This is a genomic window from Breznakibacter xylanolyticus (assembly GCF_003254275.1).
GTDB classification, from domain to species: Bacteria; Bacteroidota; Bacteroidia; order Bacteroidales; family Marinilabiliaceae; genus Breznakibacter; species Breznakibacter xylanolyticus.
In genome coordinates this window covers 1-57671 of sequence record NZ_QKZK01000010.1, presented here as the reverse complement: position 1 = coordinate 57671, position 57671 = coordinate 1, and the positions used below count along the sequence as shown (strand labels likewise).

The window sequence follows — 57671 nt, the reverse complement described above, 5'->3', positions numbered from 1 at the left end:
GTTAAAGGAGTTGGTCCAGTAGTTGGTGGAGAAATCGACCACGCAGTTGTACAATTCCTCGGTAAAACCCTGAAAGTTGGTAAAATCCTTAAAGGCTTCCTTCTCGGAGATGATCGATTCGTCACTTTTCTCGAGATAATCTTCGCAAGCGACCAAACCGACAGCTGCCAGGAGTATCCCGCCCAATAATATGGTTTTAAAATACTTTTTCATGTTCAAACGGATTAGAAAGTAAGATTCACACCCAGGTTAAAACGTTTCACAGTGGGGTAAGCCCCTTGTGACGCCCAACCGGTACCGGCATAATTCGATTCACGGTCATCGGGCATATCGGTGAGCACCCAAATGTTGTTACCATTGAGGAACAAACGCACATTCTGTAATTTGGCACGGCTCACCCAGCCCCAGGTATTGTCGAAAGTATAGGCAATCTCAGCGTTTTTGAGGCGCAAATAAGAACCATCAAACATGTAACGATCGGCACTGCTGTACCCACTGGCAATAGAGAGCCAACGGGGCATGGGCACATCGCCACCGGTGTTTTCTTCGGACCAATAAGAGCCTTCGTCATACACCACGTGATTTTGACCGGACAAGCTATTGAACACCACCTGACGGGTGACATTGTTCACGCCATAGAACTGCACAAAACCACTGAACCCTTTCCATTCAAAGCCTAAAGTGGCATTAAACGTATTTTGGGGTGTAGAAGAATAACCATAAGGAATTTCGTCCTTGGTATCGATCAGACCATCACCATTATAATCGACCAGGTAATAGTTACCGGGCAATTTGGCGTTATCATTGGTACTGTGAATGGCGCTACCATACACTTCATCCCAGTTATTATAATAACCGGCGCTCACGTACGATTTGGTATACCCCACCTGTTTTCCGGTTGCTTTTTGATAAGCGGGCAACAACTCCGCATTATCGGCCTCCAACACATTACTTTTAGCATGGGTATAGTTGATGTTGGCATACAAACGCAAATCGGGGGTCACCTTTTTATTCAAACGCAACTCCAATTCATAACCATTCACTTCAACGCGTCCCAGGTTGGCCATAGGCGCAGTGGCACCAAAATAAGAAGGAATCGAACGGTTAGCACCCGCAATGAGGATATCGGTACGATAATCGTAGAAATAATCGAAACTACCGGCCACTAAACCATCGAGGAAAGCAAAATCGGCACCGACGTTGGTTTTCTGAACTTTTTCCCAATGTACATTGGGGTTACCCAACTTAGACTCTTTGTACCAGGTATAAGGGCTGTTTTCGGGCGTTTCGCCGGTTGTTCCCAAACGCGACTGCGTTCCATAAGCCCACTGGGTCATATAAAGCCAACGGCCGTTTTTCTGCTCATCAATATTATCATCTCCCAGCTCACCATACGAAGCACGAAGTTTTAACATATCGAGGAAAGAGATCGATTTCATGAAGTTTTCTTCCGAAAGCATCCAGCCCAACCCCCCAGATGAGAAGAAGGCAAAACGGTTGTCGGCACTAAACTTCTCAGAACCGTTGTATGCACCGTTGTATTCAATGGTGTATTTACGATTGAGGTTATAAGTGGCACGAAACACCCAATCCTCGCGGAAGTGAGGGATTTCGCTACCGGTGGCATTTTCGTTGCGGCTGAATACCCCCATCAGGTTTACGTCGTGTACATCACCCAAGGGGATGTCGTAGTTCAATTGCATTTGATAAAACATCCGACGAGCCGTTTTCCAGTTATCAACTTCACCGGCACTAATTGCCCAGTTGATCCCTTCCTGGAAATCGAAGCGATTGGTTCCGTCAAAAGAGTTTTTGTAAGTGACTTCACCGGTATCGGGATTAATCCACGAGCTTTGGGTGTCGTTATATAAATCGTTCACCCCACGATTGGTTTCGACAAACGTGTTGTCAAACGAGAAAGTTCCCTTAAAATTCAAGCCTTTGGCCAACATGTCCAAATTCTGATCGAGGGTAAAGTCGGTGGTAATACGGTTGGTGGTGGTATACCCCACCCCGCTGATGGCCAAAATACGCACCGAGTTATATCCTTTTTGCTCGTTTGGCGCATAGTATCCCCAAGTACCATCAGAATACTGAGGTAAGAACATATCGGGAGCCGTAGAGTAAGCAGCCAACCAGTATGAATAATCACTGTCTCTGGCACCCCAAGGCGTCTTTTTCACGCCATGCGAACCTGACAAGTTCACTTTAAAGGTGGTAGAAGGCGTGATTGTAAAGTCGAGGTTGCTTCGAACATTCAAGCGGTTATAACCATAACCGGCATCGTAACCCCGATTATTATCAAATGTTCGGAACAAGTCACCTTCGTTCAAATAATCGGCACTGGCAAAATATTTGACAAATTTAGTACCGCCCGACACGTTGATGTTACCATTATAAGACATGGCATAATTGCGAAACAATTCATCCGCCCAGTCCACATTAGGATAACGCTCAGCTTCAGCCTGATTGGCAGGATTGCGATATTTATCCAGGACATCCTGAGGCAAATAATCGTTCCAGCTATTTGGAGTCAGAGACAATTCATTCTCAATGGCCTCGTTGCGAATGCGCAAAGCCTCATACGAATCGTATTTACCCGGGAGCTTTGAAGGCACTTTCATGGTGGCATTGGCGCCCACACGAATCACGGCTTTGCCTTCCTGACCACGTTTAGTGGTAATAAGGATCACCCCGTTGGCACCCCGCACCCCGTACACGGCAGTGGCCGAGGCATCTTTCAGCACCGAGATTGATTCCACAGAGCTGATGTCCACACTATTCATGGGACGCTCCACACCATCGACCAACACCAGTGGTTCACTGTTGTTCCAGGTACTGGCAGCACGAATCACAATTTTAGGGTCTTCTTCGCCGGGCATCCCGGTACTGGAAGAAGTCACCACCCCCGGCACATTCCCGGTCAAAGCAGCACCCACACTGGATACCCCCCCTGCACGCTCAAGCGTTTCACCGGTGGTTTGCGTGATGGCAGCCACCACACTCTCCTTCTTTTGCTTACCGTAACCCACAACGACCACCTCCTCAAAGAGTTTGGAGTCTTCTTTCAATACCACATTAAGGGTGGTTTTCCCACGAGCATCGATGGTTTGCGTTTCCATCCCCAAGAAGGAGACCACCAATACCGTATTTTTATCATCAATGGTCAATGAGAAATTCCCATTCACATCGGTGACCGTACCAACACCTGAATTGTTTTTTAACACCAGCGTAACACCAAAGAGCGGCTCGCCGTTGGCATCGACAACTTTTCCCTGCACAGTGGTCTGTTTTTGTGCCATGGCACACAGCCCGACGAGCATAAAAACAAAGGAAAACAGAATCTTTGCGATGCCCCATTTCCTCCCGGAAGCCGGAAGCGACAATGGCAAATAATCACTTTTACTTTTCTTCATTTCGTTATTGAATTTGATTTTTGTTTGCGATGGAATCACACCATCCTTCTTTTACCGGAGAATCAACCAGACTAAAGGCACACATCACGAATGCGAATCATCATACACTTATTTTTAAATGGTTTTAACAATTGTTCTCTTTTTCACAATCGTAAAACTAAACAGAGTGCGTCTCATCGACTTTCGATTACAGATTCGGTTTGTTTGATTTCAGACATTTTGCGAATAATTGTAAAAAAAAGGAAAGAGGAAATAAATAACACTAACTATTGATATTCTTCACATTACCGACTTCATCTATATAAACAGCATCATTTATCCACCATTTTCGGCAGATTTTTCCTCATCAAGTGAGAATAACTGTTAATGAAAGAACACAGCAACAAGACACAAAAAAGATGCTTCACCCTGAGCAATCGCGAACGATTAAACCGGATAAAACACCTTAATCAGGATAAAAAACAGAGGCGAATATTGAAGAGTGAACACCGAAAAACGACAGAGCTGAAATACGAAACTTCGACGTCAAGTGCACATCGTCTCAAAACACAACATAATTAACAAGCCATGAATCCGCTATATCAACGAGTCACACACAAACCTTAATTAACAGGCATTTCAGAATTACAAAACTGCACTAACCGAATCACATCCTGTTCTTTAGACAATTTTAGCTTGTGCTGTTTTACAAGCGCATCAACGTTAGGGCACACAGTCCGAAGAGATTCAATCAACTCTTTAGACGAGCGATACACCACCGGAGTCACCCCAGGGAGAGCCAAAAAATAACGATCGTCCTTACGCACAAAACGATCGGGTTGTGCATCCTGAAATCCTTGGGTGGCAGTGGCCGGCAATAATTCCACCGAGAGTTTCTTATACAAACGAATATTCCCTCCACATAATTCCCACAAAAGACCATTCTGCTGAATGCCATTCTCTAATTGAAAGGGTAAATTGACAAAAGCAGCATTTCCCATTTCGAAACGCCAGGAGTGTTGATGAATATCCAATTCCAAAACCTGGGTTTTCTCTTTTAGGAATTCCATTTTATCGGTATAGATATTATACCTCAGGGAGACATTCGAATAGCGCACCGAATCGTTCATCACCACATTTCCTGGAATGAACACCTCATTTAAGAAAGGAGTTCCTTGAATGTGACCATACATATTCAACGCATTCCCTTTGCTTTTTTCAAACGCAAACTGATCGTAAAACCCGGTCAGGTCATTCATGACAGTGGCCTGAGAAAAAGCGACACCCCCCAAACACAAACACAACGCAGAAATCCATAATGTTTTCATAGAAGAAAATGATTTAACGATAAATGAATAAGATTAATAAAGCTACGCACTCCACTTCTGTTCAATTTCTAATATGGGACATTTGATGTTTGATTTCAGACATTCATCGCGGGATCAGACATAAAAAAACCCTCAAGGATTTAAAACCTGAGGGTTTAGTACAATCGCACCACAGTAAGATATTTCTTATAAAGAAGTGCATTGTAATTATCACAATGATAACACAAACACAGCAAACACAATACAACTATGGCATTACACGGGACGCCCCCGAAACCCCATCGACATGAATTGGTGCCTCAACCTTACAATCGAGCGGTTTTTGAGAAGCCAATTGAGCGACCTGCGAAGGCATAAGATTGACCTTGCCGGTCACAAATTCAGGACGATTGAAATTACGCAAACAGGTTTCATAAAACAGAGGATCCTTCTGTGGCAATACAAATGGGGATGATACTACCCCCTCACGAAAATGAGCAAACCAAGGACGGGAAAACATGTTATCACGCCGTTTACTGACAAACATGAGCCATTTTCCATTGGACGACCAAGTGGGATAACTCTCAACAAAAACGGAATTAACGTCTAACCGATGGTAGTCACGCGTACGGAGATTCATCAAATAAATATCAGACTCGGTATTGTACACAGTAAAGTAGCCATAATCGGCCATGCAAAACAACAACCACTGACCATCGGGCGACACATCGGGAAAGGACACACTCTTGCCCATAGCGGCAGCATGTAACAGCGTATCAGGAGCCCCGAAAAGTCCTGTATTTTCATCAAAAGCCACACGCATGAGGTTATATCGATTTTCGCGATAATCAGATTCACAATAAGGATTTCCCAACACATAATACAAAAACTTCCCATCGGGCGACCACGAAGGTAAATTCTCACGGTTGTCGGTTGATAAAACCGGGGACTTCAACATCGATTGTGTATCAATATCCAACAACACGATGTCGGACATCTTATCCTCAACCACCTCATATTTTCGGGTCTGCAGAAAAAAGCGCTGATGGATTTGATTGACCGAAAAAGCAATGAAACGCCCCGATGGATGCCATGCCGGATAGGTTCCGGCAGAGATGGTACTTTGTGTTTGCGTATTAAAAAACGAGAGTTGATCACCTTGTTTGACCATTGTACCACCGGGAGGGGTGCGAAGATGCAACAACATCTGTTCGGGGTTGTTTTGATTGAACGAATGACAATTCATACAGTTTCGACGAGTCAGCTTATTATCGGCAATCACTGTCATTGAGCCATCTTCGAGACTCTGTTGCTCAATACTCATGGCAGACCATAAGATGTTATTGGAGCCAATATTACGGTACACCACATACGGATCGATGCTATCGGACGAGACAAAAAAACGTGCGGTTTGAAACTGTAACCAGCCCCGGCTGTCATCCCTGACGTAAACATTCACAGAGACAGAATCGTCGCGGTTTTTCATCAATAAATTCTTCCACGATTTCAACGGAATACGTATGATCCCATCGGCATCACTCACCACCACCGCATCACCCTGTTTCCCACGGAATGCCACCCGGTAATCAACCCCCTTTTCCTGAATCACAAAATTGAGAGGAGCAATATTCACAGGCAATGCAATGCCATGCAACACAGGCTCCAACAGAGCCATGCGCGTGACTTGCTGTGCCTTGGGCAGCGAAGGGGTGCACCCATACAAGCCCATCCCACCCATAATCATCCCACAAAACAAGCGACACAATATGGCGCCACACCTGACTCTTACAACAAAACGCTGTCCCATCATCTAAATCCTTCTATATGATAATCAATAACCGCCCACAATCACACGCAACTATAAAGACATGAATACCCCAATCACGACCTTCCAACCGATTATTTGGGTTTATAAAAAGTCAAATAAAAGAGATACCCCCCTTTATACCCATTGAAACGCTTCATAGAAGCAACATCCTTTCGAAAGCCACCGGCTGCCAATGCATTGAAAGCCTTAAATCGTTCAACAACCTTTTTTTCAACAACAAACCCACATAAATCGACCGCGCCCCCAGGATTCATTTGGCGATACACCAAAACAGCCTCCTGAACCGCTTCTGGCAAGCGAGAATAACCAACCGCCTTTAAACGCCCCAATTGCTTGACCAGTTCCTCCAAATTTCCGCTCAACAGATGGCAAGCCACAAGATATTCAACCCCCATTCGATGATCCGGCTCAGAATTGACGACATAATAAAGATTCGTAAGCGGATGATTGGTGGCCACAAACTGATTTTCAAATTGATGAAAACGCAAAACCTCATTACGACTCGACAAAACGCTCCTCTCGCCTACTTGTGCTTGTTCATACGTGGGAGAATCATCGAGCAAAGAAAAGGGCGATAACCGCAGGAGCGATTCATACTTCTTGACCAATGCCGGTTCACCCTCGAGCTTATAACATTCAATCAAACGACGCACGATACGCGGTCGCGGGCCATAATCAGTAAAGGCCTCATTGGCCCAATGGCGCGCAGCACTCACAAACGACATGTCAAAATACAAATCACTGGCAGACATCGCAATATCACCTTTTGTTTCATTTTCAAGGAACAGTCCTCCCGCACCATAATATTGAGGATAATAAAACAAACCCTCAAGGAGCAGACCTTTGTGATAAAGGGCACGATTGACCTGAAATTGCACATCACGCGATCGAACATCACCAAATTGATCGACCACTTTCAACAATTCATCCCAACGCTTTTCATAAGCCAACTTATCAATGCGCACTGACAACTTTTGTTTTGGAGAACGGGAAAACCAACCGACCAGTACAAACAACATCACAAAAACCAAAAGCTCTACGATAGGCTTCAGACGTTCTTGTGTGTTAAACCCAAGCAGCACTGCCACCAATACCAACAAAAAAAGAGGATACAGCTTGATACTCCACGGCACATCCACAAATGAATCAATAACACATACCATATAATTCCCCCAATAAGCCTCATAAATTGTTAAATGGGGCAACAAATGAGTAATCATATAGGGAAGTAACAATGGTAACACCATCCAAACCAGTCGTTGGATATGATGAGATGCAACCAACCAAACCGAGAGCAACACAACAAATAGAAACAAACCGGGATGACCTGCGAATGAATAAACCAGTAACGAAAAAACAAGGATGATAAGTCCAAAACAACGGCCATGCCATCGTCGGACAAAAAACAAGCAAAGAGCAGTAAACCATGCAGCAAACAAATATTGGAAAGTTAACTCCGCAGCATAATGATACTTTCCATGGGCGCTGACAATCGGGACAACCGAGACGACGACCAAATATGAAAACCAAGGTTTGACTCTCAACTCACGAAATATGAAAAAAATAGCCCCACCCCAGGCAACCATGAGCAATGACATCAAAACCGCTCCATCCCAACACCCCGAAATTCCTTGCATCACCATGGCAGCCAAAGAACGCACTGGGTGTCCCGGGAAGGAAAACAAGTCAACAAAAGAGCGATGATAGTAAACCGGCTGATTGTGATGCACCCACAAACTCACATCAACCCATAAAAACCAAGTGAAAATTGCTCCAATAAAAACAATCCAACCAACCCATTGCGCCCCCAAAGGAATCTTAAATCTCAAACCCATCACGTTTCTTATTTTTTAGATACATCCATTCCCATTACTGACACACTACAATAGCGGATCCTGCCATCCATTTTAAAGAATCCACGATGAAAATAAATTCACCAAATTTAACACTTCCGATACACATCGACTTTTAATTATAGACATTCCATTTATAAAATCAGACACAAAAAAGGAGAAGAACTTGCGTCCTTCTCCTTAATATTTCACTGACTCACATTCAATTACTGCACCCGCACTGACACAAACGACGATTCCAGTCCTTCCGCCACAGCCTTCACTGTAAACGCGCCGGAACTTCCGGCTTTAGCCTTCACGATCACCAGTGCCATTCCGTTAAACGTCTTGCGTTCGTGCGAAGGAAAAGCCGTCATATCGGTGGCATCACCATTGTCGGTGGCCACAATTTCGCCGGCTCCATCCACGCTAAAAGTGATATTGTGATTGGCACGAGGCACCATGCGCCCTTGCGCATCAACTACCTGAATGGTGATGAACGACAAATCCTTGCCATCGGCAGCAATGACCTCCCGGTCGGCATCAGCCTTTAAAGTAACAGCCTCACCGGCAGTCTCAACAATATCTTCGGCCCAAGGCTGTCCTTTTTTGTAGGCAACCACCTTAAGTTCACCCGGAGCATACACCACCTCATCCCAGCGCAAACGATACTCGTAGGGGTGTTTCATTTTACGCCCCAGCGATTGCCCGTTGAGGAACAACTCCGCCTCGTCGCCCGAGGTGAAGACATGCACAGGCGTGACCTGCCCTACGCGCTCGGGCCATGTCCAGTGAGGGAGAATGTGCGCCATGGGCAATTCGGGACGCCAGTGCGATTGATAGAGATAAAACCGATCCTTTTTAAAGCCGGCCAAATCGATGATGCCCGTGTAGGAACTGCGTGCTTCGTAATAAGGCGTTGGCTCACCCAGATAATCCCAGCCGGTCCACACAAATTCACCGGCCACAAAGGGATGCCGCTCGATGGAGCCAAACACCTTGTCGGCACTCGATCCGAAATCGACCGCATACAACTCATAAGCGCTCACCTGACAGGTTTTGGAGTCACCACCACGACCATCGCGCGTGGGAGAACTGATGGCCGGGGTCACCGGAAAAAGATACACGCCGCGACTACTAAAGGCCGAAGCCGTTTCGCTGCTATATATCATCTTATTGGGGTTACGAGCATGAAAAGCATCGTATTGCGGCGCCGTGCGAATGCGGTCGGTTCCCTCAAACTCGGGCTCCCAACGAATACCTTCGCCCTGATAATTCAGCCCAATGACATCGGGCACTGCAGGAAGCGGCATGTGCGGCTTGGCAAAGTTCATGGCCAAAGTGGTGGGGCGCGTAGGATCTTCTTCCTTCACAAAGTCATAAAGACGCTGTGCCACAGCAGCACCGGCTTCATCGGTGTATTGCTCGCCCACCTCGTTGCCAAAGCTCCACATGATAACGGAAGGGCAGTTGCGATCGCGGCGAATAAACGCACGGGTATCCGCCTCTGACCAATCGGCAAAAATGAGATGAAAATCGTGAGCCGTCTTTTTGCGCTCCCACGAATCGAAAATTTCATTCACCACCAAAAAACCCATGCGATCGGTCAATTCCAACAACTCGGGCGCAGGCGGGTTGTGCGACATGCGAATGGCATTACAGCCCATCTCGCGCAGGATCTCAAGTTGGCGTTGTGCTGCCCGCACATTGAATGCAGCACCCAAAGCACCCAAATCGTGATGCTGGTTCACCCCCTTAATTGCAATGCGTTCCCCATTAACAAGCAAACCATTCTGCGGGTCACACACCACATCCCGAATCCCAAAGCGGGTTTCGTAAGCATCGAGCAATCGGCCTTTGTTCATCACCGAGGTCACAGCCAGATAGAGATGAGGCTTTTGCGAAGGCAAAGGTCCCCACAATCGAGGCTTAGAAAGCACCACCACCCCATTAACCAACGCTTGCTTACCAGAGGCGACTGAAGCCTTTTGAACAGGCAACGATGCCACGGGCTTAGCAGCACGATGCCCGGCTTCGTCAACCTCGTATATGTCGGTCACCACTTGCACCACGGCATTTGAACGAGAATCGTTGTCGATAGTCACCGCCACATTGACAGAAGCCGAGGCCGCCGACACCTGCGCGGTGGTCACACAAGTGCCCCACTGTGCCACGTGCACCGGCTGCGTCTTCACCAACCACACGTTACGATAGATGCCTCCACCAGGATACCATCGTGCCGAATGGTTGGGATTATCAACCCGAATGGCCAATTGATTAGATGCACCGAGTTTAAGATAAGGCGTCAAATCGAGACGCCACGAGTTATACCCATAAGGCCATCCACCAACCAGCGTACCGTTACACCACACCATGGCATGCGACATGGCACCATCCACATCCAAAAAGATGGATTTACCCTTATCAGAAGCGGGAATGTCAAGATTTCGACGATACCAGGCCACCCCATTACTGGGCAATCGTCCCATGCCACCGCCGACCTCGGAATCCCATCCGGTTTGAAACGGGCCTTCGATGGCCCAATCGTGAGGCAGCGAGACACTGCGCCAGGCAGCATCATCAAACGAGGCCTGCACAAAGGGAAAATCAGCGCCCGGAGTACCTGCCGGTCGCACATGCCGTTTGGCCGGATCATTGATAAAAGCATTGGCCGAAGGTAAAATCCAGGGTTTAAGCACCACCTGCTGCGCCGCAACGGTTACAGCCTCAGTGGGCTTGGCATCGGCCACACGCAACTCATTGTTTTCCTGCAACTCGGGTCGCACATCGTAAATCAACGCATCGGACTGTTGACCGGATGCATATTTAAAGAATTTCCACCCTTCGTTCAATGAGAGGCGTTCGCGAGGGGGCATTTCATCATGGCGCGAAGAGGCTTGCGCCATCAAACCCGGCATCATCAACCATCCCAAGATGCATGCGCTTAAACATTTAAAGAATTGAATAGATTTCATTTTCACACAATTATATAAGACAAATACATCAATCATCACCTTACTAAACACATCTGACAATCAGCAACATCCCACAAACAATTTGTCGAATATAAACAAAAAAGAGATTGAGCAGAAAGATTAGACACACGCTAATCATCAGCTCAATCTCTTTTCTCTTAATAAATAAACTCAGTGTAAGATCCTAAGAGGTTACACTGAGGAAGATGAGGCCACGCTGAGGTGCGCTGAGATTTTCTTCTCACCGCCACTCATCTACCCTCACTGCAACTCAGTGTCAGTTCTTAGGAGGTTACACTGAGGAAGATGAGGAGACGCTGAGAACCACTGAGGTTATTTTCTCACGGTACCTCATCTTACCTCACCGCATCTCAGTGTCAGTTCTTAATTTGTCTCACCACAAAAATACACTTAATTCACCAACACCACCACACCATTGCGAGGGATCACCACTTTAACATCATTGGCTTTGCCCACACGAATCGTTCCTTTTGAACCATTGAGTTTAGCATCATCCACGTATGAAGAAAGCGTAGTCCCGGCTTGCAACATGGGCAATTTAAGGGTCAGCGTCACCGGCTCTTTTTGCGCATTGATGCCGGCCACATACCACTGATTGCCCTTGCGACGTGCCAACACCACATATTTACCGGGATAGCCATCAATGTAACGAACTTCGTCCCATGTCGATGGCACAGACTTCATGAAATCGATGGCCCAGGCAGGCGCATCGGAGAGGTTATTGGGCGCCAAAGCAAAGTGTTGCACCCCGCTCTGAAACAATATGGCGGTGGCCAGGGCATACACATCGGAAGTCATGCGTTTGGTGCCTTTCCCGGGGGTGTTGTGGGCATTGTAAAACTGATTGAGAGCGCTCCCCCCAAAATCCATGCTACCCACCGTGTTGCGAATAAATGGATGAATGGTGCCATTGAAGGCCTCGTGATCGCAGCTACCCTGACCAAAATGGAGGTTTTCGCTGGCCAGCACCGCTTCGCTGGAGGCATAGTTAGGATACATGCGCTCCCATCCGCGCGGTAAAGTGCAACCATGAAAAATCACCATAATGCCATAGTCATTGGCATCGGCCAGGATATCCTCGTAGAGTTTCATGCTCACCTGCTTGTCGCCTCCAAAGAAATCGACCTTGATGCCCTTTACGCCAATGCGTTTCATCCAGGCCATCTCTTTTCGGCGGGCAATGGTGTTGTCCATGATACCGCGAGGACCCTGAGGGGCATCATTCCAGTATCCGTTGGAATTGTACCACAAATAAAGCGACACCCCTTTGCTAGCCCCATATTTGGCCAGTTCCTCAATTTTGTCATAGCCAATTTGGGTATCCCAAAGGGCATCCACCAACACCGTTTGATAGCCCATGGCAGCACTAAAGTCGATGTATTCCTTTTGCACATTGTACACGGTAGCGCCATCCATTTTCATGATCCAGCTCCATGAACCTTTGGTGTATTCGTATTTTTGCGAGGCCTCGTAAAGCGGCTTCACCACATCAAAAGCCACAGTAGACTCAACAATTGGAGCCAAATTGGTTCCCAAGGTGATGGTGCGCCAGGGGGTGTAACCAGGCAACGCCAGGCCGGGAGCTGCGGTACCATTACCATTGTTCTCGCCACCCATCGGGTAACCGATGGTGTATAGGCCATTGGCGTGCCCCATCAAACGACTGCCACAGTAATGACTGTCGACACCGGTTTCGGAGATCAGCACCCACCCGTCATTGTTCACTTTAAAAAGACATGGAAAGGTGAATCCATTGTTATCGCGCCCGTTGGTTCCCATGGGAGCATCCACCTCGTACGAGGTTTCGTAACTCGGCATGGTGCGCGCAAACCCAACCATGGGCTTGCTCTGCGGACACAGAAATGTGGTGGTTCCCTGAGGCAACACAAACCCGGTTGACTCAGAATTGACCATGCAACTGAGGCGTTCACCCCGGGGATACACTTTGTAGCGAAAGGCCACATCGTGATTGCTCACGCGAAAGATGACATCGAAGGCGGGTTTTTCATCTTTTAAAAAAGTCCAAACACATTCATTGGCAATGTAATTGACACTACTCTTTTTGATATTTGGCAACTGATAAGACTCCTCTATCTTACGTAAAACATTATCTTGAGACAGCGTTAATGACTGTGTCAAATCGTCTACATTTGTTACTAACCCAAGCGGAGATTCTTTTAAAAAGACACAATCACTATAACTGACACTATAATTGGGAATTCCACCATTAATAGAAACATTAACGACTAATTTCCCATCAGGACTAAAAACATGATTGAGTTGTGCGACCGTATAATTTAAATTAACACAAAAGACAAACAAAATCAAAAGCACAGATCTAACCATAACAACAATTAATATTTAGACAATGAATTATTGATTCGAAAATAATCGAAATCGGCATAACCACCCACCGCTTTAGTGGCATAATTAAACAATCCAAAACGATATCCCATAAAATGAGGCAAAGTGTAAACCATCTTCAAAGGTTCACCAATGGTTTGCCAGTTATTGCCATCTAAACTATAAAAGAAGCGAGCCACATCGGCACGATCGCGAAAATCGCATTCGGCCTTGAAGAAAACACGTTTTTGATTCAGGGCAACCCGAGCCACCTCACGCACCTCGCCGGATTGCGAAGAGACCATCACCACGTAACGCTTGCCGTTTTCGACTTTCACCCCCACCTGACCATATTTTTGTTGCAAGAGCGCCAATCCGGCAAAATCGCCCTCTTTCATTTTTGCCACTTCCAAAGCGATTTCACCGGCACAAACAGGCCCCATAGTACGTTGAGTAAGGGTGTTGCGAGCTGTGAGAAAATCGTTATCGAGACGACCGGTGGTCAATCGCAAATAGCCTTTGCGACGGGTCACCGACCACAGGGCATTGTCGGGATTGTGGTTCCACTGCCACACCAGCGGCAGGGCAGCTTCGTCCTTGGCACGATTAAATTCATCGGAATGAACCAACCCAGGCATCAACCCCGTGGAGACGGGTAAATCGAGTTCATCGGGCACTTTCCCGTCAACACCCAACACAGGCCAACCATTGTCCCAAGTCATGGGCACGAGGTAGGGAATACGCCCCACGGCGCCAAAATCGCGAAACAAATAAGCAAACCAACGGCCATCGGGCATGTCGATGATGCTGCCTTGCGCCACCCCTTTATCCTGAAGCAACAATTTACCCTCATAAGGTCCGCCAATCTGATCGGCACGATGCACCACAACGGTTCTCATGCTATTGTGAGGCCAGGTGATGTTGAAAATGTAATACTTCCCCTGATGCTTGAATAGCTGAGTCCCCTCGGCTTTCAACATGATGTTGCTACCGGCAGGAGCACTGGCATTCTCAATGATGACGCGTTCGGTGCCCTCTTTCAGGCCTGAAAAATCGTCTTTGAGCTCAGCCATGGATAATGTACCGCCACCCCAAATGATGTAAATTTTCCCATCTTCGTCGAAAAAAAACGAGTGGTCGTGCAACGCCGGCGAGAAGGAGACTTCTTTCCAGGGTTCGTTTTCCGGATCACGGGTGGTAAAAAAATGGGTTTTACCCGAAGTGGCCGAAAACGTTGACACATAAAACACTCCGTTATGATAACGCAAACAAGGTGCCCACGAGCCACTGCCATAAGCATTTTTCCCGTCATTGAGGTTCATGGGGTCGTTATCCACCAATGTGTTGTAAGCATAACTCACGAGTTTCCAGTTGACCAAATCGGTCGATTTCATGATGGGCACACCGGGCGCCATGTGCATGGTGGTACTGGCCATGTAGAAGGTATCGCCCACGCGAACCATTGACATATCGGGCACATCGGCCCAGATCATTGGATTTTGGGCTTTGCTCTGCGCTTGCACCTGGAGGTTAACCGCCAGGCAAAGCATCAGAATTAAAATTGAAGTTATTCGGTTCATAGTGATGATTTATTAAAATTCGATGAATGAGTTTTTATCAAAAATAACGGCTCTATTCTGATTTGCGTGGTAATCATAAGTATACATTCAGACAACCCAACATTTCGTTCCCTCTAGCCGGGCGGGCTCTTACTTTTTATTCGGAAAGGTTTTGTTTTCATTTGCCCTCATGATTAAGCGTCGCTGTGCTCCGCTGAATTGGCTACAGCCCCAAAAAGTAAGCAATTTTTGCATCAAGTGAGAGCAGTGTGCAAACTGGTTTGCCAATGCCGAACGTTACAAAAATCAGCTTTGCTAAAAAAGGCCGCCGCTGACGTAAAATGGCTAAAATTCATAGGCCCTCGCTAAAATCTGCGAACTCGCAAGCTCAAACAGCGCATCTTTTTTAACGCTCAGGCCTATGATTTTTTTAACGCCATTTTCATCTGTATATAATTTGTTTTCAATTGGTCAGATGGAACTCGCCAATAATCAACTCCTGTGTATCGAAGTGTTAGACAGGGCTCGTTTCCGAAGGCGGCTTAGTTACCTTGTTTGATTTCGTGTTTTCATATTTCGTTTACCCACAGAATTCGACATAGAGCCAAAAAAACTCTGTAAATCTCCGGAGCATCGGTGTGTTCCTCTAAATAATTATTACACAGAGGAACACAGAGCGGGCACCGAGTTTCAGTCATTACTCAGCAGCAAACACCACGTTGTAGGTTTTCACCACACCGTTGAAGTCGCATTTTACCTGAGCGGTTCCGGTGGTCGATTCGGCCTGGGTGATGACCATCTTCACGGCTTTGTTGCTGGCCGAAGCTCTCACAACCGGTTTTTTAGAGGTTCCGGCAGGAAGCTTTACGGTGGTTTCATACAAATTGTAGCCTGTAATGCCATTTTCGTTCGTTGAACGTACAGGGGTAGCAGGCAACTCAATGGCTTTGCCGTTGACAGAAATGCTTACCACAGGAACAACCGGACGCTGAATGGGTTTCGTGGCAGAACTGAAACCCAGCCCCATGAAATCGCAAAGTGCATCCTGCTCGGCACCTTCGGCAACCAGATAAATGGCGTGTTTTCGATCCAATCCTTCCACATATTTGGCCACATCGATGGTGAATTTCGTAACCTCTTGTTTTGAATTGGCCGACACCACAATTTCGCCAATTTTCGTTCCATTCCAAACGGCATTATCCCAAGGCCCATCGAGCCAAACATTCACTTTAAAGCTCTTGGTTGTTTTGGGTGCAATAAACAGGTTGAAAGCTGTTTCATTCCCTTTTTGGGCACCCTCAAACGCTTTCAGACCTTTGGTGTCGTTGTCAAGTCCGGCAAAGCCAAAGTGCTTAAATCCAACGATGTGTCCATTCTTCATATTGGTGATGGGCATGTGGTTATCCCAAACATCCCATGAATCCTGTTGAATGCTCACATCCGAAAGATAACAGGCATATCCGGCCGAATAATACTGATAGGGATCAAGACCATACAGATGGAAACCTTCGGAAGTCACTTGGGCACCTTTGTATTCCACTCCCTGACTGTCCTTCAACTGCCAAACCTGATCGTTTGCATAAGGATCGAAACCACGGATAACAGCTGTCCCGCCTTGGGCAACGGGTTTTTCATCCCACTGAATCGTGATGGGTTCCACCACCGCCTGACGGGCATACCCGAAGTTGCGTGGCGGACGGTGATAGAACACATACCATTGATCATTTATTTGCTCAATGCTACCGTGAGTATTGTGACCACCATTGGCCGTCACAATTTTGGAACCGTCCTGATTCAACACCGGACCACGCGAATCGACCAATACGCCGCCACTTTTCCAGGGGCCCAAAGGCGAGTCAGCAACGGCATACCGCAAAGTCGAGTTGGAACTCCCCACCCCATATTCGGGACCGGAATAGCCACTAAAAACCGTGATGTACTTATTACCCACCTTGCGAATAGACGAAGCTTCAAAGAAGTTGAACGTGCCCAAATCCTGATCGGGATACACATTGGGATATACCGTTCCCTGAGGGTCTTTGATAACCCCGTATCGAGCGCTGGCAGGAAGCAAGTAGTTCACCACTTCGGTGCCGGGGCGCAGGGAATACATGGTATTCTGATCCAACTGCGCAGCCATGGAACGCTGAAATCCCCAAAAGCCATAAGCCCGGAAACCGATTTCAAAATCAGGATCACTGGGATCGGTCACGTATTCAACATATACGGCCGGGTCGAAACCCAAAATACTCCCGGGAACGGTGCGGGTTCCATCCTCATTGAGGTTGATGGGCGTGAATGGACCATCGGGACGAGATCCTTTGCACACCATGGCTTCGCGATGACGACCACGACTGTGAGGGAACAGGTAATAATCTTTGGTTCCGTCTTTACGTTTCACTTCCACCAAATCGGGTGCATACATCACATCCCACTGACCCTCGATGTTGTAAGTAAAGATGGGGCCTTCGTCGCGCCACTCACTCAAATTCTCAACCGGCGCCGACCACATCCGGATGTCGGGACCGCAATAACTGGTATAACGCAAGTCGTGCGAACCAATGATGTAAGCACGATATTTCCCCGGATTATCCGGGTCTTCGAACACGCGGGGTTCGCCATCGGGCAAATGCTCCCACAAAGGAAGATAAGGATTTCCGGCTCCCTTAAAAACATATTTTGAAGATGTTTGCACATCCATCTGCTGATTCACTTTGCCTTTTGTTTGCGCAACAATCGGCAACGTTGAAGACAAAGCCACCAACAGCAGCAAGGACTTCTTTTTGAACAACAATTGAATATTTCCCATTACTAAATCATTAAAATGAGGTTTTGTATTGATTTATTAAACTATTATCATCCATCAAATACTTTAGCATTTCGGTACGATCTGATGCACAGGATCAAACATCATTGAATCGAAAAAGAAGCCACCGCCGAAGTCGAATTGTTACCGGCCTTATCGGTGGTGACCACCTTCCAGAAGTAGGTTTTCCCACGGTCAAGAGAATGGGTAACCGCCCCGGAAGAGAGCAACGAACCGACCTGTGTGGAGGCATCAGCTTGATCGAGGTAAAAAAGATACCCGGCCACATCGTTGTCCAAATCGGTTCCCATCCACTGAAACGATACAGACAAGGCGCTTTCACTCCCTGCACTGAGCACGGCATCCATGGTCGGAAAGGTGAGTTCGGCCGGGAAAGGCGCATAATTCGACGCAGGCGTACCAGAAAGGTAAAACCCAAAAGCCTCGCTGGATGATTCACCCCCCCCATTGAGAGCTGTGATTTGCCATGAATAATAGGCATTCACATCCAAAGCGGTACTAAAAGTCACCCCTTTGACCGTTTGACTCACCTTGGCTTGAGTATTCAAATTGGTAACATCAACCCGATAATTCTCAGCTCCCTCAGCAGCTTTCCAGGAAAAGGCCACCATCGAAGTTGTGGTTCCCGAAGTGGTTTTGCCTTTGACACATACTTCACTCCCTGCGGGCGACACCAACACCACCGCCCCGGGAGGCGGAGTGGCATCATCACCGGAACAGCCCGCCATCAACAGCAGGACAGAAAACATGGTATAAATCAAATGTTTGGTTTTCATATATTTATCAAATTAACCCCCACATCCCCCAAAGGGGGACATGAGGATATCTCATTATAATCAATTGAACTTACGACAATACATTATCACTGCTTCACCATTTTAATGGCTGCATTCACGGTTGCCCCAACCACTTTCACGGTGTAGATACCGGCTGGCAATGCTGAGACATCCAGCAACACGTCCCGATGGGAATCAAGATGATAGATGCGCTGATCATGCGTAACACCTCTCAACGAAACGATCTCAACCATCACACGCTCATCATCGCCCGGCACAACGAGAGTCGCTTCGCAGTCCACCGGATTGGGCGACAGACGCAAGGTCTGATCGGCTAACGAAGAAGTCAAAAGCAACGCCCCGTTTTTATCCAAATAAATGGTTTCGTCATATTGCCCCTGGCAAGCCACATCGGTGCGAATGGTCACCCGGTTTTCGCCGGCTTTTAATGCCACATCCACACTGGCCGATTTGGCAATTACCCATTCATCGTTTACCGACACATAATATTGATCTGCACCACTCAATTGATATTGAGCCTTGCCATTTTCCACAGCCACTTTCATCACCGTCAATTCATCGGGTTGCCCCACCACCACGGTGAAAACAACAGGATCGGCAGACGATTCAGACGAAACACTCACTCGATAAGTCCCAGGAGCCAGTGGTGACAGACGATAAGTACCTGTGGCGGTGCCGCTTTTGCTATACCCATCGGCAGTCACGGCAATGGTATAACTCCCGGAACGGGTGAAGGTCAATTCAATGACCCCATCATTGGCACCCCGGCATGAACAATCGACAGCCTGTACCTTAAAGTTGTTATTGCTCATGGTGAAATAGGCCGTCAGATCGCGAGCACCGCTCACCGTAAACGTATAAGCTGCATCCGAGGAGACAATGGTTCCATTTTCCATCCAATAAGCAAACGAATAACCTTCAGCCGGGGTGGCAGTGACTTTACACGAAGCACCAATGGCATAAACACCCCCACCCTTTACGGTTCCGCCTACGACCTGATTGGATACGAGGGTAATCATCGGGTCGGTGGGCAACGGTTTAGAAAAATCATCGTTGTTGGTGACATAAACATCACTGAGCACAATGGGGGTGCCACCCATCGACCAAAAACCGATGATGTAGATGTGTGAAGGGTCAAAGGCGATGGTCGTCTCGTTTTTCACAGAATTGGCCAGATTGATGACCGCCCGGGTACCGGAGCCGAAGTCTGCCAACACCGGCTTGGTCCAATAACTGCTCTCATCATAGGCACGGAACGATGCACCGCCGGATGTGGAGGAAGCCAATTTTGCCACCAGGTATTTGTAATTCGACAAATCGAGGCCTGCACTGTACTGCCAACCAGCAAAACCATATTTCCCGGTTACCACTGTTTTGGTGGCAGCATCAAATGTCCCGGTTTCGTGAATGGAGGGATTGAACAAGCCTGTTGCCAGGGGGAAATAAGAAGCTGCAACGGTCATCACGATGGATTTGGCCTCGCCCATGCCACCCTGATAGGTCACAGTCACCGTGGCATCACCATTGGACTTGGTGATTAATTGTCCGTTTTTGATGGCCACCACCGCAGGATTTGAAATGAGATAGGTCGCTTTGAGCGTAACATCTTCGGTATGACCATCCAAAAACTTGGCCGTCACCTTAAAGCTTTTGGCACTGCCGGTGAGCAGGTTCAGAGTAGTATTGTCTGTTGACAGTTCCGAAAGGGTCAATGTTTCTTCACTGTAACCTTTAAATGAATCATCGTAAAATGCGTTCTCCGAAAAAGCCTTTTCGGTCGAGAACCAATCCACATCCACATACCCACCCAAAGCTGAAGTGGCATAGTTAAAAATGCAGAAACGGTTGCCCACGAATACCGACAGGCTGTATTTCATATCCAAAGTCCCAACCAGGGTGTAAGTGACATCATCGGTGCTGTAATAAAAATCGGCCTTACTGGTGTTGTAATTGGCCACGGCACGGAGGTAAACCACATCATCCGCAATAGCTGCACCGGTTTGTAAGGTATTGGCAGATGAATTGAACCAAACGATGCTCTTTTGGCCATTGTCCATCTTCACACCCACATAAGCGTATGGATCCTGGAACACGGCCAATCCGGTGATGTCGCCATTCACCATGTTATCGAGGTGTAACTTTACTGTCCCGTACGACAGGTATTCATTTTTAGGGAAACCTAAGATGCGTTGGGTAATGGTATTTTTGGCAGTACGCAAATTGTCGGTAACGTTGGCTGTGTATAAGCGCAGAAAACCGGCACGTTTCACCAGTGACCACTTGGCATCGTCGGGATTGTGATTCCACTCCCACTGAGGCGAAAGTTTGTAATGACGGAAATTGTCGTTGGTGGGCAAAGCCGTTGCCGGATACACATTCCCCACGTTAGGCTTGGCATAAGTGGTCACACCCTTTCCGTTCACCCCCACCATGGGCCAGTTATCAACCCAGGTAACAGGCTGCAAGGTTGGCAGACGGCCATACGCCCCTTTGTCGGCAAAGAGAATGGTCCACCACTCGCCCGTTTGGGTTTGAATGAGGGGCCCCTGGTGGATGCGCTCGAAATTAAAGACCTCCTTTTCATCGTAAGTCCCAAAAACCGAAGTCGAACGGAAGGCCACCTGCGTGGCATACTGACCGCCGGTTGTGGCATAGATGTAATAGTAGCCATTGATTTTATACATATGGCACCCCTCAGTTCCGGTATTGACGATGCCGGCTTCCACATTGCCGAGGGACAAAGCCTCGTCCTTCACCACTTTAAAATCAGCATCCAATTGTGCGATGCGCAGGTTGGCGATGCCATAAACGACATACAATTTGTCATCATCATCAAAAAAAAGACCGGCATCATAAAACGACTTCTCCAATTTCCGTTTGGTCCAGGTACCCTCTGGATCGGTGGCAGTAAGCAGGTAACTGCCCTCATCGAGCGTATTGAAATGAAGATAATAAGTGCCTTTATGGTACTTTAAACTACTGGCCCACTGACCATGACTGTAACGATTGCACCCGTCGAGATTGTAACAATCAGACGATTCGATTTTCTCCAACGGATTGCTGCAATATTGCCAGTTGACCAGGTCGTAGGATTTCAAAATGGTAGCACCGGGAAAATGGTGCATGGTGGTGGTGGACATGTAATAGACATCGCCCACCCGAATCACGTCGGGATCTGGAAAATCGCCAAACACAACAGGGTTGGTAAAAGTTCCGTCACCGTTATCACTTGATGAACGGTAGGTAAAATCGGGGCGAGGGTAGTTAATTTTTGAATACTCCTCAAACCAATGATAGCAAGGCCAGGGACAAGCTTCGGGATCGTTGAGAAAGGTATAGGCTTCGCCGGCAGCAGGGGGTTCATTTTTAAATTTGGCCAATAGATGCGCATCGGTGAAGAAGAGCCAGCTCACGTTGCCCGTTTCGTCCATGATTTTCTTAAAGTTGGCACCAAACCCGACACCCCCGGCCACGCCGGTATATCCTTTTCCCCACGACGACTGATACATTTCATCAGCCCAATCCATCTCCGTCACCATGATGGGGGCAATGTCAGATACCGGTTTAATTTCCTCATCCCAAGCTTTTTTAAAGCCATCATAACCATTGATTGTAGAAGTATTCCCGCCATCGGCACTTCCAAACCATCCGGGATAAACGTGAATGGCATAACCAATGTCCTTCCCCTCAATGGGGTTGACGGCAAAGCCCTTGTACTTGGCCTGCCAGCCCAAGCCAGGAATCCAGAGCACATTTTGGGTGCCATTGGCTCGAATTTTATTAACGATGGGCTGCAGATACTCCTTGAGTTTATCAAAATGACCTTGCGAATTGTTGCCATAATCCCCGTTAGGGCCTTTGATGCGAATGGGCTCATTGGCCAATTCGTACATGATGGCAGGGTGGTTCTTTAATTTGGGATGTGATGAAACAATATCCCAAACCAACATCAAATATTGATTATAGCTATCCCCCACCTCAATCTCTTCAGGACTCACGCCCGGAGGTCGCATCACCACATAAAGACCTTTGGAAGCGGCATATTCGGCCATCGGAATAAACACTTGATCGAGATACGTCCGGAATCGGGCTTCACTAAAGCAATTGTGAGCTTCATGGTAATCGAGTTTACATCCGGGCTCGTTACTCCAGTACGGATCCATGTGCAAACGCATGAAATTCATTTTCCATCCGGCGGCCATAATGTCGTCAATCACCTTTTTGTTATAATTCAAACATCCGGCCACATTATAATTGGTCCACTTGGTTCCATTTTCATTAAAATAGGGACTATACGTTTGTGCAAAACCATGCAGGTTCACCACATTGCCATGGGGATCCTTGAGGAAACGCCCCTCCACATGCAAACGGGGCGTCGGGCTCCCAATCCAAGCATACACATCCATGGCGCTGACCGTTAGGAGAGCAACCATCAATAATTTCAACAACTTCCTTTTCATATGTTTATAATTTGTTTTTCAATGGCCATATGGAACTCGCCAATAGTCATCCCCCTGTGTATAAAAAGGCTAACTCATGGCTCGTTTCATATCATTCATGCATAAAATTTCAACTCAACACCCAAGACTCCTATTCATCCACTTTAAAAAACCGAATGCTCAACGGGTAATGCCACAACACCCCATTATTGGCTCTTATGGCAGCCATCACCACAAAAACAATACAGAGTATTGGCAGCACCAACAAGGGAAAGAACCCCGAGAAAAATGCCAATGGTGAAAGCAGGTGCGCGATGGAAAAAAACATCCCAAAAGGAATCAATAACATCACCGCCACAGCCATGTAAATGGCAAAACTGATCATGAAATTAAAAATGACCCTTCCGTGGCGATCCACATTGGGGTTATTATCTTTATTGATCAACCACAACACCAGCGGGGCAATGAGACCCAGCAAAGGATAGATGCACCCCGATAAAAGGGAGAGGTGCATCATCATCAGATAACTATTTTCGGCCATCCCAAACAAGGGAGCTTGCGAGGAAGCAAAACTCCCATTGAGCAGCTTCTCTTTCTCGCGTTCATATTCGGCCTCGGTGATCACACCGCGCTGAAACAAGTCATTCAATTTCTCTAATTCTTCGTATTTATTTTCCATCTGATTAAGGTTTATTATTAATTACGATACTCTTCCAAGCTCATTCTTTCTTTGCTATGCAAAGCGACTTCGTCCATTAGCCACATTATTCTTCCTCTTGAACTTTTGCACTCTTGTACTCTTGCACTTTTGCACTTTCTTCCTCAGACACTTTCCTCACTCAGGCACTTTCCCCCATTACATCACTCGATACACCCCAATAATAACATAGGGATCCTCGCCCGGTTGGAGTACCGGAAATCGGATGGTCCCCATAAAAACAGCATGATTGAGATAGTCATAAGGGCTATCGACAGGTGCTTCCAAATCGAGCACCGACTTGCAGTAAAAGTCATTGCCTTTGGCTCCGGTGTGAATCAATGCCCGGTTGATGACCTGAATCAAATGCCCGTCGTGGGTTTTGAGCAGATAACGGGCATAAAGCTCTGTATCGCCATCGGGGCGCACCAATTGCCAGTCCTCGCCCAGGGGCAACACATCCCCCTTGATTTTGGAGCCTGAGAAAGTGCCGCCGGTGATGGGGATGATGCGCCGTATGCCTCGTTTGCTCTCGCCCACAACAATGGTGTTTCCGATTTTCACGTTGGCTTCCCACATGAGCTCGGTTCTAAAATCCTTAAATAAATCCCCTGTCGTATCAATAGTTGTACTTTGGGCAACAAGGTTCTGGACAGTGCACAGCATCCATCCCAGGATGATTATTTTTAAATATCGTTTCATCACATTCATAAGCTTAACCATCCTCCAAGGAGGTTTTATTGATTTACAACATTATACACATCTGCAATCACCGGACTGCCACAAACGAAAGGGTTTGCCCCGGTCGGGTTTCAATATCAAATTCGAACGATGGATTTCGCGCCATCTCATTCAACGTGGCTTTTTCGGAAACCAAAGGGCGCCTGATGTCAGGAATTTCAAAAAAAGGATTTGGGTTCACGCCCGAGGCAGCGATCAGGACTTTGCCATTGGCCAACTTCAGATGATTGGGTAAACGCAGGCGCAGGTTTCCACCCAGTGACGATTTCACCACCAGCGATTGCACTTCACCAGCTTTCCACGAAAAGCTCACTTCAAAGCCGCCAACGGTTCTCAACCCGGAGATTTCTCCATCTTGCCATTCATCGGGCAAAGCCGGCAACAGATGCACGGCGCCATCGTGGCATTGCATCAACATCTCGGCAATGCCGGCCGCGCAACCAAAGTTGCCATCAATTTGAAAGGGCGGGTGAGCATCAAAAAAATTGGGATAAGTCCCGCCATTGGCACCACCATTAACAGGATCAACCAGGGTTAATTGATCCTTAATCAATTTCATGGCATGATTGCCATCGAGCAGACGCGCCCAAAAGTTCACCTTCCACCCCATGGACCAGCCGGTTGACACGTCGCCCCGATGCATCAAAGTAGTACGAGCCGCATCAAAAAGTTCGGGACTGGTAGACGGAGAAATCTGATTACTGGGAAAAAGGCCGTACAAATGCGACACATGTCGATGTTTGTCGTTGGGATTGTCCAAATCTTCCATCCATTCCTGCAACTGGCCATATTGACCAATTTGCATGGGAGGCAAACGATCGCGCATGGCCTTTAGCTCAGCAATATAATCCGCATCACGATTCAATAAAGTGGCGGCTTTGATGGTTTTTGTAAAAAGGTCAAACACAATCTGGTTGTCCATGGTGGCTCCGGCACATACAGAAGGGCGTCCGGCCGGATTGTTCTCGGGCGATACCGAAGGAGTCACCACCAACCACTTGTGAATGGGCTCCTCAACCAAAACACATTTGAAGAAATCGCTGGCTGATTTCATCACAGGATAAACGGCTTCGAGGTACGTTAAATCGCCGCTATAAAGGTATTTGTCCCACAAATGTTGTGTTAACCATGCGCCACCAGTGGGCCACATGCCCCAATAAGCACCGTCGACCAAACCGGTAATACGCCAGATATCGGTATTGTGATGCGCCACCCACCCCTGGCAGCCATACATATCACGCGCGGTTTGCCGGCCGGCTTGCGACAACTCCTTCACCATCTGAATCAACGGCTCGTGCATCTCGGAAAGGTTGCACTTTTCGGCCGGCCAATAGTTCATTTCGGTGTTGATGTTGATGGTGTACTTGCTATCCCAGGCCGGATCGGTGCTTCCATTCCAGATGCCTTGCAGGTTGGCCGGTTGGCCACCGGGTTGAGAACTCGAAATGAGCAAATAACGTCCAAACTGGTAATACATCGACACCAACTCGGGATCATGGGTTTGCGCAAAGTTTTTGATGCGAACATCGGTGGGCAAAGACGCCGCTGCCGAGGTGCCCAAATCGAATGCAGACCGTTTAAAGTACTTTTGATAAGCCGCTTGATGATTGGACAATAACTTTGGGTACGGCTTTTTTCCGCAAGCATCCAAATAAGCTTTGCATTTGGCATCCTCATCGGCGGTCAACGTCAGGTAATCGACAAAATTGGTGGCAATGGAAACCATAATAACCACCTCATTGGCATTCTTAACGCTAATTTGATGGCCTTCCATCGTGGAGGTACCCCCCTGAGGTATGACTTTGGCACGAGCATTGAATTTCACCTGACCGGCTACACCTTCGTGCGTTCCCGAAAGACCTGTCATTTCGAGAATATTGCCGGCCAATGCAGCAGATGTTTTTTGCAAGGGGCCACTTAATCCGGCAGTAAATGTGAGCATCCCGGGTTTATCGGCCGACAACTTAACCACAATCACCTGATCGGGCTGTGATGCGAACACTTCACGCTTGTAAGTCACATCGTTGACACGATAAGTGGTGGTAAAAACAGCCCTCTCGAGATCCAATTCACGGTAATAATCGGTATATCCCTCATGCCCGTTAAAAGCGAGGTTTAAATCACCAATCACCTGATATTTTGAGCCATGAAGCTGGGTCATCATATTTTGATTAATCAGCTTTTCGGCTTCAAAATGTTTTCCGTCAAATATCAACTGCCGCACCAGGGGCAATACCTTCAGGGCGTTGGGATTATCGTTGCGCAAAGGCCCACCCGACCAAAAAGTAGCTTCGTTGAGCTGAATTTTTTCAGTGGCTGGATTCCCAAAAACCATGGCACCCAATCGGCCATTACCAACGGGTAATGCCTCGTTCCACACGGTGGCAGGCTTATCGTACCACATTTTCAGTTTTCCGCCTTTTTGGCCGTGCAAAGCCACCACCCCCAGAAAGACCAACAGAGCCACATTCAGAAATCTCATAAACATACATTTAACGACCAATGGTCGATTGATACACACATCTAAAAAACTATTGAATAGCAGGTTCAAGCAACTGCGCCTCTAAAATTCGTTTCAAGGATTCATTCTGGCGAGCCTCGGAAAACTTGGGATTCACCACTTCGCCATTTTTATTCACCAACACATAATGCGGAATACCGGAAATATTGAATTTTGACGATAAATAATTCCATTCGTCGGGATTCACGCGATAATGCTGTCCCTTGATATCGGGAATCATCAGGTTCCAGGTATCAAGCGGGGAGCTATCGTTGGTGATGTACACGAACTCGACGTCTTTACCGGCCAACTCCTCTTTCACGCTCTTCATCTCTTCGATGCTGCTCCGACAGGGGCCGCACCAAGTAGCCCAAAAATCGACCACCACCACTTTTCCCTTATAGTTGGCCATCATGGCATCGAAAATCTTATCACTTTCGGTCTTAGGAGTTTCGTTAATCTTGTAGCCGGTTTTATGCTTGTTGGCTTCGATGCGGGCAGCAATTTCCTGCTGCATTTCATCACTACTCTTCAACAAGTACTGAGCAATAAAAGGAACCGAAAAGGCGGTATCAATGGCTTGTCGTTCTTCATCATTAAAAGGTCGTTGAGCGCTTTGAATGACTGAAAAGAAGCTATGCGATTTCATGAAATCCGTTGCCAATCCGTTATCCAAACCGAAGAATTTCTTCAAGTTTTGATCGACGATAATTTGATACCCTTTGATACTGATGAAGTTCAACAAATCGATGTGATCACCCACCACCGCAGGAAGACCTGCTGCTTGTTTCTTCCTTTCGTCATCATAACTTTTGCAATCAATCATCCCGTCCCAAAAGGCCAAATCAGCTTCGGTCAAGGTCACACCCCTGTTTTGCAACGAATCCTTGAAAGCCACCCATCGAAAATTCACAGCAGGACGAACATGATCGTGATACTGCAAACGGTTGATTAGAAAAAAATAATCATTAGCCACGAGTAATGACATGGGGTCATTCAATTCGTCGGCAGTCATGAAATCAAAAAATGCAGGAGCAACTTGTTCAATCTCCAATGGAATACTTTGACGCGGATTCGATATTTGATTCTTTTTCCGATAAGCCTGTTCCTTATTCATTTTGTAAGATAGAATATTGGTAAAGGCATTGAAGCGAATCGACATCTCCTTAACTTGATAAGTCTTTGAACTTACCGCATGGTTCGATGCAAATTGTTTCAATGCATCTTGCTCGCGTTTCATCACATCCAGGCAATAAGCTTTGTAATCGGCAGCGGACATGTCCAGCACTTTGCTCATCATATCGTTGAAATCGAAATACCGAAGGGTATCCATAGCGAGCAGCTCATTGTTTAAACGACCCGATTCGCCCATGTATAGCGACAAGCGACGACGAGTCCTATATTGCTCATAGCTTTGAAAGGGGGTGTTGTACTCGGCCAAGTCCATGCGATGAAACAATGTCTTGCCGGGTTCCAAATAAACGACTTCACGTTGATTGCTCCCAAATTCAAACATCATCTGTGTGGGATTCAGCAATGCCAGCCGACAACTGAAGCTGCCATCGGGAGCAATTTCTATTAACTGCTTTTTGTGCTGACCGGTGATCACATCCATATATTGCACCATCGCAGTTTTTCTAATTTTGGGATGATAGCCCACAATGAAACCGGAATAGGAGGCAGTATCGGGGGTAAATCCCTTGATGTCAAACTTATCGTCACTCTCCAATTCAGCCCCGACTTTACGGGTTTGAATGCGGCTGTACATCTGCATTTGTTTGGGAGAGGTGCCAATCAAGACGTTCTCTTTTTTAAAATTCAAATACAAATGAGCCGTTTCGTTGCCATTGCTCAGCTGCATCTGGTAGCCTTTGCCCATGGGGGTCACTGATTGGGGTTTCCAAACCCGATCGCGCCAAATGACCTGATTGTCGTAAAAAGTAAATGTCCATTGATTGCTGCCATCGGTAGTCAGCCAATCGCCATGCAAAGCAACCGGGATGGTGGGGACATAAGGCTTGCCACTGATGTCGAGGTCATAAATCTTCCACGACTCTTCCATAAAATCAATCTTTTCGATATTTTTATCAAGAGCAGGGAAATAGAGGGTGTATTGATTCAAGCCACTTTCAGGCGTCCAGTGTTGTTCGTTCATTTTGATGCCTTCGGCACGAACCACAAACAATTTATCGCCACCATTGCTATTTCGGATATAGGTTGCGGCAGATGACACCGAAATCCACCATTTGGGGAAATACCTCACTTCAAAATCGACTTTGGTGATGGTATCGTGCAATTCAATGCGGGTGATCTTCACATAATCGGCCGTGGTGGCGGCAAAACGTGGGTTTTCAATCACTTTTTGTGCCCACATGGTGGTGGACACGATGAGCGCAAGACTCAGGAATGCAAATGTTTTCGTCATAGAATAAGGATTTAAATTATTTAAAATTTAACCAATCGACTTCAATCCATTGGTCATGTGTGGTTTTCACAAACAGATTGTGAACCCCCGATTTAAGATTCGTTAAATTGGCCTCAACCAAAGTCCAATCGCTACCGGAAGGCACCTTTACTTCACCCAAAAGCGGGCCATCGATGCTATTGAGCCTGATTTGCAAAGTTCCCCCCTTGGGCGCGAAAGCCTTCAACTGAATGGTTTTGAATTGGCTGGTTCCAAAATCAACCGCATTGTATTGTATCCAATCCGAAGCGTGGTGAAAAACAGTTTTCCAACCCTTGAACACATTGAGCGAATCGACAAACTCAATTTTCGCACTGCTTCCGCCGATGGCGCTGTAGCGATCGATCTCAATGGTGGCATTGGCCGGGGTGATGCCCACACCCCGACGCGACGGGAGAACCTTCCGAATGGTTCCATCGGCATTGAAAAAGAGGCTGTCAATACAGATGGAGCGGTTCTTGTCGAAATTGGGTGAATATTCGTTTTGATGATAAAACAGATACCACTGATGGTTGTAGTGCACAATGGATTGATGGTTAGTCCAGCAATTGAGGGGCGATTCGTCCATGATGACGCCTGTCATTTCGAAGGGGCCCATGGGATGTTTGCCGATGGCGTACTCCAATCGCTCAATGTTGTTTTCGACATGCGGGAAAGTGAGGTAATAAAGTCCGTTTCGCTCAAACACGAAGGGTCCTTCCTTTAAGCCCTTATCGGGCAAGTTGGCGATGATCAATGGCTCCGAATCGAGCTCCAACATATTGTCTTTCAGCTTGGCCACATAAATGTTTTGCATCGACCAGTACAAATAAGCCTGTCCATCTTTGTCAATGAACACATTGGGATCGATGCCCCTCACGTTTTGAATGGGTTCGGACTGAGGAACAAAAGGCCCTTCGGGATGATCGGCAATGGCCACGCCGATGGAAAATCCTTTTCGACCGGTGGCATCCACCACGCGATTGTTGGCAGGGAAATAGAAGTAATATTTGCCGTTGCGTTCCACACAGTCGGGTGCCCACATGCTATACGAGGTCGAATCGCCCCATAGGACATCATTTTGGCTGACAATCACGCCATGGTCGATCCATTGCGTGAGGTTATCGGATGAAAAAACATGGTAATCTTCCATGCAAAACCACCCCGGACGTCCCTTGCCTTCCTCAGCCAAAATATCGTGTGAAGGATAAACATACATCCTGCCATTGAAAACCCGTGCCGTAGGGTCAGCCGTGAACTGATCGCGGATGATTGGGTTTTGGCTCAGGAGTGCAATGGTGCACCCCCAAGCCATTAACCATAGGCCAAATTTATTTATTCCCATTTTTATTAGGTATCAATATCATTGATTCACCACACGTTTATTGGGCGATTCATCCATAAACAAGTACGACTTTTTGAACCCGCCAAAATCGACCACAATTTTCTCGAACACCACACCCGGATCCAAGGGGGAGAGCGTCAACACCTGCATGCCATCGGCCGAAGCGGGGACATCCAACTGCACCGTTTTTTCAATGACGCGGCGTGCCACGGTAGGATAGAAAATGGAGTAGATGTTTTCAGGCTTCTCGTTCAGGTTGTTGTTGAAGTTGACCACCTGAGCTGAACCACCATCAAAGCCAACAGAATAACGATGGCCATCGAGATTTTTAAATGCCAGGGTCGATTTCACCACCACATGCACCTTCACCTGGCGAACATCGGCGGGCAATTGCATTTTATAGGAGATGGAGGCGCCATCAACGGGCTGCGAGTAAGGCATCACGGCCACCCCGCTCAGCGTGCGTCCCAAATAGGGAATCACAGTCCACTGCGCCTTGGCTGCATCTTTTTTGGAGAAATAATGCTCTGCTTCCATAGATACATAACCATTGGCGGGAGTAAACACATAGTTTCCAACGGCCGATTCTGGATTCTCCATTCGGTAGATTTGCGGAAGCTGATTGGCAGGGAAGTTATCGTTCCACGAAGTGTAGCCAATTTTTTTCTGAATCATCATGTTTTTCCACTTGCCGCCCGACATCACATTGTTGTAATCGTACTCCAACTCGGCGTCACGTCTAAAAGTACGCTCCACATTGTCGGCCCACAGGTTGGCTTGGGGGTTTTTCTCGGCAAACAGCTTGTGGTTCATGGCCTGTGAGTAATACATCTCGTAAAGATTGGCCATTGCCTGCACGGGAAACAGAATTAACTGCTTGTAAGCATCGCGACACTCGGGTTTTAACGACAGGTATTGACGCAACGCTTCTGCTTCAAGCTTGAGGTATTCGTCCGACACCATTTTCCACTCGCCGGTTTCGAGGTTGTAAGTGTCTTTATCAAGCATTTCGGCGGTAACACGACCATTGTACTTGCTGTAAAGGTTGAGGATTCGCATGGCCTCATCGGCCTGGTCGTCACCAAACTGTTGTGCGCAAAATTTTCGGGGATGATCCAGCAGATTGTTAACGGTGTAGCGCTTGGGCTCCCATGCCATGTCCATGAACAAGGTGATGGGGTATTCCATGGGTTTGATGTCGCCCACATTGAGCACCCAAAGTTTGTCAACGCCATAATCGTAGGTGAGTTGCAACTGTTCCCACATGTGCTGAATGGGGGTTACGTTGAGCCACTTGGTGTTGCGGGGCGCACCCACATAATCGACATGGTAGTACATACCCCACCCGCCCGGATGTTGGCGTTCTTTTTCGTTGGGCAAGCGGCGCACGTTGCCCCAGTTGTCGTCGCAAAGCAACATGATCACATCATCGGGCACACGCATGCCGGCATCGTAATAATCGAGCACTTCTTTGTACAACGCCCAAATTTGAGTGGTTTTGTTGGCCGGCTTCTTGGTAACGTCGGCAATGATTTGGCGCTGGTTTTTCACCACACGTTCGAGCAGCTGCACATCGGTTTCGTCGGACATGGCCTCATCGCCATCACCGCGCATGCCAATGGTGACAATATCTTCGGTGCTTTTCATACGCTCAATGCCATCCCTGAAAAACTGATCGATGACTTTTTGATTGGTGGCATAGTTCCATGCGCCGTGTTCCTTACGCTTACGCGTCCACTCCTGATGGTTGCGCGCCATTGGCTCGTGGTGAGAAGTGCCAATGATCACACCCATCTCGTCGGCCACTTTACCGTTCATGGCATCATCGGCATAAAAGGACCAATTCCACATGGCCGGCCACAAATAGTTACCTCTTAAACGCAAGATGAGTTCAAACACACGTGAATAAAAACGGTGGTCGCCATAATCGGTGCCGTAAGTATGTTTGACCCAACCGGTGAGACAAGGCGCCTCGTCGTTGATAAAGATGCCCCGATATTTCACTGCCGGTTCGCCTTTAGTGTAGATGCCCGGCATCACAAAAACATTTTCCTTTTTGGCTACCGGCACGTCAGCCCACCAGTACCAGGGTGAAACGCCCATCTGTTCCGACAGGTCGTAAATGCCATAGATGGTGCCCCGCTTGCCGCTACCGGCAATCACCAGGGCACTCTCAACACCCGGCATGGGATTGGCAATGGTTGTGATGATGAACTTTTCCCATTTGCCTTTTAAGGCCTTGGCATCAATCAACTTTTTGGCCACCAAACCGTCAATCAACGGGCTTTTGCCGATGGTTCCGGCGATAATGACCTGTTTGGCGCCGGGAGCTTTATTTTGAAACACAGCAGGTTTCAACCCTGTAACCTTGAAGATGTCCTCCTGAAGATCATTCACAGCGCGAATGACGCCCGGGAAATCGACAGAACTGAGCAACAAAGGTGTTGCCTCGTTTCCTTGTTTGATAGCAAAATAGCCGTTGGCTTGATGCTCCGACACGTACTTCACCTCTTTCATCGGCTGAGCAAACATGGCCGCAAAGCAGAATAATGCCAAAACAGAAGTCATTAATTTTCTCATATATCAAACTTTAAAGTATATTCCAGTAATCCCTTCTTCACAATGCAAACCAGTCACCTCACAAGCGACATCTTCCTATCGATTTCATGAACATCACATCGACCGCAAATTGTGAACATGCACATTCTGAAAAAAAAATTAAATGCTTGTTAAAATTACACAGAAGCAACAAAGCCGACTTCCAAAATCAGACATTTAATTTCTAAAATCAGACACATCGAACAACACCAACCACATGAAAAAGTGAGCATTAATAAATAGACGAAAAGAATCATCGCATCCGACGCGCTTCTGTGACCACAAATTGAAATGGATCACGCTGAGAGGATATGCGTGCACAAAAACGGAGATTGAACCTTCATCAACAATTCTTATCCGGAAACACCATATTCATCAATCAGAGAAACATCTTCGATGGTCACAAAAAAATCCACTAAAACCATACTTTCATGGCTTTAGTGGATCGTTAAAAAAAGGATAAGCAGCAATATGAATTACAAGTCAAATGAATTCACAGAACAGGTGGATGCTATAAACCAAAACCTCCAAACGCAATCACTCCGATACAATTTCGAGCACCGTGACCGACTGAGGCTGCACCGTTACCGACACATTGCTGCCCGTTAAACTTGCGTTAATGGATGTAGGAGCAACATTGTTAGGGTTGTCAAATGTGTTAACAGCATCAATGGCCGAAGCATACAGCGTTTCCCCCTTCACATCCTTGATGGTTTGCTCATCAAACGAGAGATCCAACGAAGCGTTGTTTTTGGGGTCGATATTGGTGATGGCCACGTAAATTTTGCCATCTCTTCCTTTGGCAGCAATGGCATCCACACGCGGCAATTCAATGGTTCCTTCTTTATAAAAGCCTTTATTGAAATTGATTGGCAAACGCGTAGCATCCTGAAAAGGCACGTACATGCGGAAAGTGTGATAAGTGGGTGTGAGCACCATCTTCTCACCTTCGGTCAGAATCATGGCTTGCAACACATTGATCATCTGGGCAATGTTAGCCCCTTTCACCCGCTCGGCATGACGAATAAAGATGTTGAAATTCAAAGCCGCCAACACAGCATCGCGTTGTGAGTTTTGCTGTTGCAGAAAACCGGGATTGGTCCCTTCGGTGGGTGCATACCAGGTGCCCCACTCATCCACCATGATCGACACTTTGTGTTCGGGGTCGAACTTATCCATGATGGCGCGATTGTCGCTGATAAATTTGTCCATTTCCAGAGTTTCCTTAATGACTGCTGCGTATCCCGATTCGTTGAAACCGGTAGCAGGAATCACTGCCGGCCAGCCGCCACGCGTGTACATGTGCAACGAAAGCCCTTGAATATCCCAGGTCCAGGTTTTCTTTGCCCAGGCCTCCATGATGGCTTCGGGATAGCCAAAGCTGTATTCATCAAACGAGTCGGGGCCCACCGCAACAAACTGAGTATTGACGTTGGCATTGTAGTTATTGGTAAAAGTGGCAAACTTTTTAAGCTCGGTGATATATTCCTGCGGGGTAAAAGGACCGCCGCATCCCCACACTTCGTTGCCCACGCCCCAAAAGGCAACATCGTAGGGGTCGGGGTGACCGTTTCGGGCACGCTCGAGAGCCAATGTCGACCCTGAAGCCGTGAGATACTCCAGCCAATCAGCCGATTCCTGCACAGTACCCGATCCCACATTGGCCGAAATAAAGGCTTCGGAACCAATTTGAGAAATGAAATCGAAATATTCATGCGTGCCAAAGGTGTTGGCTTCGGGACTACCGCCCCAGCTGACATTGATGCGACTTTTGCGTTCCTCGGGTGCACCGATGCCATCGCGCCAGTGGTACTGATCGGCAAAACAACCGCCCGGCCAGCGCACGTTGGGCACTTTGATGGCCTTTAAAGCTTTCACCACATCATTACGAATCCCGCGGGTATTGGGGATTTCCGATTCGGGTCCCACCCAAATGCCGCCGTAAATGCCCGTGCCCAAATGTTCGGCAAACTGGCCAAAGATGTGACGGTTGATTTCAGGGCCACTTTGCGTGACGTCGACGGACATTTTTACGACATCCTCATTCTGAGGAGGTTTTGGGGTGCACATGGTCAACATAAATGCCAACACCAAGGCTCCATTGAAAGCAATTCGCTTTTGAATACTCATTCGTTTCTTCATACTATTTCAATTTATACTATTTCAAATCAATCATCAAACGACAAATCAACAATCAATGTCGTTTAGTTAAGAGAAAAAGATGTCAGACGAAGAGACAGATGATGAGATGAAAAAACAGATATTTAGATCCGTGAACTTCGTCTCTTCAGTCTAATCTATCTGTCTTTAGTCTCATCATCTTCTTGTCTCTTTTGTGAATCGCACTAACTTAACGACATTGAATCAACAATCCATATCGTTTCCTTAAGAGAAAAAAGAGTCCTTGCGAAACGTACATCACCGGCCATCAATTCAACAGGTTAGTGATCTGCTTGCGAATTTCACGTAAAACAAAACCTGAGCTTCGCGATCAGGCACTTTTTCAGTTATTGAATTTACACCCTAACAAAAGGCCACGACTTCGTTACTATTAATTCGCATTAATAATAAACTCCACACGTCTATTCTTCTGCCGACCTTCGATGGTCTCATTACTTGCGATTGGATTGTTCTCACCATGTCCTAGAAATGTCATTCTCGAACCATCTATTCCACATTGAAGCATATAAGTCATGACAGATCTTGCTCTTTCTTCTGATAATTTCTGATTGAATTCTTCACTCCCAACATTATCAGTATAACCAAAAACTGCAATTGTCTTATCAATATTCTTGGATAAATAATCGACTAACTTATTAAGCTCAGAATAAGACGACTCCAACAATGAAGCACTATTGGTTTCAAACAGTACATTCCGAAGAACAATCGATTTATTTTCTTCAATTTTCAATTGAACTTCCGTGCATTCATAAAACTTAATACAGTCCAATCCAAAATCATTACCATGTAAATGTGGATTTTGACTAACGATGCGAACGACAGCATTTTCTTCATTTCCAGAGTTCCACAATACTGAAAACTGTTCCCATTTGTGTAATTGATTTGGACAATGAAAAGGCTTGTCTAATAGTTTCCCATTGATAGAAAATTGTAAAACGGCAGGAGGTCCAGTACTGACATTTAAGGTATTGACCCAACAGGAGAAAAAATAGTTGGTATTCTTTTTAACATTGATGAGTTGTTTCCAAACAGTTTTATTTACACCTGCGGCACCATCTACAGCCATAAAGAAGCCATCTCCCTTACCACGGAAATATTCATTTGAAAATATTGCAGCATCCGTAACGATTGAATAATGACCGGCTCCCTCCGATTTATGATATAGATAATCAGATGCAAACGATTTATTTCTTTCTTCAAAATCTCCATTCACAACCAAGTTTTGCTCAGATGTAATTGATCCCGCCGGACATTGAGAATACGAATAACAACTGAACATCATCAATGGAATACACAAGTATTTTTTCATTCTTATTTCAATTTTGCTAATTGCAGAACGATATCTACGAACCATTAAATATTAATCTTGCTTAAAACCGACAATGAATCTGAATCATTATTTTGAAAATTGCCACCAGTCGAAGTCGAACAAATCTTTTTCGCCTTTGAATACGAAATAGACATCGTGTACACCGCTCAGGTTGGAAACGGGTGCCGAAACGGTTTTCCACTTACCCCCTCCGCCTTGTGGATCAACGATGATTGTTGCAACCACGGGATCGTCGATTTTATCGATTCGGATTTCGATTTTACCGCCATAAAGGGGCGAAACCATTGCCTCGACCAATTTGGCGCCCGAAGAGAAATCAACGCTGCGTACGATCAGATAATCGCCATTCTCGATTTTGGTCACATATACGCCGGTTTGACTGTTGCCTGCCGTTTTCACCCCTTCACTCCAGGCAATGGTTTCGGCTTCTACTCGTTTATAAGGATCGAGATTGGCCACACTTTGGGTGATGCCGGTTTTGGTTGGGGTAATCAGGGGGATACTTCCGTCAGCATTATAAGCAAATTGCTCCACGCTTGTTGAACGTTTAAAGCCTTGCCCTTTCGACAATGAATGGTCGTGATAAAAGAAATAGGAATTACCCATAAAATCAATAATGCCGGCATGGTTGGTAAACGCCAAATGATCGGCACGTTTCATGATGTGCCCACGATACGTCCAGGGTCCCATGGGCGATGTTGCGGTGGAATAGGCAATGTATTCGGGAATGCCTTCAGCAGCATACACCATATAAAACAAACCATTGCGCTTATAAAACCAGGGGCCTTCGGTGTAAGTGGTGCCTGGCTTTCCATCGCGACCGGTTTTGGCTCCAAAGGCTTCGGCAGTCATTTCGATGGAGACGATGCCGTTATCGCCAATGCTTTTGTCGTACGACACCATATCCTCATTGAGCTTCACATACCATAAACTGGGGTTTCCCCAATAGAGGTAAGCCTGCCCATCATCGTCGATGGCCACCGTGGGGTCAATATCCTGCCAAAGATGATCACTCTCGATGAGTCGTTTGCCCAGAGGGTCACGAAACGGCCCGGTAGGGGCATCGGCCACCAACACCGAAATGCCTTCACCGTGAATGGGCACATACAAGTAAAACTTGCCATTACGTTCGATACACTGCACAGCCCATGCGCCATTGGTTTTATCGAGCCATTTAAAGTTTTTGAGCGAAGCCACAGCGCCATGGTCAGTCCAGTTCACCATATCTTTCGACGAATAGCAGCGCCAATCGTACATGGTAAAGAAGTTGTTAACCGTAGAGTCTTCGTCGTGCGATGTGTACAGGTACACCGTACCATCATGCACCATGGGCGCCGGGTCGGCCGTGAAATAAGTTTGAACAATGGGGTTTTGTGCCTGAATGGCAAATGTCCCCAACAACAATGTCCCCATCCAGGAGAGTTTCGAAAAGAGGTTCATATATTAATGTTTTTAATATGATTCAGAGAACGAATTGTGATTTTATATAGAAGCAGAGAGATAGATAAACGCTGAGGCGCTAATCGACGCAGTCGCTTGGCTATACCAAGAAAGGCGCTGAGTTTATTTGTAACGACTTGCGTTTAAATAAAAAAACAGATAACCCCAGAGGAGTTAGATAGTTGTAATAAAGTCGCTGAGATGATATCTATTAAGACTTGAGTCGGATAAATTTCGCTTCCCAAATCGGCATAACAAGATCATTCAGAGGAGATAACATCATCAATCAGTTCAGCGATACTTGTTTTGAAAATGAAACCAGACACCAACCATCACTTCCTTTTATCAAGAATTATGCGAGCAGCATTAAACCCGATCGCAATAAAAATCAGGATGATTCCAATTTTCAAATCATCCCAATTATTATTGACAATCATAGAGGCACCGATGTTACCCGCATATTGGGGGCGTTGAGTGAAAAAAAATTGAACAATATTTCCTACCATAAATCCTAATCCGGAGAAAATAAACACCTTATACAAGATCTGCAACAATTCACCGATGTCATTTTTTTGGAACATCGGCTCTTTATTGATGAACTTATCCCTTAAAAAATTAATAACCATCATGACCAGATAGGCGATAATGATCACGAATATCAATTTCATAAACAAAGAGGCAAAGCCATTTGAAAAAATGCCATTCATACTAAACATTTGATTTTGATCCATTATAAAAATTACTAATGTGAACATGATTTAACAAATACAAGAAGGGTTCAGCAACCGACTTGCTTCACACAAAAAAATACATTTCATTATCCGTTGAAACCACCCGAAATAACAGTTAAGCAAACTCAACGTCAAACAAGCACACCTATATCATCAGAACAACACCCAATATTGACATACAAGAAATTTGATAATCCATCATGTGATGCAATACTTAGAAATTGAGAATTGTAATCCGGTTCATGGCTTCGCGAACAGACAGGTTCCTATCATTTAAATACCAATTGTGCATATTGATGCAACGATCGTCGCCAGGTGTGCCACTCATGTGCAGTTCCCTGCGATACATAAAAGACATGGCGAATACCTTGTTGCTCTAACATGTTTCGAAACGCACCGATAGACTTAGGAAAGACAGGCTCCTCTTTGGTGCCCACGCCCAACCACAGCAGCTGCAACTGTTGATTGACCCACGAGCCGTTTTTGAATTTCCCGTCTAAAAAAGTATCCACATCAATGGGCTGGGCACTGGGGTAATTGGCCGTGCCGCTAAAACCGCCATACCATGCAAAGTGATCCAGATGATTCATGGCGATGCGCATGGTTTGATTGGCTCCCATCGAGAGTCCGGCAATGGCACGATGATCACGATGGACAACAGTCCGAAATCGGGAATCTATCAAGGGAATAATCTCCTGCATCATCACCTCTTCAAATACCGAAGCAGGACGGGCATTGCCATCGGCACTCGCAAGGGGTTTAAAGGCATAACCATTGTCCATCACCACAATCATGGGCAACGCCTTGTGGTGGGCAATTAAATTATCGAGGATTAAGTTGGCCTTTCCCTGACCGATCCATCCGGTTTCGTCTTCAAAACTACCATGTTGTAAATACAGAACTGGATAACGCATGTTGGCATCGGCCTCATATCCCGGCGGGGTGTAAACAAAACAACGCCGCATCAACCCCGTGTGTTTCGAAAAATAGTTCAGCTCGCTGACCAAGCCGTGGGGCACATCCTGCAACGCGAAAATATGGCTGTCGTCAGCAGGTATTTCAATGCCACTGCCCCATCGACCGGCACCGTAAAAATATCTTGAGCCCGGATCGGGCACCGAAGCACCATCGACATTCAACTGATAGTAGTGAAACCCGGGATCCTGGGGCGCCGACTCCCCTGTCCAAAGGCCGTTGCCATCTTTCACCAGGTTGTTTGTCACTCCGCCAATGTCGAGCTGCACCATTTTAGCGTCGGGTGCCGATATTTGAACACGCACACACCCTTGTGAATTAACCTGCGGGTAAAGTTTGCCGGGTTGGTTCACTTCCGATGGTTTAAAATCGTCGTTCACTTTTGCTGTTTGCGCAAAAGTGATGTTGCCCATCACCATCGCAATGGCCATGGACAAAATCTTTAAGTTATTTACTATCATCAGCATAAATTTAGAGACGCAAGACACAAGTATCAAGACTTATGTACGACGTCACAGAGAATGAGCTCCAAACCCCTATCTCACTTAAACAACAATTGGGCGAACTGGTGTAAGCTGCGTCGCCAGGTGTGGAACTCGTGCGCCGTTCCCTCCGACACATACCAGGCTGCATTGATGCCGGCTTGTTTCAGAGCTTCGGTGGACTGTTTCACGGCATCGGGGCGTTCTTTGCTTCCGGTGCTTTGAAAAATCAACTTCACATTGGCTTTGTTTTTCACCTCATCGGGCTGAAAAAGAGCGCCACTAAACAAACCGATGTGCGAAAACACTTCGGGGCGATTCATCACAATGGTTTTTGTCTCCATCGATCCCATGGAAAGGCCGGCCATGGCACGATGTTTTTGATCGGCCAAAGTACGGAAGTGAGTATCTACATACGGAATCAACTCATCCACCAAAACAGTTTGAAAGGGTTTGATGTCGAAATCGCGCAAGCCACCAAACTTAATCTCGTTGGTCATCCCGTAAGTCATCACAATAATAAACGGGTTGGCCTTACCTTCGGCAATGAGATTATCCATAATCAGGTTGGCACGTCCCTGCATGGGCCATGAATATTCGTTTTCGCAATAACCGTGTTGAAGATAAAGCACCGGATAGCGTTTAGATGTCTCTTGTTCGTAACCGGGAGGGGTGTAAATAAAAGCCCGTCGCGAGGTGTTGGTACTTTTAGATGGAAACAACACTTCGTGCACATGACCGTGAGGTACATTTTTTAAGGCAAAGATATCCTGATCGTCCGAAGGGATTTCGATGCCACTGCCCCAACGGCAGGCTCCAAAGAAAAACAAACTGCCGGGATCGGGCACCGATGCGCCGTCGATGTTCAGTTGATAATAATGAAAGCCGACATCCTGGGGCGCCGATTCACCGGTCCACACCCCGTTTTCGTCCTTCACCATCTCATATTTCACAGCACCAATGTCGAGTTGCACGCGTTTAGCATCGGGTGCGAGAATTTGGGTGCGCACACGACCTTCGGAATTAACTTGCGGAAATGGACTGCCGGGTTGATTCACCGGGGTGGGTTTAAAATCTTCAACAATGGCGATTTGAGCCTGGGCACAATGCATGCCGGCGGCCATGGCCAAAGCCATGATGAGAACAGTGGTTCGTTTTTGTTTCATGATTCAATCATTAATTTGGTTTATAAAAACAATAAGGTTGATATCTGATCATTCAAGGTCGCTTAGTCAGTGCGATTCACAAAAGAGACGAGAAGATGATTAGACTAAAGACAGTTAGAAGAGAGTGATGAGACCATAAGAATTCACCTAAAAAATGATTTCTTCATCTTATCATCCATCAAACACACGATCATTTTCTTCTCTAAATGGAACAATATCTCTTAATTGAACAAAAACCCACCATAATGACCAAGACACCATCGCCACCATGGATGAGTCACTAAAGGGAGATCATTGAATGGTGACCATGGTCATTTGCAAAGCTTCGGAAGCCGAACTGTTACCATAATATACTTCGTACTGTCCCGGAGTCACAGCCATTTGCCGCAGGCTCCAATCATAAAACTCAAACGATGACGGCGTGAGTTCAATGCTGACAGATTGTGATTCTCCAGGTGCCAGTTCCACGCGTTGAAAACCTCGCAGAGTTTTCAGCGGACCATCCACATCGTTCACCTTACGCACATACACTTGCACAATTTCAGTTCCGGCTCGCTTGCCCGTATTTTTCACAGGAATGGTCAACGTTACTTTCTCATTGGCCTTAATACTTGATTGACTGATGCCGGCCTTGCCTATTTGAAAACTCGTGTAGCTCAAACCAAAACCAAAAGGAAACAAATAATCGGTGGTGTATCGATAAGTACGGTCGTTCATGGAATAATCTTCAAAATCGCCCAGTTTGTCGGAATTTTTATAAAAGCAAACAGGCAACTTTCCGCCGGGATTATAATCGCCAAACAACACATCGGCAACAGCCAGTCCGCCCATTTCACCGGGATACCATGCCTGCAGGATGGCGTCGCAGCTTTGCGTTTCGGGTTGCAGGGCAATGGCTGCCCCCGAGCAGTTGACATAAATCACTTTCTTACCGGCTGCTCTCAATGCTTTGAGACAGTTGCGCTGCACAGCCGGCAGTTCAATATCGGTACGGTCGCCTCCCTTGAATCCGGGATACGAAACAGGCATCTCCTCACCTTCGAGCTTACCCGACAAACCACCCACAAACACCACGGTTTCGATGCCTTTGAGCTTACGAACCAATTCGGTGTAATCCACATCCACTTCCTTGCCAAAATCAAATTCAATGTTGGCTTGCCAGTTATTGAGCTGGGCGTAACGAAGTTCGATGTGATACTTTTTCCCGGCTTCAAACTGATAGGGGATGCGTCCCGGCAACGTGCGCCAATTGTTGTACATCTGCAACTGCTGGCCATTCACCAGCAATTCAAAATACCCCGTGGCTCCGCCTTTGAACACCAACTCTTCGGAAACTTTAGGCGTGAATTCAGCTTGAAACAAAGCTGAAAACCCTTCGAGTTTCACACCCGAGGCAAACTCGTGTTGCCCGGCAGTGGTTTTTTTTATGGGTGTGATGATTTGTTGCGAAATCACGGCATTGCCCTCACGAGCAGGATTGTTCCAGTAAGTAGCCGTGAAACCCCGTTTCCCGTCGAACGAGAGTTGCGAAAAGTAGCTTTCGGTCACTTTGTCCTCCACCAGGTCGCAACCTTTGTCGTAGAAGATTTTATTTTCCGAAATTTTCGATTTGATGCCATTCAATATAGAAATTGTATGAATGGGTGTACCGTTGTAGTTACCCCACAACATCTCTTCATCGGCAGCATTAGGACCAATCACGGCAATTTTTTTCATCGATTTGGACAACGGCAGAATATTGTTGTTGTTTTGAAGCAACGTCATGCTCTGTTGTGCCATTTGGTAAGCTAACTGTTTATGCTTGTCGCAATTCAACACCGAAGCAGGAATTTGCGCCCATGGCACCAGAGCGTCATCATCGAAATCGCCCACCTCAAAACGACCAATCAACACGCGCATCAGGCTCTTGTTGATCTCCTCCTCTTTCATCAGACCTCGTTCAACGGCTTCGGGCAGGGTTTTGTAGGGATAATTTTCCCACACACACTCCACATCAGTACCGGACAACACGCCTTGGGAGGCTGCATGCACCGGCGTTGACGACACCTTGTGTGTGGTATAAAAGTCCGTAATGGCACCACAGTCCGATACCACGATGTGTTTAAAGCCCCACTCATCACGCAGGATGCGTTGCAACAAACGGGTGCTGCCACAGCAGGGCTCATCATCAAGTCGCTGATAGGCACACATCACCTGGCGCACGTTGGCTTCTTGCACAAGAGCTTTAAATGCCGGCAAATAGGTTTCGTTAAACAAGCGTGGATTCACATTATTGAGGTTCAGCTCATGACGACTCCACTCAGGCCCAGAGTGAACGGCGTAGTGTTTGGCACAAGCCAACAATTTTCGGTATTTGGCATCTTCAGGCCCCTGCAACCCTTTCACCACCTGCACACCCATGCGCGATGTCAGGTAGGGATCTTCGCCATAGGTCTCCTGTCCGCGTCCCCAGCGGGGATCACGAAAGATGTTCACATTGGGTGTCCACACCGAAAGGCTGAGGAAACGTTTGTTCTCGTTGCCACGACGCAAATGCTGATGGTACTTTGCACGTCCTTCGTCGGACACGGCATTGTAAATATCATACAGCAACGCATCGTTGAACGATGCTGCCATGCCGATGGGTTCGGGGAAAACGGTCACGCTGTCGTTGTTGGCGTAGCCGTGCAATGCTTCGCTCCACCAGTTGAACTTGCGGATTCCCAAACGGGGAATGGCATCACTCTGGTCGCACATCAGCGCGGCTTTTTCTTCGATGGTCAGCCTCGAAATGAGGTCTTTGGCTCGTTCTTCAAAACTCAGAGAGGGGTTTTGATATGGCCACACTTGTCCCTTAAGTGTTACTGAGATGAACAGGGCGACAATCAATAAAAGTCTATTTCTCATGTTTCAAAATATTTACAATTCAGTCACACACCAAACGTGAGTCCGTTGAAAAAAAGATCAATCACAATCACTTCTGACTGATGTATGACGGAAATAATTTACCCAATTCAAATTCAAAATTGTGCATCTCGAAATTGTCATTCATCACATCACCCTTTGCGTCGATCACCACATAACGCGGAATGCCATTAAAACGGAATAACTGTCTTAACTGATTAAAGTCGTCATTTGTGATTCGGTGGGTGTTCTTCAATTCTTGCTTCTCCACCAAATCGTTGTATACATTTTCGGGAGAGCTACGTTGATCGGTAATGAACATAAAATCAAAGTCAGGGTTACTGTCATACTTCTTGCGAGTTTCTTTCATTCGTTTAATGTTTCCCACGCATGGACCACAGGTGGTTGTTGCTGATTCATAAATAAAAGTACATTGTCTCTAATTCATCGACCATCAAAATCAGATATTGAGTTTATAATCTCAGACATTTTTGAATCATCAAGATCAATAACCCATCAAAAAAGGGGAGAAATAAAGCCAAATAAATGACCATCAATGATAAATGTACCATAAGGTTGGCAAAGAAGCATTACTCCATTCAATTTGCATCGATACAATCCCGCATCACCATACAAACAGTCAGCCGATTGCTCATTTCCAATTTTTCAACTTCATCAGCGAAAGAATTCGCACATTGATTGCCATACCTTATAATACGTGTATTAAAAAACGGAGGGAAGATTGTCACATCCCCCCTCCTGTCTTCATTTAATATAACCCAATCACTCAAATTCTATCACAATATGCAAGTCAATGTTTTTAAGTTAAGAGAAGAAGACGCAAGATTGTGAGACAGATGATGAGATAAGGAAAGATATTTAGATCTGTCGTCTTCACAGTCTAATCTATCTGTCTGCTGTCTAAATTTCTTCTTGTCTTTTATTCGCTTGTCACGAACTAAACGACATTGATAAGCAAGTTATCATTCATTGCTTTGGCATGATTTCACAGATCAATCGACAAACACAAAAACTGAATTTTCCCTAAAACGACCCCATTGAAATATGAGTACATTACTCAAACTCAATCAGCATTAATCACCTGATATTTCCCACTCAAATGCATCAAACTAAAGAGATACAGCAAACCATCATAATAGGGATCAAAATAAACGTCTTCATAAGGTTCAAGTTTGGCATTCCAAACCTTATGCACAAACGCCATGCTTTGCGCATCACGTAACATCAAGGAAGCACAAGCCGCAGTAGATATCAAGCCCAACGAATGCCTTAACTTCTTAAACTCGCCGGCCTGAAGAATAAAATCAGGCGTTGACCCATCCAAATTATATTGATCCACAAAAGTATCAATGCCCTGAGAACGCAGGAACGCCTGAAAGCGACGGGCATAATCGGTCTGCCACTGCACATCTTTATGATACCACACAAAATCCATGGCCACATTCATGGGAACGCGCCACGAATCGTAACGAAATGCAGCCGGCATCCATGGCGCTGAAAACGGCTTGCCGCTAAACTCGGTATAATCGGCATTCAGTCCGGTCACCGGATGACAGGCACGATGCAGAAAAACACGTGAGGTATCGGCACAATCGCGATAAAACTGTTCATGACCATCTTTGGCGTATTCAGCCCATATTTCTAAAAAGGCAGGCAAGTGATACGACGGGTCAGTCCACAAATAACCTCTCCCTTCGGGCACAAACGATATTTGTTTATGCTCGATATTGAATAAATGATAAACACTACCAGTTCCGTCCTTTTTCCACATGGCATCCAAAATGCGTCGTGCCTCGCCATAATAATTGATGCCCGTATCGTTGCCCCAGCGATTAGATGCAAACAACAATGCCGTCACATAATATAGTTCGCCATCCGAAGCTGAGCCTTCGGCATTTTTCTTTAAGGTTTGGGGATGGATGCTCCAGGCAAAATACCCCTCACGCGGCCCTTGTTGATGCTGCATATAAGCTTTTGACCAACGCCAGATGCGATCGAACACCTCTTTTTTATTTAACTGCACAGCCACCATCATGCCATACGACATCCCTTCAGTGCGGGCATCGTGATTTTTCAAGTCCGAGACATATCCCATTGAATCTCCAACTTCAAAGTAGATGCGATTGGGTCCCTCAAACAAATCATGATATGCTTTATCGACTTTCTGATCAATCTCGGACTGAGCGTAGCCGGCTTCTAAAAACAAATTGGGGTATTCATGGGTATGAAAGGCACCATTTGATGGTTTCATCTTATTTGATTGAATTTGAGATTGCACAATAACACATCCCATAAGAACAAAGCAAACAACGATACATTTTTTCATATACTCGAACAAAACGTTTTATCGACTGACAACCAATTTTTCATCCTCAAACAGAAAACCATCGCACTGCTACAATAAATGCACTCAAAAAAATTCCTGACCATCAGGGCTAAATCAGACAATGATAAAATTCCACAAAATCACCATCTGTCCATACTATTAACACTTACTTATTCACAAAACACCCCGATGGCCAGAAATATACTATTTTGCCCACATGATCCCTTCGGGCGAACGACGCCACTCGAAATAACCATCCAACACCTTTAACGAAGTCTCATCGGGCACAGGTCCAACGGAAGCACCTGGCCCCAAATACATGACATTGGAATTGTTTTCGGTAAATGTAGGCCATGATGTTAAACCGCTGCCATTGGGATCACCCGTTTTGGCAAAATTGGTCCAATAATTGGCCATGATATCAGAAATTTGAACATCTGTTTTGCTGCTCATAAAAGGTTGATCATCGCTTATATGTTTAAAGACATAAGGCACATCCACCCCGTGAGGCGTTCCATGATCGCTTTGTGATGAATTATCGGGATACTGCGGATGTTGATCGAAATAGTAATAATATACTTTTGACGTTCCGGTTTGTGATTGAAGACGTGCCCAACTCCAGGTGTGCCATCCAAAAGCTGCATCACGCATCAAATTACGCGCCGTGCGTCCTACTTCCTTTTCGCCAACGGGATAAGCAAGAAGAAGTGAATCGGCATAAGGCCCAAATCGTTTCTTTACATTTTCAATATATTCAGATGGTGTACGACCGGCAGGAAAACTCAACCCTTCATCAGAATTGTAACCAAACAGCACCGGCACATCATTATAACGACCGGCCTGATATAACAAATGTTGATCGTCTGGAATCACCACCCCATCCACAATGGGCCACCCTCCCGGCATGGTCCAGCCTTGTGGAATGAGTTTTTCGGCCTCCACCTTCCGCAAATCAGCAATAGAGGTGAGTCCAAAACCTTTCAGATAAGCCACACCATCATCCTCGGCTTGCTTCAAAGTTTTCATGTTCTCACCCGGATAGGTCGTTGATCGCGTTGGCCCAAACGACCCCCCACTTTGCGAAATCGCTCCATGAAATAACCCTTTTGCCAATGGCGATGCACACAACATGCTCACCGAAATAGCTCCGGCCGATTCACCAAAAATGGTTACGCGATTGGGATCACCACCAAAAGCAGCGATATTGTTGCGCACCCACTTCAATGCGGCAATTTGGTCTAGCAAACCGTAGTTACCTGAAATACCCTCAGCACTTTCAGCACTCAATTCGGGGTGCGCCAAGAAACCAAGTTGCCCCACACGATAAGCAATGCTGACCAATACCACACCTTTACGTGCCAAATGCTCTCCATTATGAACAGGATCAGAGGTCGATCCAAAACTAAACCCCCCACCATAAATCCAAACCATGACGGGTAATTTCTCTTTGGCCGATTTCGCCGGCGTCCATACATTCAGATACAGACAATCTTCACTCCTTCCCGATGCCGGCTGACCTCCCTGCATGGAAGCGGGTGCAAAATCAATGGTTTGCTTTACCCCTTCCCAGGCCTTGAGGGGTTGGGGTGCTTTCCATCGCAAGTCACCAACAGGGGGGGCTGCAAAAGGAATTCCTTTATAGATGGTCAAATCATCGGTCACAACCCCCTGAATGACACCTCCGTCAACCCTGACTTGTCCCGGCTCAAGCGACGAACACGAAAAGGATACAGCACATACCCCAACAATCAATAATAACAAATTTAATTTCATCTGTTTATAGTTAATTCACCGAATCCCCAAAGGATCACTTTAGGTTTGCTTCGTATTTAGTTTATTACCATAACATCACTCATGCACTCTTGTACTTTTTCACTTCTGAACTTTTGATCTCATGCACTCTTGCACCTTTGTATGCTTGCACTTCTGAACTCATTCACACTTGTACTTTTGCACTTTTGCACTTTTGCATTCATGAACTCATGCACGCTCATACTTAGCTACACTGCCATTCTGCCTAACAAAAGACTAATATAACTTCAACATCATCTCCCCATAGCGTTTCCCAAGTTCACGCACCCCTTCAGCAGTAAAATGCAACTGATCAGGATTTCCCTCACATCCCTCCGACGAAATAATGTGTGCATTGGGGATGGTTTGTGGCAGCGTCGCGATGATGGCATTCATCGAAGCACATTTGCCCCCCTGAGCAGCACTTACCATCTCGCCAGCCAGTAGAGGTACTTGTTGCGCATCCAAACCTAAATCACGCATTAAATTATCATACACAAGTTTCACCTTGCGTGGCCAATCGGCATCTCCGGTGTTGGATTCTCCCTGATGCAGCAAGATCCCCTTGATCACGCCTTCTTTTTGAGCCAGACGAGCCATCTCTACCAAACGTCCATAAGGATCATTTTCATAATCCTTCACCATGTTTTTGAGCCAATCGGGGCTCGAGGCGATATAAGCTGAGGCGTTCTCACAATCAAACAGCTCAATTCGGCAGCCCCCAATGGCCACATTAATCACTCCCACTTTAATGTTTTCGGGCAATGCAGCCACTAATGTCCGTCCAAAATAATCGGCAGGCGTCAACCCGGTATGACACCGACACAACGGTGGCACAGCATTGTACCATTGCCCTTTGCGTCTATTCAACTCCTGACAATTCACAGCGGCCATCACCCGAAATCGCTCATCTACCCCAACGGTATCCTGAGCTTCAAAACGGGCATTCCCCTCCATATTCGATTGTCCCAGACACAAATATATGTGAAAATTAGGATCCTGGGCAATGGATTGTGTGCTATAACAGCAAATGGCCATTAAAACCATCAATTGTGAAATCATTCCTTGAATATTCATTTTAAAAAAGTATTAAGACATCAGTATCAAGATTCAAGACAAAGAAGCATTACTGCAAAATATCAGCAAAATGTCATTTAAACGCATCGTCACAGAGACGCAAAATGAATCTTATCCCAGCCACGAACCATTTATTCCAATATGACAGGCGATCAATAAATCCCACTCGTCAAACAAAAATCGATGGCGGGAAAGAAAGCCAACTGATAGCCATGCAAGTTGCTAACAAACACAAACTAACAAACGAACACATCAACAACAAAACACAGCAAACCACAGAAGGCTCTCCCCCCCTCAAAACACCGAAGAGAAATATTGAATGGTTAAAAGATTATCCGTTGACCATCTTTAATATATACAACCCCTTTCTGAGGATGATAAACACGTCGTCCCATCAAATCATATACAGAATCTTCCGTATCTATTGCATCCCGCATATATTGTTCAACCTTAGTAACCTGAGCGCCATCAATCAACACCGGCAACGATGTGGCTGAGATCACATCTATAACAAGAGACATAATCACATCATTATTTAAAGAGCAATTGGGCAAAACAATACAAGTTATTTCGCCACACCGGCCATGTATGCCCGCCGGGGTACTCACTATAGACGTAACGAAGTGTCAGGTCATCGTATTTCTGCAGCATCACTTTACAGTTGTCATGCGCGATGTCTTCCTTGCCGCCCATCGCAATCCAGAATGAACGCAGGTTGTTATTGATTTCGGAAACATGCTCACGAATAAAAGCATAATGAGGGTCAGACAAAGCCGGCTGATTGGCCCACCATCCTGAACTAAAAACTCCTAAATAAGCAAAGTGCGTCGAATTACGAACCCCTGCATATAACGTTTGCAAGCCCCCCATCGATAAACCGGCCAATGCACGACTCTTTGACGATGAATCAACACGATAATTGGATTCCACAAAAGGAATGACACATTGCATCAATTCGGCTTCAAACAGTTTGAGGCTCTCCTCGCCGAAGGGTGACAAGGGCATATTCCCGTCCAACATCACCACCATCATCGGCACGGCCTTTTTATCGGCAATCAGGTTATCCATAATTAAGTCTGTTTTTCCCTGCTGTGACCAGCCTCGTTCATCTTCACCCCCCCCATGCAAAAGATAGAGAACCGGAAATGACCGGTCGGGTTGCTGATCATAACCTGCAGGTGTGTATACAAACATCCGTCGCCAACAATTGGTCACCGATGAATAATAACGTTTCATGCGTACCTCTCCGTGCGGGACATTTCGAAGCGAATAATAGCCATCACCGGCAAAAGGAACTTCAATGCCCGAAGCCATGCGCCCCATTCCGTAAAACGATTCGCTGGACGGATCGGCGACTGCAACCCCATTAATAAGCATAGAGTAGTAGTGAAATCCTTCGGAGAGCGAATCGGTGGTTACTTCCCAAATTCCTTCGTCATTGCGTGTCATGTCATATTTTTTGCCCAGATCAACCTGAACACGTTGCGCATCGGGTGCTTTTAAACGAAACACAGCGCGACCATCGCTCAGCATCTGCGGATATTGCGACGATCGGATGTTTGTTTCAGCACGTCTGCCGGCACGACGGTAGCGTTCATAAAGTCGAGCATCAACCGGTTTAAACAAAAGCTGTGAAAAGTGATATAAGTCGTTCTTCCACACCTGAAAATCATGGTATCCGGGCTCAACATAAAAAATGTGAGGCACACCATGTTGAGACAAATAATCATGCGTGCGTTGCGACACATGCATGAGGTTATCTTTGTCACCGCACGACACCCATAAAAGGTTAAGGCGGGCTGCGTCTTCCTTGGGATGAGGCATCAAGGTTTGCGGTTCGCGGGTATTAGGTGCCGACGAAAAACCGCCTACCCAGGCAAAATGGTCTAAATTCCCAAGGCCAAAATTCAACGACTGCCCGCCCCCCATCGATAACCCGGCTAGAGCTCGGTGTTCTCGATCTTTGAGTACAGGATATTTTTTTTCAATAAATGGAATCAAATCATTGAGCAAATCTTTTTCAAACGTAGAGAAGGCTTCCACCTTTTCTTTGTCAAAGATATTTCCTTCAGGCCGGTCATTCTTCATCGCCCGGCCATTTGGCAGTACGACAATCATGGGTGTCAATTTATTTTGAGCATACAGATTATCAAGAATCACATGGGGCTGACCATGACGAAACCACTCATACTCATCGCCACCAATGCCATGCAACAGATATAATACAGGATATTTTCTGTTTTTTGAAAAACCGGGAGGGGTATATACCAATGCTTTGCGGCTTACACCAACTGTGGTCGATGAATAGGCAACAGTATCAATCCGACCGCAAGCGATGCCTTGCTGTACGACATCAAAACCATTGGGTGCAACCACAAAATCGTCCTGTGCCCAAGCCATACAGGACATTAACAAACAAGCTGCCAAAAGAAAAACTCGTTGATTCATTGAAGCATATTTTTAAAATTTCGTTCCCAACGATAACCCGATACACCCAGGTATATCAAATAATTTGAATAAAATTAATGTGAATCACTCAGAACGACTTTTAAATTCAGACATTCAACTTATAATTTCAGACAATTCGTTAACCCATATTAAAAAATGACAATCAACAAAAACACAAAACACTCTATCAATGCAACTTACAAAAGAACCCATCCTTCATTCATTAAAAAGAGTAAAAAATAACCAAAGAGCATCAATTTCAATCCAAATCAATAACAGTAAAATTGCCATTTCCCTGCATCAGCCCATCATATCTCAACCATGCAAAGGCATCAAGACCATACAAAAGAAGACACATTTTCCATTCAACACAGTAACATCGTGTGCAAGCGATCAATCAACACATCTGGAAGCTATTCCTATTATAATTTGACATCAATAAAAGCATTGGCTCATCCATCCATCAATGCGTAGAAGATTTTAATTGTGGCTAAGGAGGTCATTAACGAACCTCCAGAACATTTATTTCACACATTAGAAGAATGATCGCCCCCCTCTAACACCATCATTCAGCGCTTCAGAAGCATCTTTCAGAACATCAGGACGACAATATTTAACCTACAGAACATCTTTCACGAAGTTCGGCGTTGCATCATTACCCTGCTGAAATACATTGATGAGATTTCGGAACACGATGTTGACACTGTCAATGCATCATTCATTACATTCGAACACATATCATTGCCTTGCATTCAAAAACATCAGTGCTTTCGGAATACGATATTGCAGCTGTCAATGTTTGTTACATACACTTCGATGAACGATGACAGACATGTGGAAACATGTTTAACCATTCATAACACAAATAATCGATTATCGGTTACACGACAATCATCTATTTAAAATAATTCACACCCTACAATAACGAACTTATCGGCAAACAACACTCCCCCTCCATCTACATAGCATCTTATTCACCATGTTACTAAAAAAGAATTCAAAGATCATTCTTCATGTACACCAGATGGAATAAATGAACATGAAAAAACCCAAGGGATTAGACATCCCTTGGGTTAATTTATAAAGCAATAAAGCCGTATTAATTATTCTTCACACAAACTTTTTTGCCATCGATGACATACAAACCATTTCCTAAACCTTCGGTGGCACGTGAAAACTCAACGGCTTGACGTACGATGCTTCCGGTGATGGAATATACGTCTACCAAACGATTGGGATCTTCTGAATTAATCAAATCAACAACTGAATTGGCTCCTGAATTCGAAATTACATCCATTGATTCAAACGTCACTTCAAAGGCGGCACTAGACCATGGAATTTTAACAGCCCATAATTTATGTGACTTTGCACCATCATTGGCAAAATCAAAATATACTGTTTCTGAAGTTGAAGCAATGGTAATGGTTTTAACCACTTCAGCTGCTGTTGAGGTAGCTGGATCCAGCATCACAAAACGCAATGCCATTGTTTTACCAATTTCAGAGGCAGCAAAAGTCATTTTTGTTTCAATCCCATCATAAGCAGTTAAATCATAATAGTCAGTTTCTGAAAAACCACTATTAGCACCAATCACTAAAGTATAACCTCCATTTACAGTTAAAGTAGCCGGCAAATCCTTGTTATTACTATCAAAACGATAAACAATTCCATCAGCCCGTTGAAGGCTAACCAAACTCACAGATGTTTTTGCCGATACAATCACAGTAGAAAACAACACTGCAACTAATAGTAAACTTTTTTTCATGATTTCTTTTTTTTAATGTTTAAACTAATTTGATTTCGTTCCGTACGTGAACACGACAAAACTAAGTGCAACGCACATTTTTCATTTACGTTTTTAGACATTTCATTTACGTTTTTAGACATTTCATTTCTATTTTTAGACTTTCAGGCAGTTTCAGTTAAAAAAAACGAAAAACAAAATGCAGTTTACAAGCGAAAAAGAGCAATTCAGAAGAAATTGAACCTCCGCAGTCTTCATTTTTTATTCCGACAACCCACGAAAAAAAAGGCTGTTCTACCATTGTAGAACAGCCTTCACTCAAATCAGCAATATAAATGTCGACATCTCACCTCCGACACAGAAAAAAAGATTATTCAGGTTTGGCGTCGTTCACAGAAGTGGCATACAATCCAATCATGCTACCTGTAAACCCACCGGCAACGTTGGTCGAAAGTATGTCACCCGATACAATTCCACCCACATTTAAATAATTGTCACCATCGAGTGAATATGCAAACTGATATTTGTCTCCCTCTGCTTTTACCTGCAAACTCACAGCCCCTTTCACGGCCACTTGAGCAGAGGCGATAATCTTTGAGGTGCCTTTTTCGGTGCGTTGCAACACCACATAAGTGTCTTTGCCCTTTTTAGTCAAGCCAAATACGTAGTTGAATTTCTCGCTTTGCAAACAAACCAATCCGGCCAAATCATTTTCAGAAGAAGGCTGATAACTCATTGCAGTCGTAAACGAAAAATTACTGTGTTGCTGGCGATAGAAAAGCGTGGAAGTCGGCTTCACTTCTTTAATATTCACTGCAAAAGGGGAAATTTGAAGTCCGTTTTTCACCACCGACACAAACGCTTCGCGAGGACCACGCAAGCCAACCCAACGATAATCGAGTTTGGGATTGTTAAAATTATCCGTAAAAGTGAAATTGCCGTTGGGGAAGAAACCATCCTGACCGGTTTTATTAACCACTCCTTTAGGCATCTTTAACTTAGGCTCCATCGGAATTAACCCGTTTTCAAACACAGGAAATTCACCCGACCAGTCAACCGGCAAAATAAACGTCTCGCGGCCAATGTTGACTTGATTATTATTGTTGGGGCGAATGGCCAGGAACACACCGTAATACTTCCCGTCAGGTCCTTCTACCAAATCGGCATGCCCTGCCCAATCGACTTTATTGGCTCTATGATTGTTTAAATATCGCTGCGACAAAATAGGATTGTTAGGTGCCGGAACATAAGGTCCTTTGGGACTGTCGCTCACAAAAATCACCTCACTGTGCCATCCACCGGTTCCTCCTTCAGCACACATTAAATAATATCGGCCGTTCTTTTTATAAATATGAGGTGCTTCAATCCAAATGGGTTTCTTATTGATATCGGTTCCTCCATTCACAATAATTTGATCGGTTCCTGCAATCACCTGGTCGTTGGCCAAATCATATTCCCAAATTTTTATGACACGATGTCCGTTATACAACTCCGTGCCCTTATCCGGTGCATCATTATGAACCACGTAGGCTTTCCCATCCTCATCAAAGAACATCGACGGGTCAATGCCTTCAAATTTCAGTTTATACGGATCACTCCAGCCTTTGAGGGGGTCTTGCGTTTTCACCACAATATTGCCAAATCCGCCGGCAAACTGGGTGGTGATCATGTAGAAGGTATCGTTATTGCGATTGTACTTAATGGCCGGTGCATATACCCCTGCACTAATGCCTGTGTCGTGAACTTTTAACTGTGAAGGACGATCGAGCACATGACCAATTTGTGTCCAGTTGACCAAATCTTTTGAATGAAAAATGGGTACACCCGGAAAAATGGCAAATGTAGAACACACCAGATAGTAATCATCACCTTTACGGGTAATCGCCGGATCGGGATAACACCCTTGCAGTATCGGGTTATAAAATTCATCGGCCTTTAAAGGAAAATCTTTATACACCTGGTCATCTCCCTTATATTCGACCTTCGAAAATACCGGAACATTGGTTCCTGGTTTTCCCTTTTTGGCATTGCTTTGCGCATCGACTCCCGCAAAAAGGGTCATTGCTGCCCCAAACAGCAACATCTGTCCTTTGGTAAGGAATGGAAATTGAAAATTCTTCATTGCATCCTATTTATTATTTTAAACGATATCCATTGTTCATGTGATTTGACTCCATATAAAATGAGTAATAGTATTTTAAACCTCATCTCACACGTTGGATAAAATTAGGATGAACCCCGCTATCGGAGTTTTAATATTAGACATACCTATTGCAATTTGAGACACATCAATAAAAAAGCAATACAAACGCACAACAAACACAACACATCACACTCAAAACATGCAACTTAACCCAACACCCAATGCCCATACAAATTTCCACAATCAGAGTGGGGATACGAATATTTACTATTGAAAAATCTAATTTTAAAACTTATGAATCTGGTATTAAAGAATCTTTCCCCAAAAAAACCGGTTTTTTATTCCCTCCCCCCACCCTCTTCACCTTCCGGAATCAGAAAACCACCGTAATGGAAAAAGAAAAAAGCCTCACGGCATTTACCGGGAGGCTCTGTGACAGAAATCCAATGTCATGCTATTCGATGACATCGGTGGGCGATTTACCATAATGCTTTTTGAAAACGGTACTGAAATACCCCACAGTGGCAAACCCACACATTTCGCTCACCTCCGTCACGGTATACTGACGGGTTTTCAGCATCTCTAATGCTGAATCGAGACGAACCATCTTAATAAACTCGCTGGGCGGAAGATTGGTGAGTGTTTTGACTTTCTTGTATAGCAACGATGAACTCACGTTCATGGCCGTTGCAAACTCTTCTTTGGTAAACTGGGTGTTCGAGAGATTTTCTTTAATCACCTCGAGCATCCGTTTCATAAACTTATCATTTAACTCATTGGCCATGATTGGCTCAACAGTATCGCCCTTGAGCACCTTCAACGCCCTGTCGCGTACCAATTGCCGATTGAGGATAATGGTTTTGATGCGACCAATCAACAAAGTAATGTCAAAAGGTTTGGTCAGATAATCGTCGGCGCCCAAACCTAATCCGCGAAGCTGCTCGGTTTTCTCAGATAATGCGGTGAGCAACACCACCGGAATATGTGAAGTTTCGTAGGTCGATTTGATTTTTTCACACAATTCAAACCCATCCATCTCGGGCATCATGATATCCGACACCACCAAATCGGGCATATATCGCCCTATTTGATCCCAAGCCTCAACGCCGTTAACTGCGGTATAAACTTTGAAGTCGTGCGACAAAGCACTCTGCATAAACAGCAAAAGGTCGTCATTATCTTCAACAATGAGAATTTTCATTTCGGGTTCGGCTTCAACCTCTTCAATGCGGGTTTGATCTGTTAATTCAAACGAAGGTTCAATCAATGCCTCTGATTTTGAAACA

General features: G+C 45.8%; 33 protein-coding genes (1 of these 33 running past the window's edge). All 33 read right to left on the bottom strand.

Features of this window, described 5'->3' with window-relative positions; genetic code table 11:
* Positions 1 to 213: the beginning of a RagB/SusD family nutrient uptake outer membrane protein gene (locus LX69_RS07660; RefSeq protein ID WP_111445239.1), read on the bottom strand. Its footprint begins 1710 nt before the window's first position; 213 of the gene's 1923 nt are visible here — the first part of the coding sequence; the start codon lies at positions 211 to 213; its stop codon lies beyond the left edge, outside the window.
* A gap of 11 nt (positions 214 to 224) precedes the next feature.
* Entirely contained in the window at positions 225 to 3416 is a 3192-nt protein-coding gene (locus tag LX69_RS07655) for a SusC/RagA family TonB-linked outer membrane protein (RefSeq protein ID WP_111445298.1), read from the bottom strand.
* A gap of 602 nt (positions 3417 to 4018) precedes the next feature.
* The gene (locus LX69_RS07650) at positions 4019 to 4723 is read right to left on the bottom strand and encodes a hypothetical protein (RefSeq protein WP_111445238.1); all 705 of its coding nucleotides are present in this window, start codon (positions 4721 to 4723) and stop codon (positions 4019 to 4021) included.
* Between the two features lie 247 nt (positions 4724 to 4970).
* The gene (locus LX69_RS07645) at positions 4971 to 6512 is read right to left on the bottom strand and encodes a TolB family protein (protein ID WP_111445237.1); all 1542 of its coding nucleotides are present in this window, start codon (positions 6510 to 6512) and stop codon (positions 4971 to 4973) included.
* A gap of 89 nt (positions 6513 to 6601) precedes the next feature.
* On the bottom strand, positions 6602 to 8365 hold the full coding sequence (locus tag LX69_RS17965; protein ID WP_111445236.1) for a DUF6057 family protein: 1764 nt from the start codon (positions 8363 to 8365) through the stop codon (positions 6602 to 6604).
* 224 nt (positions 8366 to 8589) lie between these two features.
* Positions 8590 to 11337, bottom strand: coding sequence for a beta-galactosidase GalB (galB, locus tag LX69_RS07635; protein WP_111445297.1), 2748 nt, complete (start codon positions 11335 to 11337; stop codon positions 8590 to 8592).
* Between the two features lie 411 nt (positions 11338 to 11748).
* Positions 11749 to 13704, bottom strand: coding sequence for a glycoside hydrolase family 97 protein (locus LX69_RS07630; protein WP_111445235.1), 1956 nt, complete (start codon positions 13702 to 13704; stop codon positions 11749 to 11751).
* An 8-nt stretch (positions 13705 to 13712) separates the two neighbouring features.
* On the bottom strand, positions 13713 to 15281 hold the full coding sequence (locus tag LX69_RS07625) for a glycoside hydrolase family 43 protein (protein ID WP_221621308.1): 1569 nt from the start codon (positions 15279 to 15281) through the stop codon (positions 13713 to 13715).
* A 676-nt stretch (positions 15282 to 15957) separates the two neighbouring features.
* A complete protein-coding gene (locus LX69_RS07620; RefSeq protein WP_111445234.1) occupies positions 15958 to 18069 on the bottom strand; it encodes a hypothetical protein in 2112 nt (703 codons plus the stop codon).
* Positions 18070 to 18170: 101 nt separating this feature from the next.
* Positions 18171 to 18863: a fibronectin type III domain-containing protein gene (locus LX69_RS07615; protein ID WP_111445233.1), complete on the bottom strand. Its 693-nt coding sequence runs from the start codon at positions 18861 to 18863 to the stop codon at positions 18171 to 18173.
* An 86-nt stretch (positions 18864 to 18949) separates the two neighbouring features.
* A complete protein-coding gene (locus LX69_RS07610) occupies positions 18950 to 23344 on the bottom strand; it encodes a family 43 glycosylhydrolase (RefSeq protein WP_111445232.1) in 4395 nt (1464 codons plus the stop codon).
* A 130-nt stretch (positions 23345 to 23474) separates the two neighbouring features.
* On the bottom strand, positions 23475 to 24002 hold the full coding sequence (locus LX69_RS07605; protein WP_111445231.1) for a DUF4870 domain-containing protein: 528 nt from the start codon (positions 24000 to 24002) through the stop codon (positions 23475 to 23477).
* 177 nt (positions 24003 to 24179) lie between these two features.
* On the bottom strand, positions 24180 to 24722 hold the full coding sequence (locus tag LX69_RS07600; RefSeq protein WP_221621307.1) for a DUF3237 domain-containing protein: 543 nt from the start codon (positions 24720 to 24722) through the stop codon (positions 24180 to 24182).
* 67 nt (positions 24723 to 24789) lie between these two features.
* Positions 24790 to 27243 carry a glycoside hydrolase family 95 protein gene (locus LX69_RS07595; protein ID WP_111445294.1) on the bottom strand — a complete coding sequence of 818 codons (2454 nt, stop codon included), beginning with the start codon at positions 27241 to 27243 and terminating at the stop codon, positions 24790 to 24792.
* A 49-nt stretch (positions 27244 to 27292) separates the two neighbouring features.
* Positions 27293 to 29686 (bottom strand): thioredoxin-like domain-containing protein, encoded by a 2394-nt coding sequence (locus tag LX69_RS07590; RefSeq protein WP_111445230.1) that lies wholly within the window; start codon positions 29684 to 29686, stop codon positions 27293 to 27295.
* 16 nt (positions 29687 to 29702) lie between these two features.
* A complete protein-coding gene (locus LX69_RS07585; protein WP_111445229.1) occupies positions 29703 to 31049 on the bottom strand; it encodes a family 43 glycosylhydrolase in 1347 nt (448 codons plus the stop codon).
* Positions 31050 to 31067: 18 nt separating this feature from the next.
* Entirely contained in the window at positions 31068 to 33629 is a 2562-nt protein-coding gene (locus tag LX69_RS07580) for a glycosyl hydrolase 115 family protein (RefSeq protein WP_111445228.1), read from the bottom strand.
* A 555-nt stretch (positions 33630 to 34184) separates the two neighbouring features.
* Positions 34185 to 35789, bottom strand: a complete 1605-nt coding sequence (locus tag LX69_RS07575; protein ID WP_111445227.1) for an alpha-N-arabinofuranosidase — start codon at positions 35787 to 35789, stop codon at positions 34185 to 34187.
* A gap of 409 nt (positions 35790 to 36198) precedes the next feature.
* Entirely contained in the window at positions 36199 to 37137 is a 939-nt protein-coding gene (locus LX69_RS07570; RefSeq protein ID WP_170124285.1) for an OmpA family protein, read from the bottom strand.
* Positions 37138 to 37224: 87 nt separating this feature from the next.
* Complete coding sequence (locus LX69_RS07565; RefSeq protein ID WP_111445225.1) at positions 37225 to 38598, bottom strand: glycoside hydrolase family 43 protein; 1374 nt, start codon at positions 38596 to 38598, stop codon at positions 37225 to 37227.
* Positions 38599 to 38930: 332 nt separating this feature from the next.
* Complete coding sequence (locus LX69_RS07560) at positions 38931 to 39353, bottom strand: hypothetical protein (RefSeq protein WP_111445224.1); 423 nt, start codon at positions 39351 to 39353, stop codon at positions 38931 to 38933.
* Positions 39354 to 39598: 245 nt separating this feature from the next.
* Entirely contained in the window at positions 39599 to 40765 is a 1167-nt protein-coding gene (locus LX69_RS07555) for an alpha/beta hydrolase-fold protein (RefSeq protein WP_185741703.1), read from the bottom strand.
* Between the two features lie 80 nt (positions 40766 to 40845).
* Entirely contained in the window at positions 40846 to 41952 is a 1107-nt protein-coding gene (locus LX69_RS07550) for an alpha/beta hydrolase-fold protein (protein WP_111445222.1), read from the bottom strand.
* A gap of 291 nt (positions 41953 to 42243) precedes the next feature.
* Positions 42244 to 44838 (bottom strand): xylan 1,4-beta-xylosidase, encoded by a 2595-nt coding sequence (gene xyl3A / locus LX69_RS07545; RefSeq protein WP_111445221.1) that lies wholly within the window; start codon positions 44836 to 44838, stop codon positions 42244 to 42246.
* Between the two features lie 67 nt (positions 44839 to 44905).
* A complete protein-coding gene (locus tag LX69_RS07540) occupies positions 44906 to 45205 on the bottom strand; it encodes a TlpA family protein disulfide reductase (RefSeq protein WP_111445220.1) in 300 nt (99 codons plus the stop codon).
* A 714-nt stretch (positions 45206 to 45919) separates the two neighbouring features.
* Positions 45920 to 47107, bottom strand: a complete 1188-nt coding sequence (locus LX69_RS07535) for a glycosyl hydrolase family 8 (RefSeq protein ID WP_221621306.1) — start codon at positions 47105 to 47107, stop codon at positions 45920 to 45922.
* A 279-nt stretch (positions 47108 to 47386) separates the two neighbouring features.
* Positions 47387 to 48955, bottom strand: coding sequence for a carboxylesterase/lipase family protein (locus LX69_RS07530; RefSeq protein ID WP_111445218.1), 1569 nt, complete (start codon positions 48953 to 48955; stop codon positions 47387 to 47389).
* 255 nt (positions 48956 to 49210) lie between these two features.
* A complete protein-coding gene (locus LX69_RS07525) occupies positions 49211 to 50050 on the bottom strand; it encodes a sialate O-acetylesterase (protein ID WP_221621305.1) in 840 nt (279 codons plus the stop codon).
* Positions 50051 to 50373: 323 nt separating this feature from the next.
* The gene (locus LX69_RS07520) at positions 50374 to 50571 is read right to left on the bottom strand and encodes a hypothetical protein (RefSeq protein ID WP_111445217.1); all 198 of its coding nucleotides are present in this window, start codon (positions 50569 to 50571) and stop codon (positions 50374 to 50376) included.
* Between the two features lie 10 nt (positions 50572 to 50581).
* The gene (locus tag LX69_RS07515; protein WP_111445216.1) at positions 50582 to 52498 is read right to left on the bottom strand and encodes an alpha/beta hydrolase-fold protein; all 1917 of its coding nucleotides are present in this window, start codon (positions 52496 to 52498) and stop codon (positions 50582 to 50584) included.
* Between the two features lie 1099 nt (positions 52499 to 53597).
* A complete protein-coding gene (locus LX69_RS07510; RefSeq protein ID WP_111445215.1) occupies positions 53598 to 54263 on the bottom strand; it encodes a hypothetical protein in 666 nt (221 codons plus the stop codon).
* 349 nt (positions 54264 to 54612) lie between these two features.
* Positions 54613 to 56364 carry a glycoside hydrolase family 43 protein gene (locus tag LX69_RS07505; protein WP_111445214.1) on the bottom strand — a complete coding sequence of 584 codons (1752 nt, stop codon included), beginning with the start codon at positions 56362 to 56364 and terminating at the stop codon, positions 54613 to 54615.
* A 475-nt stretch (positions 56365 to 56839) separates the two neighbouring features.
* The coding region (locus LX69_RS07500) for a response regulator (RefSeq protein ID WP_146260670.1) at positions 56840 to 57671 on the bottom strand (832 nt) is incomplete at its 5' end.

What these genes read in the sequence shown, in the direction of transcription:
- LX69_RS07555 (WP_185741703.1), bottom strand. Translation starts at nt 40,765, where the DNA reads ATGATAGTAAATAACTTAAAGATTTTGTCCATGGCCATTGCGATGGTG.
- LX69_RS07540 (WP_111445220.1), bottom strand. Translation starts at nt 45,205, where the DNA reads ATGAAAGAAACTCGCAAGAAGTATGACAGTAACCCTGACTTTGATTTT.
- LX69_RS17965 (WP_111445236.1), bottom strand. Translation starts at nt 8,365, where the DNA reads ATGGGTTTGAGATTTAAGATTCCTTTGGGGGCGCAATGGGTTGGTTGG.
- LX69_RS07615 (WP_111445233.1), bottom strand. Translation starts at nt 18,863, where the DNA reads ATGAAAACCAAACATTTGATTTATACCATGTTTTCTGTCCTGCTGTTG.
- LX69_RS07595 (WP_111445294.1), bottom strand. Translation starts at nt 27,243, where the DNA reads ATGAGATTTCTGAATGTGGCTCTGTTGGTCTTTCTGGGGGTGGTGGCT.
- LX69_RS07620 (WP_111445234.1), bottom strand. Translation starts at nt 18,069, where the DNA reads ATGGGAAATATTCAATTGTTGTTCAAAAAGAAGTCCTTGCTGCTGTTG.
- xyl3A (WP_111445221.1), bottom strand. Translation starts at nt 44,838, where the DNA reads ATGAGAAATAGACTTTTATTGATTGTCGCCCTGTTCATCTCAGTAACA.
- LX69_RS07655 (WP_111445298.1), bottom strand. Translation starts at nt 3,416, where the DNA reads ATGAAGAAAAGTAAAAGTGATTATTTGCCATTGTCGCTTCCGGCTTCC.
- LX69_RS07610 (WP_111445232.1), bottom strand. Translation starts at nt 23,344, where the DNA reads ATGAAAAGGAAGTTGTTGAAATTATTGATGGTTGCTCTCCTAACGGTC.
- LX69_RS07565 (WP_111445225.1), bottom strand. Translation starts at nt 38,598, where the DNA reads ATGAACCTCTTTTCGAAACTCTCCTGGATGGGGACATTGTTGTTGGGG.
- LX69_RS07645 (WP_111445237.1), bottom strand. Translation starts at nt 6,512, where the DNA reads ATGATGGGACAGCGTTTTGTTGTAAGAGTCAGGTGTGGCGCCATATTG.
- galB (WP_111445297.1), bottom strand. Translation starts at nt 11,337, where the DNA reads ATGAAATCTATTCAATTCTTTAAATGTTTAAGCGCATGCATCTTGGGA.
- LX69_RS07570 (WP_170124285.1), bottom strand. Translation starts at nt 37,137, where the DNA reads ATGAAAAAATACTTGTGTATTCCATTGATGATGTTCAGTTGTTATTCG.
- LX69_RS07530 (WP_111445218.1), bottom strand. Translation starts at nt 48,955, where the DNA reads ATGAAATTAAATTTGTTATTATTGATTGTTGGGGTATGTGCTGTATCC.
- LX69_RS07585 (WP_111445229.1), bottom strand. Translation starts at nt 31,049, where the DNA reads ATGGGAATAAATAAATTTGGCCTATGGTTAATGGCTTGGGGGTGCACC.
- LX69_RS07550 (WP_111445222.1), bottom strand. Translation starts at nt 41,952, where the DNA reads ATGAAACAAAAACGAACCACTGTTCTCATCATGGCTTTGGCCATGGCC.
- LX69_RS07605 (WP_111445231.1), bottom strand. Translation starts at nt 24,002, where the DNA reads ATGGAAAATAAATACGAAGAATTAGAGAAATTGAATGACTTGTTTCAG.
- LX69_RS07510 (WP_111445215.1), bottom strand. Translation starts at nt 54,263, where the DNA reads ATGAAAAAAAGTTTACTATTAGTTGCAGTGTTGTTTTCTACTGTGATT.
- LX69_RS07590 (WP_111445230.1), bottom strand. Translation starts at nt 29,686, where the DNA reads ATGACGAAAACATTTGCATTCCTGAGTCTTGCGCTCATCGTGTCCACC.
- LX69_RS07575 (WP_111445227.1), bottom strand. Translation starts at nt 35,789, where the DNA reads ATGAAGAAACGAATGAGTATTCAAAAGCGAATTGCTTTCAATGGAGCC.
- LX69_RS07535 (WP_221621306.1), bottom strand. Translation starts at nt 47,107, where the DNA reads ATGAAACCATCAAATGGTGCCTTTCATACCCATGAATACCCCAATTTG.
- LX69_RS07560 (WP_111445224.1), bottom strand. Translation starts at nt 39,353, where the DNA reads ATGTTCACATTAGTAATTTTTATAATGGATCAAAATCAAATGTTTAGT.
- LX69_RS07580 (WP_111445228.1), bottom strand. Translation starts at nt 33,629, where the DNA reads ATGAGAAAATTAATGACTTCTGTTTTGGCATTATTCTGCTTTGCGGCC.
- LX69_RS07600 (WP_221621307.1), bottom strand. Translation starts at nt 24,722, where the DNA reads ATGAAACGATATTTAAAAATAATCATCCTGGGATGGATGCTGTGCACT.
- LX69_RS07630 (WP_111445235.1), bottom strand. Translation starts at nt 13,704, where the DNA reads ATGGTTAGATCTGTGCTTTTGATTTTGTTTGTCTTTTGTGTTAATTTA.
- LX69_RS07515 (WP_111445216.1), bottom strand. Translation starts at nt 52,498, where the DNA reads ATGAATCAACGAGTTTTTCTTTTGGCAGCTTGTTTGTTAATGTCCTGT.
- LX69_RS07520 (WP_111445217.1), bottom strand. Translation starts at nt 50,571, where the DNA reads ATGTCTCTTGTTATAGATGTGATCTCAGCCACATCGTTGCCGGTGTTG.
- LX69_RS07525 (WP_221621305.1), bottom strand. Translation starts at nt 50,050, where the DNA reads ATGAATATTCAAGGAATGATTTCACAATTGATGGTTTTAATGGCCATT.
- LX69_RS07625 (WP_221621308.1), bottom strand. Translation starts at nt 15,281, where the DNA reads ATGAACCGAATAACTTCAATTTTAATTCTGATGCTTTGCCTGGCGGTT.
- LX69_RS07650 (WP_111445238.1), bottom strand. Translation starts at nt 4,723, where the DNA reads ATGAAAACATTATGGATTTCTGCGTTGTGTTTGTGTTTGGGGGGTGTC.
- LX69_RS07505 (WP_111445214.1), bottom strand. Translation starts at nt 56,364, where the DNA reads ATGAAGAATTTTCAATTTCCATTCCTTACCAAAGGACAGATGTTGCTG.